Below are 57,671 nucleotides of genomic sequence, written 5' to 3'. Positions count from 1 at the left end.
CAGCTGATTTTTTACACTTGCAGGACGAATGCGATATGCTGAATAAAAGTGAGGCCGATTGGTATCACCTCGATGTAATGGATGGAAGGTTTGTTCCTAACATAAGCTTTGGATTGCCGGTAATACAGCAAATAAGAAAAGCAACAACAAAGGTTTGTGATGTACACCTGATGATCGTAGAGCCGGAAAAATATACCGAGGCCTTTAAAAATGCTGGTGCTGATCGCTTATCTGTTCATATAGAAATATGTAATCATTTGCACAGAAATATAGAGCAAATAAAAAGCCTTGGTATGAAGGCGGGGGTTGCTATTAATCCTCACACTTCAGTTAGTTTACTGGCAGACATTATTCACGATATCGATACTGTTCTCATGATGACTGTTGATCCGGGCTTTGGAGGGCAGGAATTTATTCCTCATTCTTTCGAAAAAATCAGGCAGGTTAAAAAAATGATTGATGAAAAAGGATTGCATGTTCATATTGCGATTGATGGAGGTGTAACGCTTGAAAACGCTCCGTCAATAATAGGTGCGGGTGCCGATGTATTAATAGCAGGAAGTACTGTTTTTAAAGCGCCCGATCCTATAGCGGCTATAGCCCGGCTAAAGGCGATTGGCGGTTAGCAATTACAAACATATTCACGCTCCAGGTCCATTACTGTTACTACTGTCAAGTGCCGTTTTCTTGGGGCAAATATTATTCGCACCTTCTGCCCGTCTTTGGTTCTTCCCTCGAGTGCATAAGAAGGTCCGCGGGGGTCGCTAAGGTCACTTTTATTGTAATTAATGGTTCCATTAACTAAAATATCTTTTACTTCCTGCTGTGAAATATGCCTGCACTTCATTCTGCACTTTGCATGTTTTGTAAAAAATAAATTGGTTGTAGAGCGGTCAAATTTTACCTGCTCTTGAGCATTTGCTGTTGTATTTGCCGGCTGTCCCTTTTTTTCAGTTACAACAGGAGGCTGAGAAGTATTGTTACATCTTCTGATTGAAACTGCAATAACCGCCATTACTATCAACAGTAATATCGGCAGTATCTTCTTCATATTCATAACCGAAAGTTAAATAACCCAAATGGGATTAGAAAATGTAGTAATTATTTTATTTGCATCGTAACTCAATTCCTGACACAATTATCCCTGTACTATCTTTGCCTTATGGATGAAAAAAGATCAGTAGCATTTCACACATTAGGTTGCAAACTTAACTATTCAGAAACCTCTGCTCTTTCAAGGCTTTTAGAGAATGAAGGATTTGAAAAAAAAGATTTTGACAGCAAGGCAGATGTGTACGTTATCAATACGTGCTCTGTTACTGACAATGCAGACAAAGAATGCAGACAGCTTGTGCGGCGAATTCAAAGAAAAGCTCCGGAAAGCCTGGTAGTTATAACCGGGTGTTATGCCCAGCTAAAACCAAAAGAAATAGCGGCAATCGATGGCGTTGATCTTGTGTTAGGAGCGGCTGAAAAATTTAATATTGTTCATCACCTTAAGGACCTTACAAAAAACGACAGCGCTAAAATCTGTAGTTGTGATATTTCGGAAGTTACTGGTTTCAATGCCTCTTTTTCTGTAAACGACCGTACACGCACTTTTTTAAAAGTACAGGATGGCTGTGATTATAACTGTTCATTTTGTACCATCCCAATGGCAAGAGGCAAAAGCCGTAGCGATAGTATAGAAAATGTTGTGAGAAATGCGGAACAATTGGCGAAGACAGGTGTTAAGGAAATTGTATTAACAGGCGTTAATCTCGGAGATTTCGGTAAAGGACCTTTCGGTAGTAAAAAGCATGAAGAGAATTTTTTTGAACTGGTAAAGGCGCTGGAAAAAGTTGATAAGGTAGAACGTTATCGCATTTCATCCATCGAGCCCAATCTGTTGACGAACGAGATTATAGCGTCTGTGGCAAACAGTGATAAATTTATGCCGCACTTTCACATACCGTTGCAAAGCGGCAGCAATGCAATACTTGCGTTAATGAGAAGAAGGTATAAAAGAGAACTCTATACAGAAAGGGTGAAACTAATAAAAACATTAATGCCGCACTGTGCTATTGGGGTTGACGTAATTGTGGGATTTCCAGGAGAAACAGATGAGCATTTTATGGAAACATTTGATTTTCTGCACAACCTCGATATCTCTTACCTGCATGTATTTACCTACAGCGAACGAGCAAATACATTAGCAACAGAAATGAAAGAGGTTGTACCTGTAAATGTTCGTCACGAAAGAAATAAAAAGTTGCGCAACCTTAGTTATATGAAGATGAGCGAACACACGAGAAGGCATATAGGGCAAACAAGGAAAGTGCTTTTTGAAGGAAATAGTAAGAATGGCATGATAGAAGGGTATACAGATAACTATATAAGAATTAATGCTCCTTTAAAAAATGAATGGGTGAACAAAATTGTGGACTGGACAATATAAAAATACTAAATGGAGAAATCTGGCCTTAAAAGATTTATTGTCACCATAAATTTTTTTATGGATGAGGAATTTATGGCTTTGGTTCCTGCTCACCGAACCTATATAAGCTATCTTATTAATAAAAGTACTATTGATTCCTATGCGGTTAGTATGGAAAGTTACCGAACATGGATAATAATGATTTGTGAAACAAAAGCTGAAGTGCAAAAATACCTTGAAAAGGCTCCCTTATATAAGTATTGGACTATTGAAATTGATGAACTGTTTGTATATAACGGACAAACCTATCGCTTGCCTTCTTTACAGATGAATTGATTCAATTCTAATTTTCCATTATTGACATTTTCTGTATTGATGACCACTGTATTAATTTAACAAATTACGCAGTTTGTTATCATGCCATTTCTTCTATAGTAGCACCAATACCCCGATCTGTAATGGCATCGCATTGAGGTTTCAAGTCCTCATAACTGCCATTTTTTACGGCATATTTTCCTCGTGTATGAATTAACATAGCACATTGTTCGGCTTGCTCCTCCGTATGTCCACAAACTTCAATAAGTGTTTCTATCACCCATTCAAACGTATTTACCTCATCATTCCACACAATTATATGATATGTTTTTTCAAAGCTTGTAAGTACGTCTGTAACTGTTTCCTCCAATGTTTCTCTTCCTGGAATCATATCATCACTTTTTTGCAAAGTTATTCCTAATACATTTAGGAAATCGGGCGGGCTTTTATAAAATTTTTTGTATAGAGCGTTTAAATTTTTTAATTATAGTTTTGCCATAAAGCCGGAAGATAGAAGGATATGTGAATGGAAGAAGTTGCAGTAGCTATTGGAAAGGCTATACTAAAATCAGTTCAACAGCTTCCATCATTTATCCAAAAACAAATTTTAGTATTATAAATAACAGGTTTTATCCGGCTTCCTGAACCGTTTAGAAAGCTTAAACCTCTATTCTATGGGATTATTTAACAGGGCTGAAAAACATGAAGAGATTGAAAAGCCGGAGGCTGAGGTCCCTGTCATAAAGATCGACAGTATTTATCACGGACTAGAGTACCTGGTTCAACTGGTAAAGGAAATACGGCCGGTCCGTCAAAAAAATTATAAAGAAGCAGAGCTTAAATTCAAAGCGCTCTTTTACCAGTTACAAAACGATAAAAAAGCGTTGTTTTCATTACGAAAAGCATTGCTGTCCCAATTTTTAAACAGCGATTTTGTACCTGCTCTCACTCAAAGCGGGATGCTGGGTTCGCGGGGTGTTTTACAGGAGTTGGTTACCAAAGTGAAGCACCGGATATTACCCCCGCTTTTAGAGCCAAATAATTTCCTGTACGTTATTAACCATGTTTTTTATAAGAAAAATGATAACGTATGGGTTGAAAAAATTGATCGGAAATTATGGATCAACTTTTTTGAAGTATTAGGCATCCAGGTAAGTGTCACAAATAAAAGCATACTGCAGCAGCTAAATGAGTCCTTGCATATTTTAGCGCAAAGAACAGTTACTCTGGGTTTGGAAAGGGAAATAATGAGGAATTACCCAAACCTTAACTACCAGGAGTACCCGTTTTTTTTGCTGGATCAGGCGGTACAGAAATATTTTCTTTTGTATCAAAGCAACGCACCAAGGGAAGATATTTCAAATGCTGTAAGACAAATAGTTGATGTAATAAAAAATTGCAAAGAAATAATAGATAGCATTAGCGAGTTGAGAAGAAAGAATGGTACCAGTCTTTCACAGACTTATATACTTATCAGAATTGAGCAGCACCTGGAGCGGATAATGGTAATAACTGACGTACTTGATAGTGATTATAATTTCAATACCGACAGATTTCTCGACTATTTTATAAGAGTGATTACCTATGAAAAGAAGAAAAACAGCATTCGTGAATTTTTAAGTGCAAACTTCTCTTTTCTTGCTTTTAAGATAACCGAGCATGGGGGAACGCGGGGAGAAAAATATATTACTGCCACTCGCAAGGAATATTGGTCAATGCTGAAATCAGCTATGGGAGGTGGTTTTTTTGTTTCTTTTACTGCGTTAATAAAAAATCTTATAACAAAGGTTCCTTTGCCTCCATTTTGGCTGGGTTTCGCATATAGTGCAAATTATGCTGTCGGTTTCCAGGTAATGCACGAGACGCATACGACCCTTGCAACAAAACAGCCAGCTTTTACAGCTTCGGCACTGGCGAGTAATCTCGATTATTTTAAAGAATACAGAAAGCCGGATATGTACGCACTCGCCATCACTATAGCGCGCACTTCACGAAGCCAGCTTGCCTCTTTTTTTGGAAATCTCATTATTGTTTTTCCATTAGCTTACGGATTGGCGGCCTTGTATCATTATGTAACCGGGCAGTATTTGCTTGATAATAAAGCCGCGATTCATATGCTCGAAGAGCAGCATCCTTTCTTAAGCCTTTCGATTTTATATGCCTGTTTTACCGGCTTTTTTTTATTTTTAAGTGGACTAATAGCAGGCTATGTAGAGAACGGGATCAATTACGGAAGGGTAGGAGAGCGTTTAAAAAATCACCCAGTATTTAAAAATACACTTCGGCCGAAAAAGCTGGAGAAAGTAACAAGGTATGTTGAAAACAACATGGGTGCATTAGTTGGTAATGTGGCCCTGGGGTTTTTTCTTGGAATGGCAGGTTTTTTCGGACATATTTTTGGTTTTCCTTTCGATATACGGCACATTACTATTGCCTCCGGTAACTCAGCTATTGCTTATTATACCACAGGAAATGCTCCCGGAAAAACCTTTCTGCTTACCGTTTTAGCCGGTGTATTGCTGATAGGATTATTTAATTTTCTTGTAAGCTTTGCCCTTGCTTTTCTTTTGGCAGTAAAAAGCCGCGATATACGATTGAGGGATTACCCGGAAATGGCAACGGTAGTTACAAAGTTTTTTATAAAGTTTCCTTTAGATTTCTTTTTTCCACCTAAATACCCGCGAGAGATCGATGAAGTAAAAAGAAAATTTAGATTTAAGAAAAGCCTTTAAATTTCTTTTTGAGCTATTTTTAAGTTCTCAATTGATATTAAAGGAGCTTTCACTTTTCGTTTTGTTGTTTTTTTAAAGAAAAAAGATAAAACCTTTTTTTATCTCAAAAGTTATACTAAGTTGTACTGCATAAATAACATGAAATACTGCTAAAACACAAAAAATGACTTCTGTATTTCAAAGAGACTTTTTATTGAACAAAGTTAAAAGCAAAACAAGCTGGGATGTTATTGTTATTGGGGGCGGTGCATCAGGTTTGGGAATTGCTTTGGATGCTGCAAACAGGGGCTATTCCACTTTGTTATTAGAGCAATCAGATATTGCCAAAGGAACATCAAGCAGAAGTACAAAGCTGATACATGGAGGGGTAAGGTATCTTGCAAACGGAGATTTAAGGTTAGTGTATGATGCATTACACGAGAGAGGAATTTTGCAACACAATGCAGCCCATCTTGTGAAGAAGCAATCTTTTGTCATTCCCTGTTACACCCTGCTGTCCAAAATCAAATATTATTTTGGTTTAAAATTGTATGATTTGCTTTCAGGCAGTTACAGTCTTGGAAAATCAGAAGCTCTTAGCCATGATGAGGTTACCAGACTTTTTCCAGGACTCAAGGCTGAAGGACTTGTGGGCGGAGTTAAATATTATGATGCCCAGTTTGATGATGCGCGGCTTGCTGTTAATTTAGCCCAGACTTGTGTTGAGCAAGGCGGTGTTGTTTTAAATTACTTTGAAGTAACGGGCTTAGTTAAAAAAGATAGAAGAATACAAGGAGTAACGGCAAAAGATATAGAAACAGGAAAAGAATATACTTTTTTGTCGAAAGTGGTTGTTAACGCTACCGGAGTATTTGTAGATAATATTCTCAGGATGGACGTACCAGAGAAGAAGCCGATGGTAAAGCCAAGCCAGGGAATACACATTGTTATAAAAAGGTCATTTTTAAATGGGGAGTGTGCCCTTATGATTCCGGAAACAGCAGATGGAAGGGTGTTATTTGCAATACCATGGCAGGAACATATACTGGTTGGAACAACTGATACACCGATCGACGAGTATTCTATGGAACCTCAGGCTCTTGATAAGGAGGTTAAATTTATTCTGGATACCATTAAACAATATTTAAAACACCCTCCTGGTGAAGAAGATATTTTAAGTGTTTTTGCAGGGTTGCGGCCCTTGGCTGCTCCTGCTGATAATTTAGTTAAAACAAAAGAGATTTCAAGAAGTCATAAACTTTTTGTCAGTGATTCTGGCCTTGTAACCATCACAGGTGGCAAATGGACAACCTATAGAAAAATGGCAGAAGACACGGTTAAAAAAATTATAGAAGTAGGTAAATTACCCAAAGTAGAGTGCAATACGAAGAATCTGAAAATATGCGGAAGCACAGAAATTTATACAAATAGCCATTTAAATGTGTATGGCGATAAGGAGAAGAATATATTAGAATTGGTAAAGGAGCTGCCTTTTCTCGAGAAAAAATTGATAACTACACTTCCTTATATGGAAGCCGAAGTTGTATGGGCAGTTAGATTTGAAATGGCAAGAACAGTAGAAGATGTTTTGGCAAGAAGGCTTCGCATTTTGTTTCTTGATGCAAAAGCTGCAATAGAAGCGGCACCACGGGTAGCAGAACTTTTGCAAATGGAATTGAATTATGATGAAAATTGGAAAAGCAACCAAATAATACAATTTAATAAAGTTGCTGCTAATTACCTCAGGCAAACAGAAAATTACATTTTACACCAAAATTAATTGAAACGTCAATGGGAAACTATATCCTTTCGCTAGACCAGGGAACTACAAGTTCACGCGCAATTCTTTTCAATCGGGCCGGCAATATTGTTTCTCTTGCCCAACGGGAGTTTACCCAATATTATCCTTCTCCGGGCCATGTAGAGCATGACCCCACTGAAATATGGTCATCACAGGTAGGTGTAGCCACGGAAGCTATGATAAAAGCGGGACTTACTCCAAAAGATGTGGCTGCCATTGGTATTACCAACCAGAGAGAAACTACTATAGTCTGGGACAGGCGAACCGGCAAACCTATTCATAATGCTATTGTCTGGCAAGACCGGCGCACCGCTGGTTATTGTGATGAGCTGAAAGAATCTGGCCACAGCAAAATGATACAGGAAAAAACAGGGTTAATTATCGATGCTTATTTTTCTGCTACCAAAATAAAATGGTTACTGAAGAATGTAGAAGGTGCGCGGGAAAGTGCGGAAAAAGGAGCATTGGCTTTTGGTACTGTAGATAGTTGGCTAGTATGGAATTTAACGGGAGGTGCAGTGCATATAACAGATGTTACAAATGCTTCCAGAACCATGCTTTTTAATATTCATACGCTCACTTGGGATAAAGACCTCCTTGATCTTTTTGATATTCCTGAAAGTATGCTGCCAGAGGTTCGTTCCTCCAGTGAGGTTTTTGGTGAAACCGCGGGTAATATTCTTGCCCATAAAATTCCAATTGCCGGAATAGCCGGAGACCAGCAGGCAGCTCTATTTGGACAAATGTGCACCAGGCCAGGAATGGTAAAAAATACTTACGGTACAGGATGTTTTATGCTGATGAACACAGGAAACAAGCCGGTAATTTCAAAAAATAATTTAATAACCACAGTTGCATGGAAGATAAATGATGAAGTCATGTACGCTCTTGAGGGAAGTATTTTCATCGGCGGAGCGGTTGTTCAGTGGCTAAGAGATGAGCTGGGTATTATATCTTCAGCTCCGGCAGTAGAAGATCTGGCTAAAGAGGTTAGTGATAATGGAGGCGTTTATCTTGTGCCTGCCTTTGCAGGTCTGGGCGCACCCCATTGGGACCAACATGCACGTGGTACAATGGTTGGAATAACAAGAGGAACCAAAGCGGCTCACATAGCTCATGCTGCGCTGGAAAGCATCGCCTTTCAAACAATGGATGTACTCAATGCAATGCAGGCAGATTCGGGAGAAACGATTCTTGAATTGAGAGTTGATGGCGGAGCAGTCTCAAATGATCTGTTGATGCAGATACAGGCGAACGTATTGAATACTGCAGTTGTAAGGCCAGAAATAACTGAAGTTACTGCCCTGGGAGCTGCCTACCTTGCCGGACTGGCGACCGGATTCTGGAGCAGCAGGGAAGAACTTGAAACCCAGTGGAAACTAAACAGGCAGTTTGATGCAGAAAATATTAACAATGAATTGCTTATTCAAGGATGGCACAGGGCAGTAAAAGCTGCTAAAGCATGGGCAGAAGGGTGAGGTACTTTTTCGTGATGGGGTGTGACGAAAAAGCTTAAAATGCTTCAATTTTCCTTCTTAGCATTTCTTTTACATCGTTTTCCCATTCGTCCTTTAAGATTGATAATACTATCGAATCTCTTCTTCCTCCTTCTCTCTTTGGCATATTACTTCTTAGTATGCCATCTACTTTACAGCCAATGCTTTTCATTGCAGCTATGCTTCTGGCATTTTCATTGTCTGCCCTGAATTCTACCCTTTCCATATGTAATTTTTCAAAAGCAAATTCCAGTAATAAATACTTGCAATTTTTATTCAGCCCCGTACCATGAAACTCCTTTCCATACCATGTGTAGCCAAGTTGCAACGTTTGGTAATCTTGCTGAATATCGTAAAATCTTGTACTTCCTGCATATTGTTTGGTCCTTTTATCGAAAACAATAAAAGGATATTCTTTTTGTTCGTTTCTTCCCTTTTGTGCTATCGCTAAATAATTACGAAGATTATCGTGGCCTGCTGCTGTTACTAATGAGTATTTCCATAATTCAGGTTCCCTGGCACTAAATCTCAACAAATTTTCAAAATCACTTTGTAGCAACGGACGAAGCAAAACAAGTTGGTTCTCCAGTATGTATTCAGCATTAAAATCTATAACTTCCTTCATTTTTCTATAAACTCTTTTAGCTTTTTCAGTTTGTATTAATCGCTTAAAAATAAGGATATTGCAGTATTAAATATCAATAATTATGTGTGGAATTGTTGGTTATACCGGCAAGCGGGAGGCTTACCCGGTGGTATTGAAAGGATTAAAAAGACTTGAATACCGCGGTTATGATAGTTCTGGTATTGCCTTGGTAAATGCATCTTTAAAAGTGTACAAGAAAAAAGGAAAGGTAAGTGAACTGGAAGAATCCGTTATCGGAAAAGACACTCATGCACATACAGCTATTGGTCATACCAGGTGGGCGACCCATGGTGAGCCCAGTGACCGTAACGCACACCCCCACAGAAGCTCTGGTGGTAAGCTGGCAATGATACATAACGGCATTATAGAAAATTATGCATCGATAAAGCAGGAACTCCTGAAAAAAGATTACGAATTTAAGAGTGATACCGATACAGAGGTGCTGCTGAATTTTATAGAAGATATAAAGCTGCACGACCACTGTAGTACTGAGCAGGCATTAAGAATAGCGTTGAAAAGAGTGGTAGGAGCGTATTGTATTTTGCTGGTTGATGAGGATGACCCTGAAACAATTATCGCTGCAAGAAAAGGTAGTCCCCTGGTAATAGGAATAGGTAAGGGTGAACATTTTCTTGCTTCAGATGCCTCCCCGATTATTGAATATACAAAGGAGGTCGTATATGTAAATGATTACGAAATTGCCATCGTAAAACCAGATGAGCTGGTACTGAAAAATCTGGGAAATGAAAAGCAGACTCCTTTTATTCAAAAGCTTGATATGGAGTTGGCGGCAATAGAAAAAGGAGGCTACGAGCATTTCATGCTTAAAGAAATTTATGACCAGCCAGACTCTATTTTTGATTGTCTAAGAGGCAGGCTACATGCCAATGCAGGTACGATTACTATGAGCGGTGTTGAAAATCATTTGCCTGCACTTATTAACGCCCACCGGATGGTAATGGTCGCTTGCGGCACAAGCTGGCACGCAGGACTTATTGCAGAATATTTGTTTGAAGACTTGTGTAGAATTCCCGTTGAAGTAGAGTATGCCAGTGAATTTAGGTATCGCAATCCTGTTATAAATAAAGGTGATGTAATTATTGCTATTTCTCAGAGCGGTGAAACGGCTGATACCCTGGTAGCGCTCGAAAATGCAAAAGAAAAAGGCGCTTTTATATTTGGTGTTGTAAATGCGGTTGGAAGCAGCATAGCCCGACTGAGTGACGCGGGTGCTTATACACACTCAGGACCTGAAATCGGTGTGGCCAGTACCAAAGCATTTACAGGACAATTGGTCGTGCTCGCAATGATGGCTTTTAAAATAGGCTATGCAAAAGGTTCGATTGATAACAAAAGGTATATGCATTTATTAACGGAATTAAATAGCATTCCGGATAAAGTAGCGCAAATATTAAAGGAAAGTGCAGCTGCTGTACAGTCTGTTGCAAATAAATATAAAGACGCAAGAGACTTCTTGTACCTGGGCCGCGGATACAATTTTCCGGTTGCGTTAGAGGGTGCCCTGAAGCTTAAAGAAATATCTTATATACATGCAGAAGGTTACCCTGCAGCGGAAATGAAGCACGGACCGATAGCCCTGGTAGATGAAAATCTGCCCGTGGTGTTTGTAGCAACAAAAGACAAATACTACGAAAAAATTGTATCAAACATACAGGAAATAAAGGCCAGGAAAGGAAAAGTAATTGCTGTTGTTACAGAAGGCGACACTATAATTTCAGAAATGGCCGATGATGTCATTTATGTTCCCGATGCAGATGAGGCATTAGCTCCACTGTTAAGTGTTATTCCATTACAATTATTAAGTTATTACATTGGCATTGCAAAAGATTTAGATGTAGATAAACCAAGAAATCTTGCAAAGTCAGTTACGGTAGAATAATTACAAAACCTGGAAAAAATTGCTGAAATGTTTGTTGTGCGGTACAAGTGTGCGACGCAACGATGGCCGCTCGTGAGACCGGTGTTGGTAACATAAATCGAATTCCTTTTAAAAATTCTTATCAATTCTATGCCTACAGCTATAAATGATATTCGAAAGCGAAGTATCTCCTCTCTTGGTTACGGCTTTATTACCTCTGATTATTTACCCCAGGGAAAAGATGAATATTACCTGCGGGAAATGCAGAATAAAAACGGGATAAATTACCGCCAGCTTTCTGCTTATGAAATTGAAGTGCTGGTAAGAAACAGAAACACATCAGACGACTGGAATAAGATTTTAGTATCTGATGCCTTTAACCCTGAACTTGTAAAAAACTGCAAGTTTTTTGGACTTGTAAGAATAGGGAAGTTGGAACCTTTTTGCCTGGAATTTAGCGATTTGAAAGTTCCTGTCGGGTTATATAACTCTACAATTATAAGCTGCGATTTTGGTGACAATGTTGTGATTGATAATGTAACTTACCTGTCTCATTATATCATTGGTAACGAAGTAATTATCGTTAATGTAAATGAACTCGTAACTACTAATCATGCTAAGTTTGGAAACGGAATTGTAAAAGAAGGCGAGGAAGAAGAGGTAAGAATATGGCTTGAAGTATGCAATGAAAATGGTGGGCGAAAGATTATTCCTTTTAACGGAATGGAGGCAGGAGACGCTTATTTATGGACAAAGTTTCGTGATGATGAAGTCCTCTTGCAAAAGTTTAAAGAATTTACTGAATCAAAGTTTGATAAGAAAAGAGGCTATTACGGGAAGGTGGGAGATCGAACCGTTATTAAGAATTGTAAAATTATAAAAGACGTTTGGATAGGAGCTGACGCATACTTGAAAGGAGCTAATAAACTAAAAAATCTAACAATACATTCGGGGCCTGAAGGTACATCTCAGATAGGTGAAGGGTGCGAAATTGTAAATGGAATTATGGGTTTTGGCTGCCGTGCGTTTTATGGTGTAAAGGCTGTTCGTTTTGTAATGGCAAATCATTCACAGTTAAAATATGGCGCACGCCTTATCAACTCTTATCTTGGCAACAATTCAACTATTTCTTGCTGCGAAGTTTTAAACACGCTTATTTTTCCGGCCCACGAGCAGCATCATAATAACTCGTTTTTATGTGCAGCCACAGTAATGGGACAAAGCAATATTCCTGCAGGTGCAACCATTGGTTCTAATCACAACAGCCGGGGTGCAGATGGAGAGATAATAGCCGGAAGAGGCTTTTGGCCCGGCTTATGCGTTAGCCTTAAACACAATTCAAAGTTTGCAACCTTCACTATGATTGCAAAAGGTGATTACCCCGCAGAATTAAATATTCCCATACCTTTTTCATTAATTAGTAATGATGTTACACGAGACCGGCTTGTTGTAATGCCTGCTTATTGGTTTATGTACAATATGTATGCTCTCGAAAGAAATGGCTGGAAATACAAAGACCGCGACAAGCGGCAAGAAAAGATCCAGAATCTTGAGTATGACTACCTGGCCCCAGATAGTATAAACGAAATAATAACGTCAATACAGTTATTTCAAAAATGTACAGGAAAAGCTTATTTTAGAAAAAATGAACCTGCAAGAGAATGTACAGATGATGAAGTTATTGCAAAAGGAAAAAAATTGCTTGAAGAAAAAGACCCCGGTATAGATGATTTGGAAATTTTAGCCGAAGGTTTTGAAAATACCAGGCGGAAAGTTGTGATCATTAAAATAATAAAGAGCTATCATATTTTTAAAGACCTTATTACATTTTATGGTGTAAACCAATTACTACAATTAATAGATAATAAAGGAATTACGAGCTATGAAAATTTACTTGATGTACTTTCCACTAAACATGTTTTAAACGAATGGTTGAATGTTGGCGGACAGCTGATACCACTAACGGAAATCAGCTTGGTAAATAAAAGAATTCGGGAAGGCAAAATAAAATCCTGGGAGTCGTTGCATTCTTTTTACTCGCAACAAACCAAATTGTATCCTACTCAAAAACTTGCGCATTCACTGGCAGCCTTTCAATTGGTTTCAGGCGTACACCTTAAGAAATTGGGAAAAGTAGCATTTAGAGATCTGCTCCGGGCGGCTCTTGCAACAAGAGAATGGATGACACAAGGCATTTACCAATCAAGAGCAAAAGACTATACGAATCCCTTCAGGAAAATTCCTTACGACAATCAAAAAGAAATGGACGAAGTGGTCGGCAAGCTTGAAGACAATTCTTTTATAAAACAGCAGAATGAAGAATTGGCGAGATATCAAAAGAAAATAACAGGAATTATAGAAAAATTTAACCTTTACTAGTTCTTGTAATTTTAATGAAGGTAAAAGAATCGCAACGGATCTAGGAAAAAACTTACCATTTCCATTCTTTTAGTTCTGTAAGACTAAAATGAAAATTGACAGTTACACCTTTATGTACTCCATCCACAACATCACCCTCTCCTGATTTTCTCTTAAAAGTTCTCTTTTGTTTTTCTAAATGATAAATGCGTTCCAGCTCTTCACAAGATTGAAAATAAACTTTGAACGAGGCTTTATCAACAATACATAAACGGTTTAGTAAAAACCAAACAATAACAGTAGATGTTCCGGTGGTTTGTTGAATTGTAAAATATCTGAGCAGGTCGCTGAGATTGAGTGCAATTGTTTCAGAAGGTTCTAAATTACTGTGGGGAAGATATTTTTTAACCTGCATAAACGTTCGTTGTTGCACTTTCACTTCTAAATAAGAATAAATGCTGCGATCAGGGTTTTGTATTTCAATATCAGGATAACCTTCTTTCTGAGTTTTTGCTGCTGAGTATTTTCCTGCTGTATTTATTCGCTTAATAAGCATTTCTTCGAAGCTTTCAGAAAGCGAAACATCATTCTTAAAAATATAAGTTCCCTTACTTACACCATCACAAGGTGTGTGACACCTGTCGCAGTCAAATATAAAATCACTCAGCTTGATGTAAGCCATGCTTTAGATGGTGTAGTTTACAATGATCAGATGTTTTGTGTCACGATTATTTCTTCCCCTGACATTGTAAGTATATGTTTTGTCAAATTCAATAAACCTGCATTGGGGTACAGCGTACAACGATCTTATAAAATCAGTTTCTTTAATAACCAGCATCCATTTAGCTTCTGTTTGCAGCAATACATCTCTAAGCCTTACCTGGTCATCTTTCGTAAAAGAATTCTGATCATATTCAGAGAACTCGCTGTCATACGGCGGATCTAAAAAAATAAAATCGTTTTTTTTGGGTTTTGTTTTAAAAAGAAATTCAGAAAAATCATGATTATAAAATTTAGCCTTTTCAAATAATTGCACAATATCTTTTACAAAAATATTTTCCACTTTTAAACGGAAATTCTTTTTGTTATAAGCAATACCCCCGTAGGGAATATTAAATCCGCCCTGCCTGTTGTAACGAAACATAGATGCATAACAGAATTCTCTTATAAAATACCAATTGGCTGCCGTTTTCGCATCATTTAAATTAAGCTTGCCTGCGTATTGCAAATTCATAAGTTCACGCAGAAATAAATAAAGACCGCTTTTTATTCCGGTTTCAATATGGTCATCTAGTTCGTTGTCATTAAAGCTCCTGTTTTCTTTGACGCAAATTGCTTTAATCCTCTTAAATTTATCGACAATTGATGCATCCAGCTTCTTTATAAACTTGTCAGGATAGATAATAAAGGACTTTTTAAATAACTGGTAATTTTCATGTAAGCATATTTCGACCAGTATTTTTTTAATGCTTTCTTTTAAAGTATTGACGTCAATTTTGTCGCTTATAAATTTTTTAAATATTGGTAACAAAAGTGGCTTTAATTCGCCTGACAGTTTTCCTGCTTCGTCCCATGCATCTGAATAGGTATTTAATTCTTTTTGCAAAGATGTCGAATGAATAAGCGAATAAAATTTTATGAGGTCTTTGCTTTTATCATTTAAAAACGCCGGTGTCGAAGGTTGCAATGCAAAGAAAACTCCTCCACCGCCAAAAAAAGGTTCAAAATATCTTTCAAAATCAGGAATAAATTCAGAAAACATTGAATACTCGTCGTACTTGCCCCCCGTCCATTTAATAACTGGTCTTACTTTTTTCCGCAATTTTTTTACTTCTGTTATATTCAATTCGTCCACTATAGTTACTGTTGTTGTAATTTAAGATATGCAATTTAGGTAAGGAAATAAGAAGCTGTTTTAAATTTTTGATTCCTGCATTAATAGCTGTATTCCCACGATTCTTCCGGCTCCCCTATTTCAAACTCTATTTTTTAATGTCCCTTACCTAACCGGTGACAAAAAAATTGGAACAAATAAATGTGATCAGAAAATTATAAATATATTTTAAAAAGCTTTAATGGTTAATATTATAAATAGTCATTCATTTTAAACGCTTAACTTAGATGTAAGTACAAAAGGAAGCTATGTTTAAATCCTCTTTTTTATTGCTTTTTGTGACTCTTATATCTTTTAAAATACAAGCTCAACCGCGGGTATTAAGCGGCTACCTTTTAGATAGTCTTACTCATTTTGCGATCCCCAACGGAACTATTACAAATGCTACCGCTAAGAAGAGCGCTCAGACTACTGAGAAGGGATTTTTTCGCCTGCAGGCCTCTCCCAATGATTTTATTTACGCAGTTGCAAGATCTTATCATTACGACACACTCGTCTATTCAAATATTTTTACTGATACCATTACCATTTACTTATCACCATTAGGAAATGTTTTGCCAACTGTAACAGTAACTACAAAGTACACGAAATACCAGTTAGACAGCATAGAACGAAGAACTTCATTTCAACAAAGCATGGGAAAACCTGTTAAAACACTTTCTACAGATCACCCCTCAGGTTTTGGCCTCACTTTTAATCTTGATAAACTTCTTGACAAGAAAGACAGGTATAGAAAAAGAGATGAGCAGATGTTTGAGGTAAGAGAAAGAATGGCATATGTTGATTCCAGGTTTTCTCCGCATATTGTTGCATATTACACAGGTTTGAAAGGAGACACCTTAAAAAACTTTTTGAATAAATACACGCCTGATTACAACTGGTTAAGGCAGCACCCTTCTAACGAAGATGTGCTGTTTTACATTAATGATAAGTTGAAAGCCTACCATAAAATAAAAAAACTTTAAGCAGGTTCAAAATGCGGCACAATATTTTTACAGTAACTGAAAAAATATCAAATGAAAAAAATAATTCTTTTCTCCTTAGCCGCAGCAGGAATCGTGTCGTATTTATTAAATAGAAAAAAAACAGCAGTTAAAACAGAACCAGAGTTGCATACGCATCATCTTACACAGGCTTTTTCTAAAGCAAAACAACACGCTATCAATAGCTAATAAACTTTTTGTTCCCGCTGTATTTCTTTGACACTCAGCGGGAACAATTATAAAGTCTACCATTTCTCAAGCCATCAATTTATCTTTTTTACTCCGCTGTTCTAATAAAGTTGTTATCGCCCCTAACTGCTGCAATTATCTTAGTCCCCCATTTTGTTCTCTTTATTACTACCTATTTGAAGGCTTCATTTAACTTATCAACGAGGTACTATTCAATTATTTAGATCTAATGGATTATCAGTAATAGTGAGAATAATTTTTTCGCTCAATAAATTATTTTAGATTTATCGGATTATTCTGATGATTGTCATTGCAAGTACCATGAAATTAAAAAGTCTGCTGGTTTTTTATTTTATTTTCTTTTCTTTATCTGCACAAACAACGCAATGTTGGTACAACCTATCTAGTGGCAAAGACTTGCAGGCTTTCTTTCCTAAGTATTGAAATAAAAGAATTACAATAAATAATAATAAATATTGCAATATGAAAAATACACGTCGCCTTTTTATTAAGCAAACGGCTCTGGCAGGAGCCGGAGCTATTGTGGCCAAAACAGGATGGACCGCCAAAAGTTATAATAGAATCATTGGTGCAAATGACAGGGTAAGAGTAGGAGTGATTGGTTTTTCTGACAGGCACCGCAGTTCGCATATTCCTAGTTTTATGAATCATTACAAGGAACTAAATTTTGATGTGGTTGCTGTATCTGACATTTGGAAAAAAAGAAGGGAAGAAGGGGTTGCTATATGGAAAGAAAAAATGGGTCACGATGTTACCGGTTGTCGTAACAATGAAGAGCTATACGACAAAAAACTGGCGGATGCAGTTTTTATTAGTACAGCCGATTTTCAACATGCCACCCATGCCATTCAAGCAGTGAAAGCTGGTTGCGACGCATATGTAGAAAAGCCATTTGCAGAAACAATGGAAGATAATCGTGCTGCTTTAAAAGCAGTTAAGGAAACAGGCAAAATTGTGCAAATTGGTTCACAAAGAAGAAGTGGCGCCAACTATCACGCAGCAGACGAGTTTATAAAATCAGGCAAGTTTGGACCAATAGTAATGGTCGAGTTAACATGGAACGTAAATCAACCCGGTCGTTGGCGGAGGCCCGCTCTGGTTGCGCAGCTAAAGCAGGAAGATACCGATTGGGACAGATTTTTGATAAACAGGCCTAAAGAAGATTGGGACCCAAGAAAATATTTAGAATATCGTTTGTTCTGGCCCTATTCTTCAGGCCTTGTGGGCCAATGGATGAGTCACCAGATCGATACGGTGCATTGGTTTAGCGGTTTAAAACATCCACGAAGTGTGGTTGCCAACGGAGGAATTTATGCATGGAAAGACGGGCGCCGTAACTGGGATACGATCACTGCCGTGTTTGACTATGGTCCCCAGGACGATCCTTCCACTGGTTTCCAGGTGACTTTTGCCTCCCGGCAGGATAATGGAGACGAAAATCCTGCGGAGATATATTACTCTAAAGGAGGAGAATTAAATTTAAACACAAATAAGGTTTCTCCGAAAGGTGGCTTAACAAAAAAGTTTGCCGATGAGATGAATATGCAACCTTTCCTTTTACCGGAAATGAGTTTAGCCAACACTGAAAAGGTCGTAGCTTCCGCAAACACTGGCGGAGATTCCCTAACCTCAAATCATGTTCGTAATTGGATGGAGTGTGTTCGCAGCCGAAAACAACCTAATGCTCCGGTAGAGGCAGGATATAGCCACTCAATTGCAAACATAATGACTACTGCCGCGGCTCATACTGGTTTAAAATCTTCGTTTGACGAAAACACACAAGAAGTTATGGTTGGAGGCAAAGCCTTCAAATATTGATTGATGCAAGAACATTAATAAAAGAAGGATTTAGCAGGTAGCTAAAATCTTTTTTCAACATCGTTGTGTCACTCACTTGTGCTTTCACATCTTTACGCTGCTTTTCTCAACAAATAGAAAGCAGAGTCCAGAAAAGCGAATTATTTTTTTATTTAAGGATAAATAACTAAAAGCCATATGCGTCAAAATTATAAACGCCTGTTTATAGCATTATTTGCTGTTTTATCTATTTCTGCATCATTTTCTCAAAAAAATGAAATGGTGAAAATGGTAAAAAATGAAAAAGAAAAGAAGATAGATATTTTTATTGGTCAAAAGCCTTTTACAAGTTTTTTATATCCTGACAGCCTCGAGAAGCCGGTTTTATATCCTATTCATGCAGCTAACGGCACTACTGTTACACGCGGATTTCCTGTTAATCCGCAACCGGGAGACCCGACAGATCATCCACATCATGTTGGTTTATGGCTCAATTTTGAAAATGTAAACGGACTTGATTTCTGGAATAACTCTTATGCTATTCCCACAGAGAAAAAAAGCGGGTATGGATGGATAAAAACAGATCGCATTATTGAAACGAAAAATGGCGCAAAAGGAATTTTATCGTATCACGCCAACTGGACAAATCAAAAAAATGATATTCTTTTACAAGAAAATACACGTTTTGAATTTAGTGGGAACGAACATCAGCGAATTATAGACAGGATAACTGTATTAAAAGCAGATACTCTTGTTACTTTTACTGATGCCAAAGACGGTTTGCTTGGGTTGAGATTAGCTCATGCTCTTGAAATACCGACAAATGAAGATCAAAAATTCACCGATGACAAAGGCAATGTTACAGTAGTAAAAGGCGGAACAGATAAAATACCCAACGGAAATTATATTACCAGTGAGGGCAAACAAGGTAATGATGCCTGGAGCACAAGGGCAGTATGGTGCAAAGTCTATGGCAAAATGGGAAATGACTCCGTAAGCATTGCTATCATCGATCATCCCAAAAATCCTAATTATCCAACTTTCTGGCATGCGCGCGGTTATGGTTTGTTTGCTGCGAATCCCTTAGGAGAAAAAATCTTCACAAATGGAAAAAGTGAAAAAAATCTAACACTTAAAAAAGGAGAATCTGTAAGTTTTCGTTTCCGCATATTAATAGAAAATGGAGCTACAACAATTTCCTCTGAGCAGCTGAATAAACAGGCAAAGGAGTTTGCAAAAGAATAGTTTGAGACTTTTTGGCCTGATTTTGAAAACGGTGGTCGCTGAAATTGTTTAACGTACTAGCCTGAACCGGCTGTATTTTGCTACGGGTTACTTTCGCTTTAAACAGCTTAAAACCGCACTATGCGGCTTCACGATTTATATCGTTGACAACATAGTACAATGATTAATGAATACAGGTAATTTTGATAAATTAAGGTATGAAGCTTTATGTGAATTAGCCAAAGGTGATTATAAAGCGTTTTTGTACGACTGTGATGGAACGCTTGCAGATAATATGCTGGCACATAAAGAAACTTATGTAAAAGTTGCGGCAAATGCAGGTGTAACAATTTTGCCTGAAATAATAGATGAATTTGCGGGCCTGCCTATACCGGCAGTAGTGGAGGAAATCAATAAAAGGTATAACAGTAGTTTTAATCCAACTGAGTTTGAATCTCTAAAATCCAACTTATTTTATAACGAGTTTATTGAGAAAACGGAACCAATACATTTCGTGGTAGATCATTTAAAGGCAAACGCGGTAAAATATATGATCGGTGTCGTATCGGGAGGATCAAGAAAAATGATTCAAAAGACTTTGGAGGTATTAAGAATTGATGGTTTAGTGGATGTGATGGTCTGCGCGGGTGAAACCCCTCACGGTAAACCGTATCCTGATCCTTTTTTATTAGCTGCAGAAAAACTTGGTGTTGAACCAAGTGACTGCCTGGTTTTTGAAGATGGGGATGCTGGAGTAAAAGCCGCCAAAGCAGCAGGAATGAAATGGATAAGGATTGATAAAATAGTTTAAATAATTTTATAAGAAAAAATATAAAAATTGTTTAAGGTATACAAACTGAATTGCAGTGCAGCTTCAATTTCATAAACGTTGTCTTTACATTTAACAACTTTTGTGTATGTATTCATAACCACTATTTGTTCGTATTAAAATTTTTTATAAGTATGCTTTTTTGTTTTCTTAAAAGCATACTTTCCATATTTAAAATATTAAATTGATAAGTAGCGTGAAAAAATTTTATTTTTTTAGTAAAAAGAATTTGGCTTTAAGATCTACCGCGCGTTTTTCTATATGTATATTAATTGCCACTCTGCTCACTTACCTGCCACTCTCAGCGCAGGATTTTAAAACTATCGCATGGGGCACGGCCGCGGGGCAGCCGATTGCCACGCATGAAGTCCATGGGGAAGTTGTTAACGGTAAACTGTATATTTTCGGAGGCTACGATGTTGCAAAACAACCTAAGTGGACACCAACTAAAAAAGCATTTGTATACGATCCCATAGCAAATACCTGGACTGCCCTCGCAGATTTGCCTCATACTCCTAACGGACAAGGTTTTGGCGGCATTACTCACGTTGGTCTTACCAACGATGGTACCAACATTTACTTTGCAGGTGGTTATACTTCCAATACCGATGGTACGGGACAACTTTTCGGGACCAAACAGGTTTGGAGATATAATGTTGCCACCAATACTTATACTAAGCTTCCTGATTTACCACAGGCTCTGGCGGCAGGCCAATTGCGATATCTGAACGGTAAAATTCATTATATGGGAGGTGCAAATTTATCGCGGGCAGATGTGGGCGTACATTATGCATTAGATCTAAATAATCTTGCCGCCGGCTGGAAGTCCTTAGCTCCCCTTCTTAATCCTAGTAATCATGGGGGCTCAGCAGTGTACGGAGGTAAAATATACTTCGTCGGTGGAGCTCATCACCAGGATGATAATGCGGTCACCCAGAAAACTATTGAGGCCTACGACGAAACAACGAACACTTGGACCAAATTAGCAGATATGCCCACTGCACGTGACCACATCTCCTCATCGGTTATAGTGGCAGGAGACCGCATTCTTGTTTTGGGAGGTGAAACTTCTCATAATGTAAAGAGTAGCCTCGTTTCCGCGTTTTCACCGGCAACTAACACATGGGCAGAGCTTACTCCGTTACCTACATCCAAATCTGCCGGCGTTGCTGTTTTTTTAAAAGGCAATGTATTTTATACCTGTGGTAATTTTTCTAAAACCAATTACAAAGGAATTCCCGGAAGTCAGAATATTACACTGTCTCCCCAGGCTGACGCGTTCGTTCGTAATGGAAGCTTTGCGTCAACAAATTATGGAAAAGATACTTCTTTAATTGTAAAAGGTGCAACGGCTAGTGGTTATACAAGGTCCTCTTACCTTAAATTCTCCTTAAGCAATATCAGCAATGTATCTTCTGCAAAATTGCGTATTTATGGCTATAATGTTGAGAATACAAAAAGTATTAATGTTTCTTTATTCGGTGTTGGTAACGATGCATGGACAGAAAGCGGAATTACTTATAACAACGCTCCGGCTGCATCTACCGCGCCTCTAAGGTCTGTAGGTATTAACAACGTGGCAAAATATTATGAAATAGACGTAACCGATTTTGTAAAAACGCAATTTACCGGTGATAAAGTTGTAAGCTTTTTATTGAAAGACGCGGCAAACCAAAATAGTAATCTTGTATTTAACAGTAGAGAGAGAGCAAAGAATAAGCCTCAATTAATTATTGTATCAACTGCAAATCGTTCAATTGATAATTTTAATAATGGTGCAGAGATAATAACATCAACTGAAGATATTCATCAAATTAATAAAAATTTTATAAAGCCAATTGTTTATCCAAATCCTTCAGATAAAAGATTTAATATTAAATTCCCTGCTGACTATGCAGGTAATTGCTCCCTGGCAATTGTAGATCTTTCTGGTAGAATTCTTAATATTGGTAGCTATGCAATACCATTGGGAGGATCAACAGTTACTATTGATATCTCAAAATTTTCATTGCGCTCCGGAATTTATGTATTGAAAATAAATTCAGCTACGAAAAGCGAGGAGATAAAATTAATAGTTCAATAGTAATTGAAAAAATAATCAGAAAGAGCCATTTGTCTAATAACTGAACAGAGGCAAAGATTCTGAAATAAAAAATACAATCTGGATTGCAGAAGGTATGAATTGAAACAGAAGCAATTTGTTTTTCATTAATTTTTCTGCCCTTATACAATTTCTACTAAAACAAAAATACCAGAACAAAAATTTTGCATCTATTTTGTTGCCGAGGTTTGTATTGTTAAGACTTTATCATTACCGCCGTTTGAAACATCAACCTGTCCATCTTTTACTGTGGTTGTTTGCAACAATTGTCCTGTTACTACATCTGTCCATATTGCCTGATATAATCCTTTTGGCAGGTTTACAATTAGTTTACCGGGAGTTGTAGCCATTGGTTCGTAATACACAATCCATAGCGAGTGCCCGTTACTTAGTGTCTCTGTCATAGCTCCTGACGCAGCTGTTATAAAGGAATTGTCAGGTTTCAATTGAATATAGTTCAGCCTCTCAAAAAATTGTTTCAGGTTGCTGAGTTGTTTGCGAAAGGCTTGGTTGCCTCCTCCCGGTGCGGTATAGGTTGCGTCTTGCCCGTTTTCAAAACCTACAGAAAAGGAATAATCAAGCTGGTTAAATAGTCCACCGCCTGCCATTATAAATCGCCATGCCTGGCGCCGATATGTTTTGTTTTCCCTGCCAGCAAAACCAGTTTCATTAAAACCAATTACTTTATTCACGTAAAAGTTTTCTGCAACAGCTTGCGGAACGGTATAGTGAAAGTTAAAAATAGAAATGTTAGGATCGGGATTGGTGATCGGGTAGTGGAAATTGCTGATATTTTGAGAGATAAGATGTTTATTTGGCAACTGATTTTCTTCCTCTTTTATCCACTGTGCAACCTGCCGCTGCCAATCATTCGATTTTTTTGAAACCACTTGTATAGTCGACCGCCAGTCTGCGGTATCGGCATATTCATCGCGCACAAGAACGGTATCTGTTTGTGATGCCCATGGCTCGTTTTGTATTTCAAAATAAAAATTATTGAAGCGATTCAATTCTTTGACAATTTTTCTTACATACCGTTGCTGGTAATTCAATATGTTGCCATTGTTTAAAGTGTTTGCTAAAGCAGGAGCAATACTGTCTGTTTGGTTAATATTGTTTTTTGTATTGAAGACACTGTAATTCCAGCCGTTTTGGTAGTAAGACGAAAAAAGGTTGACTTCTACAATTACCCCGTTTCGATCTGCTAAGCTCATAAAATCCTTTAACCTTTGAAAATACGAGTCATCCCATTTGGTGAGGTCAAACTTATTTCCGCCTAATACAAAACCTGCACTTTCACTTCTTTGCCATGGCAAGACTAATCGGCCTTCTGCCGGGGCGAGCGTATTTTTTTGAATGCCAAAGTCCCCTTGTTTTTCAATATAAGCACCCGTAAAAAGACGGGTTAGATTAAGCTCTTCCTGGCTCAGCGTTTCGAGGTATTTTGTATAATTAAAGTCAAGATTAATTACGGAACCATAATGCTCGCCAGAACCGATGAGAACGGTAGGTTTATTCTTATAAAGAAAATAATGAGGATTTTGAGGATGTAATTGTAACACATCTTTTTTTTGTGCAAAAAGTACGTTTCCTATAACTAGCAGTAAAGTAATTGATACAGTAAATATTTTCAAAACAGCATGGTTTAATAGTGATTTTGCCTTCAGTTTTTATAACAGTTTAAAATTAATCTTTCACACTAAAAGAAGTCAATAATAGTTGTCGTGATTTTTTTTATTATGAACAAATTTTTGGTAAGAATCATTTTTCTTCTATTATAATTACACCCCATGGTTCCAGTTTTTGCTGACTGGCTTTTGTTATATTTTTACCTGAAAGCAATTCTTTTCCATCCCGATATGGATATGTGAAGAGTTTGGAATTTGCTGAATAGTTGAAATAATAATGAACTGTTTTTCCATTTTGGTTTACTCCTGTTTTTGTTACAAGCGGAAAATGAATTTGCTGATCCAATCCCTCCAATCCTGCTTTGTTTATTACATCGTGCAATAATTTTTCCATTACAACATTTCCTGTCATGCAACCTATATATGTCGCCAGTCCTTTGCCATATTTATTTTCTGTTATAGCTGCATATTTCCCCCATACCGGGTGATCATAATATGCTAGTACCTTAGCTGTTGTCGGAGTGATTAACTCCATCCATGTTTTTACAGCGTTATTTTCTTTTCCAACTTTATATGGGTCATTTTTTAAAAACACATTTTCCGGAATAGTAAATTGATTGTAATAAATGCCACATGCTTCATTAATAATACCGGGTTGTTTTGTTGTTCTTACTTTTACATTTTCGTCTGAAAAACCGCTTTTATAAGTATAAACAATATGACCGCCATTCTTTACAAACATGTTTAAACGTTGTAATAAAGAGTCGGGTGCTGCATATAAAAGAGGGACAATGAGAAGTTTGTAATTTTCGAGATTGGTGCTTGAAGGATCAACAAAATCAACCCCGACATTCATCTTATATAATCCATCGTACATCTGCCTCAAGACATCATTATAACCTTCCTTAGCTCCATAGCCAAATCCATACGCCTTAAAGGCGGTAAGTGCTTCGTTGCTAAAGAGAATTGCCACATTATTTGTCTTTTTTAAATTAACTAAATGAGAGCTAAGTCTCTCAAAATCTTTTCCAATTGTTTTTGCCTCATTGTAAACAAGGTTGGGTTCAAAGTCATGACTCAATACACCTTTCCAATAGGTTTCTGCAGAATTATGAATCGAGTGCCAGTGCCAGTACTCAACCATATTGGCACCTGAAGCCAGATGGCTGAAAGCCTGCAGCCGTAACTGGCCAGGGTAGGGAGTCCATTGAGGGAAACCCTGTGCTTCGGTTTCTATTACCAAATAATTTTCACCTCCTTTCATTGAGCGGGCAACATCGCCACCAAAAGAAATCTCTGTTCCGGTTAGCTGGTCTTGTGAAGGGTGATAAATATCGACACCAGCTACATCTAATGCTTTGGCGGCTGCAAAATGGTCAACGTCAGGCTGAATGCCAAAAGAATACCCCCTCCACTCAAAGTCAAAATTTTGGGTTACAAATTGGTTTGGATGTTTATACTCATTTACAATAGAAGCTTGCCAGGCAAGGTAATCAGTAACAAGCTTTCTTTGAAATTTTGAAAATTCTGCAGCAAGACTCGCATTGATCGTTCCTTCCATAGATGGAAAATCTTCCCAGCTATTTATCCTGTTGCTCCAGTAATCGAGTCCGAATGTTTTGTTGATTGTATCAAGCGAGTTGTACTTGTCCTTCATGTATTGTACAAACAGTTTCTGCACGTTTGGCCCGCTTGTATTATAGTGTTTTGTTTCATTGTCTACCTGGTAGCCGATAATAGCCGGGTTATCTTTTACGTGTTCCATTATTTTCCTGATAATCCTTTCAGCGTAGACCCGAAAATCGGTATTGGTAATATCCATATTTTGCCTCGCGCCATACTTATTGCGGCCTTCCAGCGTGGTAGCCAATACATCACGATGTTCTCTAACCAACCACGTTGGTACTGCGTACGTAGGCGTGCCAACAATAACCTTTATTCCTGCTTTGTGCATAGCATTTAAGACCCGGTCAATATGCGAAAAATCAAACACCCCATCCTGTGGCTCTACTGTGCTCCACGTTGACTCGGCAATCCGTACTACATTTATTCCTGCTTCTTTCATCATTTGTATATCCTTGTCTAACCTTTCATAAGGCATGTACTCATCATAGTACGCGACTCCGTATAGAAGTGTTTCCATTGTAAACTTTTGGGCAGATACAAACTGAGCCAGTAAGAAAAAGGATAAAAGAGAAAAGATTTTCTTTATCGGAAAGTGAAGGCTAAACATAATGATGAACAATTCGGTAATTGCCTGAAAAGATAATTTAAGTAATTGGAATAACAACTTTAGTAAGTTATTTTATGTTTAGTACATTAGTATTTGAAAAACAGTAATCTTTAAGCGTTTTCTCTTAAGCTCTCTTTATGAAAATCTTTATACCTTTTGTATTTTTTAGTGTAATATTTTCTTTTAGCACATTTGTTTCAGCGGGGCAAAGTATCACTAGACCTGCTGATAGTATTTACACTTATGCAGACGCTTCTTCCGGAGGCATAGGTAAATTTTATTTAGGCAGAGAAATAGCGCACATCGTTAGTTCATCAGCAACTACATGGCTTGACAGGCCCGACAGGGAACAGGAAGAAAACGCAAACTTGGCAGTGCAAAAAATGCCACTAAAAAAAGATGATGTTGTGGCAGATATCGGTGCTGGCACAGGATACTATACTTTTAAAATTGCTCCCCGGGTACCACAAGGTAAAGTATATGCCGAAGATGTACAGGATGCGATGATAAAACGACTAAATGAAAAAAAACAGGAACTTAATATTAAAAATGTTGAGGTCATCAAAGGAACAGACACGGCAGTAAATCTTCCAACAGGGTCTGTTGATCTGGTAATAATGGTAGATGTATATCATGAGTTGGAGTATCCCCACGAAACTTTACAATCGATAAAAAATGCATTAAAAAAGAATGGTAAAATTCTATTGATTGAATATAGAGGTGAAGATCCGAATGTGCAAAGAAGCCTGTTACATAAAACAACAGTAAAACAATTAAATAAAGAGTTAGCAGCTAACGGATTTACATTAACTTATCGCGGAGAATTTTTACCTATACAGCATTTTCTTATATACCAGGTAGATAAGAAGCGTCGATAAGTTAATGGAGGTTTAGTTTTATAATTTTAAACATATTAACCCTTTTTCAGGGTATATTTTTTATTCACCTTTCTGCTGTTGAAGTACCTGTTAAGTTCTTCTTCTGTCATATCGTTTGTGATCTCAATGGGTACGTCAATTAACTGAAGTTGGCTTTGTTTCAGTTCCTCTCTGATCTTCGTCATCTTATCAAGTAAATTAGGGTCTTTCTCGCCTACGAGTTTATTATCCTGTACAATGTATTCAAGACGCTTAATTGAAGAACGAACTAAGGTAGCTTGGTTTTGTTCGGCGTTTTTAGGTGGTGCCGATGCTTCTTTTAAAGGAGTTAAAACCAAACCGACACTTGGCAATATAAGGCCCGTACGCTTTGTCTGGTCGTTATCAGAGGTCGATAGAACTGTTCCGCTCAGCGCTGCTGATGCCGCAGTAAGATCAAATCCGGTTCGTGTCCTCTTTGTTTTTTTAATTGTTCTGTCTAGCTGTAAAAAGGTATACTTCAGCTTGATGATATAAGAGTTCATATCGTGTACCAGCTGGTTATACTGTTCTACTGCAAGCGGGTAATTCAAACCATTTCTTACGATAATTTTTAGTACGGCTGTATCCTGCATTTTAAATTTGGTAGAGCCTATAAAACTTACAACTACTTGTTTTCCTTTTCCCGTATCTGTTTCTTTTACAAAATCATATGAAGGCGTCCATTTAAATTCGTCGTCACATTTTTGAACAGGCGAAAACTGGCCGATTGGAATACTGGTAAGAGTCATTATATTTTCGAAAGGAAAACTTCCCGCTTCACACAAAACTTTAAATCTTAGTGTATCTCCTTCCTCAATATACACAGTTCCGCTTACTTGTGGCTTTAAATCAGAAGGAATGATTTCTGTATTAAAAAAAACAATAGAAAAAGTTGTGTCTACTCTTTCCTTTGGGTTTGCAAGGTTTTGTATGCCGATAGTTACCGTATAATTATAGTCATATTTAAGCCTGCCCGAAAGAAAGTAAGATTTATCAGCTTTAAAACTTAGTAATCCATTATCCTTATTCAGCCGTAGGCCTACCGGCGCATTTTTTAAAAACCAGAAAGAATTAGGTAAATCTTTATTGATCTGGAACTGGTAACTAAGGGTTGAGTCAACATGAACTGAAAAAAAAGGATTGACATTTATGATACGTAGAGTTGTATCGGTAGTTAGTGAAGAATCAACATTTGCCCTTGTGCTTGTGTCTGTTGCTGTAAACTTTGCAGAATCGGTACGTACATTTTGCAAAGTATCGGTTTGAGCAAAACTTAACAAATACATCGCGCAAAATAAAAAGCTAATCCATAATTTTTTCATGTATAGGATATGATATTTATATAGGTTGCAATATTAAACAATAATAGAGAATGCGCGATGGTTACTTATGCAAAGGGTTGATTTTGATTACAATTTTTAGAAGCTACAACTGCTTGTGAAGTGTATAGAGTAAAAATACCGAAGAAAAAAGTTACACGAACAGCAGCTTTATAGCCTAAAAATTCGTCTATTATAATAGTAACATATTTATGTGATATTTTTTTTAAAACGAATTAAGATAATGTCAGACAGGCGGTAAAAAAACAGGATAAAGTTTAAAAGGTTGAAAAGTACAGTTAGTACATTATTTCTATCAACAATTTTTCACACCAATATGCGATTGTATCCTCTTTTTTATTAGGGCATTTTTGTAGTGTCAAAGACATACGCCTGACTGAAGATTGAAGTTACAACATGACCAAAGATTGCTGCAATGATTTCAATAACTTTTAACAATCGAATGAATATGTCTTGAGTCTTATCAGTTATTAAAAATTTAATTTATGAGAAATAATACTACATATGTAAGAAGATTTAATGCAGGCACACCAAAAAGCGGTGGATTTAATACGGTTCGCAAAAGGTCTTCATCAAACATTTCAACCAATTACAAAATGATGTTGGAATTGTATTGCATTAACAAAAAAGAAGTTTTGGCAAGAAGGCAGTTAAAGTATCAAAGGCTACATGAACGCAGGTCAGCCAGCACTACATCTAAACCAGCCTTTTCATTATCAGCAGCTATTGTTTCCTTTTTTGAAGAAAGTTTATTCTTACTTAAGAAACCAAAACCTCAAGTTGTTATGGCAGCAGTTTCAGAATAAAGATGCTTCTGTACCTCCTTATCTGCTTTTTAACACAAACTCTTATACAGCTCCCATAGTTGTATGTATGAAGATAATTTTTTATCAAATATCTACAGGTATTTTCTATTGATCAATAGGGGACATCTGCCATTTATTGCTTCATAACAGATAAATACTTACTGGTCTCCCCAGGGTAAATAGCAATAACATGAGACCGTAAAGTTGAAGGAGAATTGTTCGCTTTACCTTCCAACTGTAGTGTTAGCATTTTAGATTCTTTTTGTGGCATGTGACAATCAATACAATTTTTTGTTATCTGATTTCCCAGTGTCGGCGCCATTTTACAAAAACTTCCTTTGTCATAATTATGGCAATTCATACATTTTTTCGAAAATAAGGCCACGTTCCCTCTTTCCTGTTGGTGAGTGTTATGACATGTATTACAAGTCATAGTATTGCTCATTCGAAAACACTTGCTTGCTGAAAGGAGTGCGTATTGATTATCATGCACCTCCACATCGTGCATTTGTACTGCTGCTGTTTGTCGTTTAGAGCCTGAAAGAGTGTCGCCCGGAGAAAAGCTGAATGCGGGCTTTTCACTTTGCCTTATACCACCATGGCAAAAACCGCACAGATCAAGTTTTTGTTGCCGGGTAAATGAAGACAGATTGTCTATAAATTTTCCTTTGGTCTCACCCTGGTGTTGCTGATGATATACAACATGTTTATTGGCCGGTCCATGGCAGCTTTCGCACTGCACACCGTACAATATTTGATTGCGATCATATTCCGGAGATGTAATATTTTCACCTGGTAAGGTTTTGAAGTATGTGCTGTGACACTCAAGGCATCGAGCAGAAATAGCTCTTGTGTATTGAGGCTGATAGTAAGGAAAGCCTGGGCTATTAGCCCAGGCTTTAGCTGATGTAAAAAACGAAATGGGCAACTGAATGAGACGGTTCTTTACCCACGATAAATAAGATTGCCCTCTTGTGCCCGAACCAATAATTATGTCAAATTTGTAAGCCTGCTGTTGGTGAAAATTTTTATCATACCCGACCTGGTATAAACCGCTATCCCTCTCTTCCATTGCAACTTTTGAGTAGTACGAATATGAAAAAACGTTTTCACCTCTGTTAAAACTTCCAAGAATTGTTTCTTTGGTAGCTGCCTGTGATGTATGAAAATGCGCAGTATTTATAAAGCTTTTATACAATTCACTGTGGCAATTTTTGCATGCAGAAGAGCCGGCAAATTGCTCGCCTGAATTATTTGTGATAACAACATCCTTTTTATTATTGTTAATGCATTTTGTAAAAAAAGCAATAGATACAATGATAACAGCAATTAATCTCAGCTTTTTAGACGTCAAAATTATTTTCATAAAAAGCTTTTTCAATAAAATCCATAAAAATTAATTGCGGATTGGAATACTGTATTCCATACATAAAGACTCTGAAACTTACAGTCGATCAAAGTATGTGAAAGCGTTTTATGAAGATCTTTTTAAAGTTAATCGTTTAGTGGTTTAACCATTATATTTTTAAAGTACACTTTACTTTTAGGATCATGACCTTGTAATGCGAAAGTGCCGTCTGAGATAACTCTTCCAGCCATATCCGCCGGCCGTTGTACATTTTCTGGCTCTGTATAGTCAACAACAGTTTTGTCGTTTATTTTAATGATCACTCTTTTTCCCTCAACCTTAATGTATTCTGTAAACCATACGTTATCCTTAACGTATACTTCTTTTACATCCTGAACTGAATATAAGCTGCCGGTTCTGCGCCAATCTGTATGTGAATTATTTACCTGCACTTCATAACCTTTAGATGGCCAGCCGCTTTCCTGGTATTGTGTATGAAAGTATATGCCTGAGTTAGAGCCGGGGGTTGTCATAACATCAGCTTTGAACTCAAAATTTTTAAAGTCGTGGTTTTTTACATCTCCCATGTAAAAAAGGTGAGCTGTTTCACCATGGGCGACAATTGATCCGTTTTCAACTGTAAAAGTTGCTGCATTTTGACCTACTTTCCAGTTGTCGAGCGATTTGCCATCAAATAAAGAAATCCATCCACCAGGTTGTTGTGCAAAAGCTGAAGAAGAAATGAGAAACAAAGCAATAGAACAAAAGCTAATAAGTTTTTTCATGTGTACATTTAAAAGATTAGAAATAATAATTTTTATAAAACTACTATTTTTTCACATAGTACCCCGCTTATCAGGAAGATAGAAGTTTCTCAAAGTTCGTTTTTTTCATTAAAAGGTTTCGATGCTATGTTAGCAGAAAAACGGTTTTTTTCTATGAAGTCTTGTAGGCGAACAAAAGTTGGAGGGGAATTCACAGAATGCCTACTGTTGAATTTCGACTTTGGTAGTTTTTGGTGACTGAATAACATCCTCGATAAAACCAGGTAATGAGAAAGTTATTAAAAAAAAGTTCCCTTTATTGCCATATATGATTTCTGGCAACAAAGAGAACTAATAGACTTGAGCTTGATTATTTTAAAAGCTGAAAAAATAAAATTGCTATTGAATTTTTTAGTGTCCACCAGCCGGATGCGCTGAAGAATTGCTTCCGCTGCCACTACCTGTGCCACTGCCTGTATTACTTCCCCCGGTACCTGTGCCGCCTGTTCCGCTTCCATTACCTGTGTTGCTGCTTCCTGAGCCTGTGCTGCCTGAACCGGTTGTGCCGGTTGAGCTTCCGCTTGTTCCGCTGCTTGCTGCACCGGTTCCTGAACTGGCTTCACCAGTTTGATTATTTGCGCCGGTTCCTACTCCGCCATTTCCTGTTGCCCCTGATTGATTTTCCATGTGGGTAGTATCAGGCATGGTAGACCCCGTTCCACTACCTGTGCTACTGCCTGTGCTACTACCTGCACTTTCTGAACTGGTGGCGGGACTGTCTGTCGTACTTGTAGCGGTGCTACCAGAGTTGCAGGCGCCTAACACAAATAACAATGCGCTTCCAAAAAGAACTTTTTTCATAATTATTTTTTTAATTAAGATTTTTTGTTGTCTACGTGCTCCAGTTAGTATTATTCTCAATTATCCTGCCACCGCTTTTTTCAATAAACAACCTTCTCAGTTGGAAAAATTATCAAGGGTTTTTTTTATATCTCATTTCAAAATCTCACATTTTTGATATGATTAGTAAATTAAATGTTGTTATCGAAATGTATAGTTACATTCATTCCGTAAGTATTGAACCTTATCACGCTAATGACGAAAAAACATTTCACTGACTATCTAATAGGTTTATTAAGCAATGAAATGGGAGTGATTTTACCTATTACTAATAATTGACAAGACTGTAGTTTGTCTGAACCAATAATTATCTTCTAGAATAGTCTTTTAAAATTTGCATTTTTGCGCAAGCTAACACCATTACAATGAGTATAAAAGTAATTGCTTTTGACGCCGATGATACCCTTTGGGTCAATGAACCATACTTCCAGGAAACCGAACATAAGTTTTGCCAGCTTTTAGAAGATTATCTTCCCCAACATACCACATCGCGCGAACTCCTGCAGGTGGAAATACAAAACTTGTCTCTTTACGGTTATGGTATAAAAGGTTTTATGCTATCTATGATTGAAACCGCCTTAAAAGTTTCAGATAAAACGATTGAAATTGGCGTAGTAGAAAAAATAATTGAGTATGGCAAAGAATTATTGGCCCGGCCTATAGAACTTTTTGAAGGCATTGAAGAAGTTCTGAAAAAATTAAAAGACAGTTATCGTCTGGTCGTAGCGACAAAAGGTGACCTACTGGACCAGGAGCGCAAATTGAAAAAGTCGGGTATCGAACATTATTTTCATCATATTGAAATTATGTCTGATAAGGGTGAATCAGACTACCTTAAACTGATTAAACATTTAGATGTAAAACCTGAAGAGTTTTTGATGATAGGAAACTCGATTAAATCTGATGTTTTACCTGTACTTAGCATTGGTGGTCACGGTTATCATATACCTTATCATACTACCTGGTCACATGAGTTGGTTGAACATACAATAGAACACCAGAACTTTAGGCAGCTCAATGATATTAATGAATTATTTAACCATTTGCAGTTATGAAACAGAAGTTGAATCTCGACGACTGGAACAGGAAAGACCATTTTAAATTCTTCAACCAGTTTGAAGAGCCTTTTTTTGGGGTGACTGTAACTATTGATTGCACAACTGCCTATACAATGGCAAAAGATACGCGCTCATCTTTCTTTTTATTCTATTTATATAAATCCCTTGAGGCTGCGAATAAGACCAGACCTTTTTTGTATCGCATAGAAGGCACCGATGTAATTGTTTATGATCAGGTAAATGCTTCGCCCACAATTAACAGAAATGATGGAACTTTTGGATTTGCTTATATAGATTATTATGAAGATTACCAAACGTTTTATAAAGAAGCACAAAAGGAAATAGATAAAGTTCAAAGTACTTCAGGACTAATTCCTGCAGTTTCTGGTGAAAATGTTATTCATTACTCTTCCATTCCCTGGCTCAATTTTACATCTTTATCACATGCCCGTGCTTTTGCCTTTAAAGACAGTATTCCAAAAATTTCATTTGGCAAAATGACCATTGAAAACGGTGTTAGAAAAATGCCTGTATCTATTCATGTTCACCACGGACTTATGGATGGCTACCACGTGGGCGAATACGTAGATTTATTCCAGGAGTTAATGAATAAAATATAATATCTTTTTTTACCCTGTTTTTTTGCCACCTTTTCTGTTCTCACAATAAAAAAAGAAAAAGACTAATTCAGTAAAAAGAATGCATTTTCTTTTGTCTTGATTCTTTAGATAGGGAAAACAGAATGATGTGAAAAATTTGGATTTCACCCAATCATGCTTTACCGTAAATACGCGTAGCCCGTAAGTAAACATTAAACCTCTTCCGGTAATTTTAATTTCTTTTTACCATTCATCCATAATTTCTCTCATTTCATACATACCGCTCTTTTACAATACTCTTTCTTCTGTCATATTTGAGATATAAAATTTAAAAACTCCATTTACAAATCTATTGTATGACACCAAAATTTTTTACTTATCTGCTTACGTTGATGCACTTAAAACGCTTTTTTATAAAGCCAGTATTAACGGCTTTTATTTTATCTGCTGTTTTCGGCTTACAAGCGCAGGATGTTTTAGTCGGTTTAACCTCCAACGGTGGGCCGGAAGGGAAAGGCACCGCTTATTCTATTAAAACAAATGCTACCGGTTTTTCCATTTTGAAGGCTTTCGTTGACTGGGGTTCATCGCCAGTCAGCAGCCTTGTAAGGGGTACTGACGGCAATCTTTATGGCATGGCTTCCGAAGGTGGAAGTTATGGTCATGGTACTATTTTTAAAATGACGCCCGGCGGAACAATTACCATTTTAAAAAATCTAAATTTATATGTTGATGGAGGATATCCCAAAGGCAGTTTAATACAAGCTAAAGACGGTAACTTTTATGGAATGACCAGCAGCGGAAGCATTAATAATGGTGGTTGCATTTTTAAGATCACTTCTTCGGGTACTTATACCATCATACGTAGCCTTAGTGTAAATACTGATGGGGGCCGTCCACAGGGGCATTTAATACAAACCGCAGATGGCAACTTTTACGGTATCAATTATGCCGGTGGTGTTTATGGCTACGGAAATATTTTCAAAATGACACCTTCCGGGCAGTATACTGTATTAAAATCATTTAATAAAACCGACGGTGGCCAGTCATATGGCAGCCTCGTACAGGCAGATGATGGGGCATTTTATGGTATGACCTACCTTGGTGGAAAATATAGTTATGGTGTTATTTTTCGCATTACGTCATCGGGAAGTTATACAGTGATAAGGCATTTGAACGCTACAGACGGTGTCTATCCTTCAGGTGATCTAATCCAGGCAAAAGATGGTTACCTGTATGGTATGGCTCCTTCCGGTGGCAATTATAACGGAACTATTTTTAAAATCAATACTACAGGAACATCTTTTAAAGTATTACGTGCTTTGTCTCCTTCTGTGGAAGGGGGAAACCCTAAAGGCAGTTTATTACAGGCATCAGATGGCTTATTGTATGGTATGACATACAGCATGAGTGGCGGCTATAGCGGATCTGTTTTTAAAATGACCTTATCAGGTGCGGTGACAGTTATTAAAAAGTTGACAAATGCAACGGATGGCGGTTATCCTATGGGTAGCCTTGTACAAACTCCTGACGGTTTGTTGTATGGAATGACAAACGCAGGCGGTAAAAATACACACGGTACAATTTTTAAAATCACCTCTTCCGGTTCACTTACTGTGCTTAATCATCTTAATGGTGCCACACAAGGCAATCTACCGCAGGACAACCTGGCTGTAGGAAATGATGGCGCTTATTATGGTGTTACAAAAAACGGGGGTACATACGACTTCGGTACAATTTTCAAAATTTGTGGTGGCGTTACTACCGTTCTCCGCTCATTTAATCGCAATGTTGATGGAGGCAATCCTCAAGGGGGACTCCTAAAAGGCACTGATGGCAATTTTTATGGTATGACAGAAAGCGGGGGAAGCTATAGCAGTGGGACAATTTATAAAATTACACCCTCTGGACAGTTTACTGTACTACGTCATTTAAAAGGAACAACAGATGGCGAAAGTCCGAGAGGAACTTTGGTGCAGGGCAAAGATGGACTTTTATATGGAATGACATATTCCGGTGGAACTGGCGCCAGCGGTACTATTTTTAAAATATCAACTACTGGTACGTTTACTGTTTTGCGCAACCTGGTTTACTCAACCGATGGTAATGCTTCAGAAGCAGGCCTGGTGCAGGGTAAAGATGGTGCATTTTACGGCATGACCGGTTATAATACCCGCTTCTTTAAAATAACATCCGGCGGTGCCTTTTCAATCTTACGCACTTTGGCTTATAGCACTGATGGTAATAATCCTTCAGGCAATTTAGTGCAGGGGACTGACGGTGCGTTTTATGGAACAATGAGTGGAGGAGGTACTTATAGTGGTGGTGTTATTTTCAAAATCACAACTGGCGGTGTACTTACCAAACTGCGGCAACTTAATCCTTCTACTGATGGCAGTTACCCCAAAGGTGGCTTAGTGCAAGCTGCGGACGGCTACTTTTATGGAACCACAAGCGCTGGAGGAACCTACAAAACCGGTACTATTTTCAAAATATCTTCAGGTGGTTCTTTTTCGGTACTTCGTCATTTAGATATAGCAAAAGATGGTGGCACTCCTTTAAGCGGCTTGATAATCGCGCCTAAAAATACCCTTGTTGCCAACGCCCAAAGCCTTACCATTTCAGAAGATGCATCTAAAGCAATTGTTTTGTCTGGCTCTGGTGGCTCACCGCTTACCTTTACTATTGTCAGGCAACCCAAAAATGGTTCAGTAACTTCTGGTACATCTGCTAATCGAACTTATACGCCAAACGGAAATTATGCAGGTAAAGATTCGTTTGCCTTTACTGCCAATGTTGGCTGTATGGCATCTGCTCCTCAATGGATTAAAATAAACGTAACAGCGGTAAATGATGCACCGGTTTTGGCGCCGATTGGAAACAAAACCATTGCAAAAGGTGCAACGTTGAAGTTTACAGCAACAGCAACAGATGACGATGCAGGTCAAACTAAAACTTTCTCGCTTCTAAATGCGCCGGCAGGAGCTTCAATAAGTGCAACAACCGGAGCATTCTCATGGACGCCCACAGCAACCGGCTCTTATACTTTCAAAGTTAGAGTTGCAGATAATGGCTCTCCGGCGCTGTACGATGAAGAGCAGCTAACAGTTACCGTTACCGCTACACTTACTGCCGGTATTGCTGCTGCAAGACCTTCCTCAGAGGCGATGTCTGTAGAAACAAAAACAACGGTATCTCTTGAAACAAAAATATATCCTAACCCGGTTACAGATAGATTTACTATAACATTTAATATACCTGTTACACGGATAACGGCTATAATAACAGATGTACGCGGCTCAGTAATAAATACTACAAGCCAACAGCTAAACAAAAACAATAAATTGGAAATGAACGCTGCTAATTTAAAAGCGGGAACATATTTTATACAGGTACAAACTGAGGTTGGAAGGCAAACCTTGCAATTTATAAAAATGTAAAAAATAATAAGGTGTTAAGAATAAGTTTCTTAAAAAAGTGGGTATTATGCCCACTTTTTTATTGATGATTGTTATAGAGAAATAACGTATGTCTTGGAGAAATATAAATATTTTGCTATATTTATTTCAATATATTTAAATTGAATACCTACAAACCTATAATGGAAAAAAATCCAATATTAATCATCGATGACGATTTAGAAGATTTGGAGTTAATTTCTGAAGCATTTAAAGAGTTGAAGATAGAAAATGAATTAGTATGTTTTGATGAAGCAAAGAGAGCTTTAGACTTTTTGAGGAACTCTGATCGGCAACCTTTATTTATTCTTTGTGATGTTAATATGAATTCTATAAACGGATTTGAATTTCGACAAGAAATATATGATGATGTAAAACTTAGATTAAAATGTATCCCTTTTTTATTTTTATCAACTGCCGGAAATCGCCATGACATTACTAAAGCTTACAATCTCTCCGTTCAGGGTTATTTCAAAAAACCAGATTCTTATATTGGTATTGTAAATATGCTCAGGAGCATTATCCAATATTGGGATTATTGCCAGCATCCTAATAGTAAAGAATTGAGAAATAATTAAAAATTGTGTGCAGTTGCAAGTCTTTTTTGCCCCAGGCTGTTGTGTACCTTTATAAATCTTACAAAGAGAATCTTTATATTTTTTAGCAAAACAACCTTAGTTCTTTTTTATGTTGTTAAATAGAGCCTGTTCTTCATTTATATCTCGTCTTTTTTAAGAAGTCATATCGTCAGAAAAAAGTAAATAACTATGTATTTATATATTTGATTCGCTAGCTTGGTATTATGTAGAATTGCTATAGAATTAAATACCCATTTCTTAAATCTTTTGTTATCAAACGTTCCATTCTAACTAATTCATCTGAGGCAAATAATTTGCAGATTTTAAATTAATGAAAAGACTTTCGAATGTTTTAATCGCAGGAGATCATTCTGCTGATTTACTCTTTTTTACAGAATCTCTCGCAAAAATTTCAGATGAGGGTAGAGTTACGCAGGCAAAAAGTGGTTTAGAATGTATGAGTTTTTTAAAAGATGGCACTAAGCCCGATATTATTTTTCTTGATCTGAATATGCCGGGTTATAATGGTTTGTATTGTCTTAAATATATAAAGTCTAAGCCACATCTTGCAAATATTCCGGTTATCATTTATTCAACTTCTCACTATATTAAAGACATTGATGCCTGTTTTAAAAACGAGGCTCATTACTACATTGTTAAGCCTGCTTCCGGCGATGATCTTCTTCACATACTTAAACAGGTTATGAATAATTTAAATGAAAATATGCAACGACCGGGTAAAGAAAAATTTGTTGCAAGAGTCTCGTCAAATGTAAAAAGTTTACATTATTTTTAGGAATAGTTATATGTTTACTTTCATAAAAAGAAGCCGTTGTAATTATTCGAAGGTTTTTTAGAAAAAATTACGACTAATTCCGAACCCAAATTCAGTGAAAAGTACAACGAATGGTAGCAAATGAAAACAAACTAATATTTTATGAAAGAAGAAATTGTACAGTGTTTATCTACGGATGTTCATTGTAAAACCCTTTTTAAGTTGTTTTATCCGGTTGATTATGCAGATCATTTTGAGAGAAAAAGAAATAAGAGTTGGTTTATAAAAATGCAGAAGCTTGAAAAAAAATCGCAGAAGATTCGGCAGGAAATGGAATCGTTATTAATTAAATGTACGCAACAGGCATCCCTGACTCGGCAATTGGCTATTACAACTCTTGATTTTACAAATAGGGTAGTTGAAAAAAGAGCAAAGAAAGGTTTTGTAGATTTGGAAGAAGAAAATCTTGAAGGCATTTAGGTTGTTACGACTTGATTGTGTTCATACTTTTTATCAAAAACGAACTCGAGGTCTTTTTTAAGTTGCTTCATAGAATCTGGTTTTGTAAGAAAATAAGAAGCTCCTAATTGCCTGGTTATCTCTTTGTCTGCTTCTAGATTTGAAGTGGAATAAATAATTACAGGTATTGATGTAAGCTTTTGATTTTGTTTTAATTGTTTTAAAAGCTGCTTGCCATTCATGCCCGGCATATTGAGGTCCAAAAATAAAAAGTCTGGAAGGACACGTTCGTTCTCTAACAATTGCAAAGCTTCCTTGCCATTAGAAGCTGCAGTACATTTTACAGAGTTATTTATTTCAGAAATAACTTCACAAAACATATCAGTGTCATCCTTGTCATCGTCAACAATAAAAACAGCTAAAGGGATCAACATATAAGCAGGATATTTGTAGAAACGGAAATATAACAAAAAAATCGTTAATATCTATAGATGTCTTGCGGTTTTTTTATTTAAAAAGTTGAAGATGCCAATCTTTAATAAGCAATGTTTAAGCAATTATAAAAAGCAGTAATTATTCGTAGATTTTATAAAATATAAATGGTAACCAAGGATTTTTTTATTAATATTAATATCTTGCAGTAAGGCAGTTTTAAAAGGTATTAACACATAAAAAACTTTGCTTTGTTACCTCTTATCAGGTACTTGAATACATACAAGGTTATTGCGTTATATACCTTTAAAGAAATAAGAAATTTTACTTTATTACTTATTACTATTTTACTTCTTGTAAGGTAGTATATGTTTTTTAATAATATGGATGACAAGAGGCCTGAAGAAAACAAAAAACTTAAAAGCAATGCGAAGTCGTTTCCTATTGTAGCTATTGGAGCTTCTGCAGGTGGGCTTGCCGCTATTACAGAATTATTAGAGAACCTTCCTGCTGATACGGGAATGGCCTATGTGTATATACAGCACCTCGATCCTACTTATAAGAGTGCTCTATCAGAAATACTGCAGCGGGTAACAAAAATGGATGTCCGGCAGATAGAAAATCTGATGCCTATAGAGACTGATCATTTTTATATTATTCCGCCCAATGCTGATGTTAGTATTACTGACAGTGTCTTTGAACTTTCAGAAAGGGCTGCAAGGCCGTTTAAGCATTCTCCCATCGATTTGTTCTTTTTATCATTGGCAGAAAAACAAAAAGGAGGGTCAATAGGAATTATTCTTTCCGGAACTGCCTCAGATGGGGCACTGGGCCTGAAAGCAATAAAAATGGCCGGAGGATTAACTTTTGCGCAAGATGAATCTGCCCAATTTCGAAGTATGCCCATGGCTGCTGTTGCAGAAAGTGCTGTAGATGCGGTATTGTCTCCAAAAGAAATGGCGTTGGAGCTGGCAAGGCTCAGCCGTCAAAAAGATCTGCTTCAATCTGTACATATACCCGATATAAACGAAGATCCAGCAGATGAAAAAGGAGAAAGTGTAAATGATAAAGATTTCGCAACGGAAGTAGAAAATTTAAAGGATGAGGACCTGGCTACCATTTTAAAGTTGCTTAGAAACCGGACGGGGGTGGACTTTACTCAATATAAAAAAACTACCATCAGGCGGCGGATCATCCGCAGGATGCTTTTACATAAGTTGGATGGTCTTAATGAATATATAGAATTGCTGAAAAAAAAACCTGCGGAAACAGACCTTCTTTACCAGGATATTCTTATAAATGTTACACACTTTTTCAGAGATGCCGAAGCAACCGAGTATTTGAAGAATGTGATATTGCCTGAGCTACTTAAAAGCAAATCAATACAAAATCCTTTACGTATTTGGGTACCTGCATGCTCTACGGGTGAGGAAGCGTACTCTCTGGCAATGATAATACTTGATGTTGTCGAAAAAGATTCAATAATTCCAAGTATACAGATATTTGCAACAGATCTGAGTGAAACAGCCATTGCAAAAGCAAGGGTAGGTATATATACATCGGGAGACGTTAGTACACTTTCACCACAATATCTTGAGAAATACTTTGTAAAAACTGATGGGCACTACCGCATTATAAAACGTATAAGAGATATTTGTGTATTTTCGCCCCATAATATTTTTAAAGACCCTCCTTTCTCCAGGATTGATATAGTCAGTTGTTGTAACCTCCTTATTTATCTCGATGTCAACCTGCAAAAAAAAGCTCTTGCAAATTTTCATTATGCTTTAAATAAAACCGGTTACCTGGTTTTGGGTAAGTCTGAGACTGTTGGTGCCTCAACGAATCTTTTTACGCAGTTAGATAAAAAAGTAAAAATATTTGCAAAGAAAAACGAAGTGCCGCCTAAAGCAATTTTTGATTTCAGCTCCCCGGTAACTGAAGTAGAAAAGCCTGAACCCAAACCTGTTCGGAAATATATTGTTCCAAAAGAAACAACCCCAGAAGTGAGCCTGGAAAAGATAATTGATAATACTCTTTTGTCAAAATATACTCCTCCGGCTGTAGTCGTCAATCATCACCTCGATATTATTCAGTTTCGTGGTTCTACCGGTTTATTTTTAGAAGCATCTCCCGGCAGGGCAAGCCTTAACCTGCTTAAAATGGCCCGGCCCGGGTTAGAACTCGAATTAAGAAATGCACTGCATAAAGCGATTAAAACAGATGAACCGGTTAAAACAACGGATATTTCAATCAACATTAACGATAAGCTGTATCAGATCGGCTTTGAAGTGACACCGCTTGATGCGCAAACAACCGAAAAGCTCTTATTAATAGTATTTGAAGAAGAGAAAGCCGCGTCATCTGCAGAGCTTAAAGTTAGTTTTTCAAAAGACAGGCGTGTAAAGCAACTTGAAACAGAATTGGTAACCCTTCGTGAAGATATGCGCTCTTTGGTAGAAGAGCAGGAAGCGGCTAATGAAGAATTGCAATCAGCTAACGAAGAAATTGTATCGAGTAATGAAGAACTGCAAAGCATAAACGAAGAACTCGAAACGTCGAAGGAAGAACTGGAGTCAAGCAACGAAGAGTTAATGACAATTAACCAGGAGTTGCAGATGAGGAATGAACAGCTGGCTGAGGCGAATGATTATACACAGGCGGTAATAGAAACTATAAGGGAAGCTGCTATAGTTTTAGACGCAAGCCTACGCGTAAAGTCTGCTAATAAGGCTTTTTACAAAACTTACCTGGCAAAAGAAGAAGAAACAGAAGGTAAGTACATTTATGAGTTTAACAACAGGCAGTGGGACATTCCGGAATTAAAAGATTTTCTGGAAGACATTATTCCACGCAACAGCCAATTCAGCGGTTTTGAAGTAATACATAATTTTGAAGGAATAGGAGAGAAGGTGCTTTTGTTAAACGGAAGGCAGGTAATACAAAAGATAACTCAACAAAAGTTTATTCTTCTGGCTATAGAAGACATAACGGAGCACCGTCATGCCGAACGGCTGCTGGAAGAGCGTGAAGCATGGCTGCAAAAAATGGCTGATAATGTACCAGCAATGATATGGGTAGCTGATACTGATAAAAATTTCACTTTTTTAAACAAAACGTGGATAGCTTTTACGGGCAGAAAACTTTCAGATGAAACGGGCATGGGATGGACTCAAGGCATATATAAGGACGATCTTGACGATGTTTTGAGCACTTATAATAAATCTTTTGAGGAGAAAAAATCTTTTACCTTAGAATACCGTATGAAGCGGTTTGATGGAGAATATCGCTGGATATTTAACAGCGGCGTTCCTACTTTTGATGCGAATGGAGAATTTACCGGCTATACAGGATCATGTACGGAAATTCACGATAAGAGAATAAATGAGTCTCTTGAAAAGCTTGTAAAGGAGCGTACCCGAGAATTACAGGAAGCAAACAGGGGCCTCGAAAATTCTAACAATGAACTTGCGCAGTTTGCTTATGTTGCCAGCCATGATCTACAGGAGCCCTTACGAAAAATAATTACTTTTTCAAATCGTTTTAAAGACAATTTCAATAATTTATTGCCCGACAACGGAAAAGAGCTTATTGAAAAAATTAATAGCTCATCGGAGAGAATGAGAAATCTTATTAATGATCTGCTAAATTTTTCACGGATTGCCCGCTTCGAAAAAAATTTCGTTAGTACTGACCTTAATGAAGTAATTAAAAATGTGGTATCTGATTTTGATTTGTTGATACAGGAAAAAAACGCTGACTTAAAATTTGACAAGTTACCTGTCATACAGGCTGTTCCACTGCTTATGGACCAGCTTTTTCATAATCTTTTGGGTAACGCATTAAAATTTACAGCTCCGGATACTAAGCCCGTTATTACAATTACCTGCCGTGGTTTAGAAGAAAATGAAGTAAAAAAGTTTCCGACTTTAGACTCCTCCTTGCATTACTATGAAATAGCCGTAAAAGACAATGGCATCGGCTTTCCCCAGGAATTTGCAGACCAGATATTTGTAATTTTTCAACGATTAAACGGTAAAGACAATTATCCAGGTACTGGTATAGGGCTTGCTTTATGCCGTAAAATTGCAAGAAGTCACCACGGAGAAATACATGCTGAAAGTCATGAAAACGAAGGGACAGTACTTTATGTAATATTACCTGAGCATCAGCCTGCACAAACCCAAACAAATTGATGTTTATGTCTCCCGCTTCAACGTTATAAGAAATTAAAATGTTCCAACCCTTGTTTTTTCTTTTTTCCGCGTTCATTAAAGGGACTGGATTTTGAAAGATCAAAAAAGCAAAATGAGAAAAAGCTTCCTCACCCAACCGTAATCAAATTGACTTTGACTGTTAATTGAAGAATAGAAAAATAGCAATATTTTTTTCCTAAGTAAATGATTAGCAATAAGAAGATAAGATTCATTTCAAAGTATAGCCTCGGTGTACTTTGAAGTGTGGTACAATATGTTATGATAATAGCAGTACGAAACAATCTCAGTATCCTGTTTCAAAATATTATTACCAGGTTTACGTATCGAAACGAAACAAAAGAAAGAACTTTTTTATCTAAAAAACTACATTATGGCAAGAATGTTCGCAACAGATTTTATTTATAAAGGAACAGCTTACGAAGCTAAAGTAATTATCAGCGGCATTGATAATGACAAAACAATTGTGATTCAGGTACCCGAATCACTTCATAAAATTGTACCGGAAGGAAGGCTGGTTGTAAATCTAGAGACAAGGAAATCTGAAAGTGGCATGTCGAAAGATCCTGCCCTGGTTGAAAGCATAATGGCAGCAGTAGAAAAACACGAAGAAGCTGAACCTCCGCTTGGAGTGGGAAATGTATGGAGTTGATTTGTATGACAACATGTTATCCTATGTATATTAAAAAATGGGTGGTTTTAAAGGCATAAGTTACAATACATAAACTTTAAAATTCTATATGAGGAAAACTGATGTTTCAAACCCATCTCCAGTGCCTAAAGGCATATTGGTGATTATAGGTGGTCATGAAAATAAAGGCGAGGAACTCAAACACAACCAAGAGAATTCAAAACCGGAAATACTTGAAACATTTATAAAACTCATTGGCAAAGATAATCCGGTGGTAGAGGTGATTACAAGTGCAAGCTGTGAAGGCGATGAAATGTTTGAAGACTATAAAAAAGCATTTCAAAAACTCAATGTAACACAAATAGGACAAATTCACCACCAGGTACGTAAGGAAGTGCTTGAAGATGAACTTGCTGATCGTGTTCAAAAAGCAGATGCTTTTTTCTTTACCGGTGGTAACCAGTTACTGCTGACTTCATTATATGGCGGTACCTCTTTTCTTACTCATTTAAAGGAAAGGTATATATCTGAAAAAATAGTGATTGGCGGTACAAGTGCGGGCGCTATGGCGATGTCAACGCCTATGATTTATGCCGGTAATAAAGACAAACAGCAGATTGCGGGAGAAATAAAAATAACAACAGGTCTTGAATTTTTAAAGGATGTGTGTATCGATACCCATTTTATTGACAGAAGCAGGTTTGTACGCATGGCGCAAGTACTCGCATCAAATCCTACATCCATAGGCATAGGTATAGAAGAAAATACAGCGGTTATTGTTCGTGAAGGTCTAAAGGCAGAGGTTATAGGTAAGAGCGTGGTTATAATAATAGAAGGCTTTTCTATTACAAGTTCAAATATTACTGAATTTTCCGAAGACAAGGCTTTAAGTATCCGCGATTTAAAAGTTCATTTATTACCCGGGGGTAGTTTTTACGATATCCCACAAACCAATCCACCTCACAAATAAAAGCGTTTTTATTTTAAAAGAATAAACCTAAAACATCAGCTTTACCGCCTGGCCATACTAACATAAACTTTCTAATATTTAACTTTGGTGAATTGGTTTTAATATAGATGCCTGTGCATGTAAAATGGCAGAGGCATCTCTGCTTTTTAAAAGGAATGTTTTTTAAGTAAATTGATAAATTTCGTACTTTGACGTATGAAGCGAAAATTACTTACACTGTTAACTACGGCTCTGACATTTTTTTTATTTATGCATGAAGGCAATTGCCAGAAAAAAAAATCAGGCATGGCAGCGGTTGCTAGTAAAACAAAATACGGGGAAGCGAACGGAGTAAGTGTATGGCTTACCAATGCTGATAAATCTGCCCTGTTTCAACAGCAAAAAGATAAATTACGTTTTAGTAGTGTAAAAAATCAAAATCAAGCTATTGAGGTAAATGATAAGCAGTCCTTTCAGCCCATTGATGGTTTTGGATATTGCCTGACCGGAGGAAGCGCCACGCTGATACATCAAATGAATGCTGAAAGCAGGAAGGCTTTATTAAAAGAACTATTTGCAACCGATGCAGATAATATAGGAGTGAGTTACTTACGCATCAGCATTGGTGCATCTGATCTCGATGATCATGTTTTTTCATATGATGATTTGAAGCCGGGAGAGAAGGATGAGAGACTTGAAAAATTCTCTATCGATTATGAAAAGAAAGACCTCATACCGGTATTAAAAGAAATCATAAAGATTTTACCAAAAATTAAAATATTAGGTTCTCCCTGGTCTCCTCCCACCTGGATGAAAACAAATGACAGTTCAAAAGGCGGAAGTTTAAAGCCGGAATATTATAATGTATATGCGAACTATTTTGTTAAGTACATACGGGCAATGAAAGCGGAAGGTATCAACATAGGTGCGATAACTATTCAAAATGAACCATTGCATCCCGGCAACAATCCAAGCATGTTGATGCTGGCGCCTGACCAGGAAAAGTTTATAAAAAATAATTTGGGGCCTGCATTTAAAGCAGCAAATATTGCTACCAAAATAATTATTTATGATCACAATGCAGACAGGCCGGATTATCCTATCAGCATTTTAAATGATCCCGAAGCTAAAAAATATATTGATGGCTCTGCGTTTCATTTGTATGCCGGTCCCATAGAAGCATTAACAGAAGTTCACAATGCACATCCTGATAAAAACGTTTATTTTACTGAGCAGTGGATAGGTGCTCCCGGTAACTTTCCGGAAGATTTAAAATGGCATGTAAAAACATTGGTAATCGGTGCAACGCGCAATTGGGCGCGAACCGTACTTGAGTGGAACTTAGCTGCAGATCCCAATCAAAACCCGCATACTCCCGGAGGCTGCGACCGTTGTCTCGGAGCAATCACTATTGACGGAAATAAAGTAATAAGGAATCCTGCGTATTATATAATTGCGCATGCTTCAAAGTTTGTAAGACCAGGTTCCGTAAGAATTTTTTCGAACGTAAATACATTGCTTCCAAATGTAGCTTTTAAAACACCGGCAGGCAATAAAGTAGTTATTGTACAAAATGATGGTACATCTAAGCAGGCATTTAATATACTTTACAAAGGCAAATCTGCTACTGCTATATTGCCTGCTGGCGCTGTAGGTACTTATGTATGGTGATTAAAAATGGCATCGGTAAGTGCAGAATCAATGATTCGAACATTTCTTTTTTAAAATTTTAAAAAGAAAAAATTTCCTTTCAAATAAAAAATAAACCTTTTATCTAATACATCTTTTAAATGTAGATAAAGAAATATAGTTTTGTCTAACGATTTCAAAATCGTTTAATTCTACGCATATGAAGTTCTGATTATTTCTTGTTCGAAACAAGAAACGCTGTTTTTCTGGAAACTTTTAGCGATACTAATCGCGCCAATATTTCATTTCTAATTTTTAAAAGAACTTCAATGTCTGCTCAAGTCATCTCTATAAAAAAAGAAGCGTTATTTCTTTTTCAGTTTATAAAAGATTCAATAAAAGGAGGCCAGGAAGATTTTACCAAAGGAAGCATGCGCCGGGCTGTTTTTATGTTAGCTATACCTATGATACTGGAGATGTGTATGGAAAGTGTATTTGCTGTGGTAGATATTTTCTTCGTTGGACGTTTGGGAAAAGATGCCGCCGCAACAGTAGGATTGACGGAAGCTTTTTTGATGATTATTTATTCGATAGCTATTGGCCTTAGTATGGCTGCAACGGCCATGGTTGCAAGGCGTGTGGGAGAAAAGAATATAGAAGAAGCATCAAAATCAGCAATGCAGGCAATTATACTTGCGTTGGGCTGTACTATAATTATATCTGTGGCCGGATGCATTTTTGCCAAAGATATTCTTCAGTTACTGCATGCTCCTCAAACTGTTTTGGCAATTGGTGTTCCTTATGCGCGCACCATGCTCGGCGGTTGTGTTGTTATTATCATGTTGTTTTTGATTAATGGTATTTTTCGTGGCGCAGGAGATGCAGGCATAGCAATGAGAAGCCTCTGGATAGCGAATATTTGCAACATCATTCTTTGCCCGATTTTAATCTTCGGTTTCGGACCCATTCCTGCTTTAGGCTTAACCGGCGCCGCTGTGGCAACCACTACCGGCCGCGGTATTGGCGTTTGCTACCAGGTATTTCACCTTATAAAAGGAAAGGGAATATTGGCTGTACGATTAAGTCATTGCGCACCACAAATAAAAATTATAAAATCACTGGTAAATGTAGCAACTACCTCTACTTTTCAGTTTTTAATAGCAACTGCCAGTTGGCTGTTTCTTGCACGTATTATTGCGGGTTTTGGCAGCAATGCTATTGCAGGTTACACTATAGCCCTGCGTATCATTTCGTTTTTTATGTTACCTGCATGGGGATTAAGTAATGCAGCGGCCACGCTTGTAGGTCAGAACCTGGGAGCAAAAGAACCTGGCAGAGCTGAAAAAAGTGTATGGATAACAGCCAAATACAATATGATATTTATGGCAATTGTTACCGTTATCTTTTTCTTTTTCGCAAGACCGATTGTTTCTGCTATCAACAACCAAAATGAAGTAGTAGTAGTTGCAATCCAGGCTTTGCAGATTGTTAGTCTAGGTTACATTGCTTATGGTTTAGGTCTCGTGCTAATGAATGCATTCAACGGCGCAGGCGATAGCAGAACTCCTACATATATCAATCTTGCAGGCTTCTGGGGATTTCAAATTCCGCTTGCCTATACACTCGCTATTTATTTAAATCTTGGTCCCAAAGGTGTTTTTCTTGCTATTGTTATTGCAGAAACAGCTCTGACGATAGCATCGTATTTAATATTTAAAAAAGGATTTTGGAAAAACGTAAAGATCTAGCGTTTGGGTTTAAACAGACAGAGGCATAGAAGAAGACAATAGCTTTTAAACATCCGCTCTTGTCTTCTCGTGTCACTCTATATTTTAAGCAGACAACATTGATAAGAATTTTTTATGCAATTGCAAAACTTGCGGAATGAGTAATTGCTCCTCATCGTTTATTACGACAAAATCGCATAATTTTATTTTCTCTTCTTCATTCATTTGTCGCCCTATTCTTGCAAGTACCTGTTCCTCGCTTGCATTATCTCTTTCCATCACTCTTTTTATACGTAAAGCTTGTGGAGCATGAACTCCTATAACAAAATCAAGATGACGGGCAGAATCAGATTCGTAAAGAAGTGCAGCTTCTTTAACTACATAAGGAGCAGTTTGAGTATCCATCCATTTTTTAGCAGCGAGAATAGCGGCAGGGTGAACAAGAGCATTTAATTGTTGAAGCTTACCAGGATCGTTAAAAACAATATTAGCAAGATATTTCCTGTTTAATATTTTACCTGTATAACTATCATTTCCAAACAATTTTTGGATAGATAAAACCAGTTGTTCATCTTTTTCCATAATTAGTTTAGCCTCAGTATCGGCGTCAAATACAGGAATGCCGAATACTTTAAAAATGCCGGCTACAATACTTTTCCCGCTGCCAATACCACCTGTTAGTCCTATTTTAAGCATACCCAAAACCCAAAATGGCTTTTAAACATTAGATGAAAAAGTTCTAAGAAGTAAAAAATCCGAACTTCTGAAAATTGCTGTATTCAACATTCAGATTCCGGATTTTTATAGTACCTAAAAAAAACCTTTATTTGGTTTCCGTAGTGGTGGCAACTGGTTTGTTAAGAGCCTGGCTCCACTCAAGACTGATTGCTGACTTTTCAATCTTCATATAACTTCCGGGGTTAACCTCCAATTGTATAGTAGCGTTATCGTCGTTTACGCGGTTTACAACGCCATGAATGCCGGCAATCGTTACCACTTTGTCACCTTTCTTGATATCGTTTATAAATTGCTTTTGGGTTTTAGCTTTTTTTGCTTGTGGACGAATCATAAACATATAAAAAACAAGCATGATAGCACCCATCATTAGTAACTGAACTGTACCGCCACTTTTTGGATCGGCAGATAATAAATAAAAGGCTTGAATCATTGGTTATAATTTTTATTTAGTTAGAGTTGTTTTATTTAGTCGTTAATTTTCTAATAGGAAGAAGCACGGTTTTACATATGGGCTTTTACGCTTTCAACTTAAAATTGACTTTATGAATTTTATCCTGACTAGCCAGTTCTTTATGAATACTATCTAATATTCCATTGACAAACTGCCCGCTTTGTGGCGTACTATAAGCCTTTGCAAGGTCTATATATTCATTAATAGTAACTTTTGTAGGAATAGTTTCAAAAAACAACAATTCGCAAACTCCCATTTCCATTAGTAACATGTCGAGTATAGCAATTCTTTCTGCATCCCAGTTTTTTAATTTTGGCTTGATTAGGTCAAGTGCAACATCATGTTTTTCCCTGGTTGTAAGTAAAAGGCTTTTTGCAAATTCCCATTTTTCCTGCGAAACCATTTCCTGCAAATTGTAACTGCCTGGCTTTTGAAGGTAATTGAGCATCAATTGGTTCATCATCTCTGCATCATCATCCCAATTGCTAAAATGTTCCTCCACGTGGCTGATAAAGCTTTCTGAAGGAAGCATCAGGTTGGTGAAAATAAAGGTAATAATGTCTTTTTCAGATTTTTTTTCCCTGCTTTGCGCCAAAATATATTGACTGTATTCCTCTGTTTTTGTCAGCTGATTATAAATTCTTTTAATTTCTTCAGAGATACCTTCTATAGAGTATGGCTTCTCATTTTCGACAGCCTTTTTGTAAGATTCATTCTCCAGGATTTTCCATAAAAACTCGTTTCCCGAAAGCTTGATATTTACATTTAAATCCTGATGGCTTGGCAAATTTTTAGAAGCACGTTTTGCTGCATCTTTCTCAGCATATCGTGCCGCTTCTGTAAGTACATATAACAGGTATATAAAAAGTTGCCTGGAGGCGTCTAACTGTTTTTTTAATAATTTTACTGGATCTACATTGTTTTGTCCGGTATCCGCTGTATTTAAAGTATAAAGCGTTTGCATCACTTTAACCCTAATATTTCTTCTGCTAATCATTTTCCGAAAGGACTTTTTTTGATTGGGCTGCGAAGATAGGAATTAGAAGCGAGATGTAGGCCCTACAACGTCGTAGTTAAGTTGTTAATGCCGTTACTTTTAATCATCCGCTTTCTTCTGACAGAGTGTAACTGTCATCAATGATAACAAAACTGTCAACATATGTCACTGTCTGCAAATTTGACTTTTTTATAACTAGTGGCACAATAGTAGAGGGGTAGGAGCAAAACCAATTCTTTTACTAAAAACAAAACATAAAAGTATGGCTGACAAGAATTTAAACATTACCCCATTGCATGACAGGGTGATAGTAAAGCCCGCTGCGGCTGAAGAAAAAACTGCTGGTGGCATTATTATTCCGGATACTGCAAAAGAAAAACCTCAGAAAGGTTTAGTTGTGGCAGCAGGTCCTGGTAAAAAAGATGAACCAGTAACGGTAAAAGTAGGTGATACAGTTCTTTATGGCAAGTATGCAGGAACTGAAATTTCAGTAGAAGGTGGCGAATATCTTATTATGCGCGAAAGTGACATTTTAGCAATCGTTTAGAACCACTATTTTCAAAATCAGGAATTATTGTATTTTTTGGATGTCGGTAAATAATATAATCTTTTTGTAAAAAGTGTAAAACAACATTTCGCATCAGAAAATTATAATTTACCGGTTTAGATGTAAAAATTGGAAGTTTATCGTTGAACGGAGCGTCGCAAGAATGATGAATAAAGTGATTCTGCCGGTTCAGCAATTTTAAAAATTAAAAACCTAAAACGTTTTAAATATGGCTAAACAATTGTTTTTTGAAACCGATGCCCGCAACAAAATGAAAAGGGGTGTCGATGTATTAGCGAACGCAGTGAAAGTGACATTGGGACCAAAAGGTCGTAATGTTGTAATTGAGAAGAAGTTTGGAGCTCCCTCTGTGACTAAAGACGGTGTTACTGTGGCAAAAGAAATCGAATTGGAAGATGCCATAGAAAACATGGGCGCGCAAATGGTAAAAGAAGTAGCATCTAAAACTGCCGATATAGCAGGTGATGGTACTACTACAGCCACTGTTTTAGCTCAGTCTATTATTACCGAAGGTTTGAAGAACGTAGCTGCCGGAGCAAATCCTATGGATTTAAAACGTGGTATAGATAAAGCTGTACAGGCTGTAATTGCAAATCTGCGTACTCAATCTCAGGCTGTTGGTTCTGATTCTCAGAAAATAGAGCAGGTTGCTACTATTTCTGCAAACAGTGACAGCGAAATTGGTGCATTAATAGCTCAGGCTATGCAGAAAGTTGGTAAAGAAGGTGTTATAACTGTTGAAGAAGCAAAAGGTACTGATACAACTGTAGATGTTGTAGAAGGTATGCAGTTTGATCGTGGTTATATTAGCCCTTACTTTGTGACTAACAGTGAGAAGATGGAAGCTGAATTGCAGAATCCGTATATTCTTATTTATGATAAGAAAATATCTGCAATGAAGGATATTCTTCATATACTTGAGAAAGTTGCTCAAAGTGGCCGTCCGTTAGTAATTATTGCTGAAGACCTTGAAGGTGAAGCATTAGCTACTTTGGTTGTTAACAAATTACGTGGTACCCTTAAGGTTGCTGCTATTAAAGCTCCAGGATTTGGCGACCGCAGAAAAGAAATGTTGCAGGATATTGCTGTTCTTACTGCTGGTACAGTTATAAGTGAAGAACAAGGTTACAAACTTGAGAATGCTGATTTATCTTACTTAGGTACAGCTGCTTCTATAACTATTGATAAAGATAATACAACAGTGGTTGGTGGTAAAGGTGAGAAAGAAGCAATTACTGCACGTGTTAATCAAATCAAATCTCAGATTGAGAATACAACTTCTGACTACGATCGTGAAAAATTACAAGAGCGTCTTGCTAAATTAAGCGGTGGTGTTGCAGTATTATATGTTGGTGCTGCTACCGAAGTTGAAATGAAAGAAAAGAAAGACCGTGTTGATGATGCTTTGCATGCAACCCGTGCTGCGGTTGAAGAAGGTATTGTACCAGGCGGTGGCGTTGCTTATGTACGTGCTATCAGTTCTCTTGATACATTGAAAGGTATCAACGAAGATGAGACTACAGGTATCCAGATCATTAAAAGAGCTATTGAAGAGCCACTTCGCCAGATTGTTATCAACAGCGGTATAGAAGGTTCAATAGTTGTACAGAAAATAAAAGAAGGAACTGGTGATTATGGTTTTAATGCCCGTACAGAAGTATATGAAAATTTATTTGCTGCAGGTGTTATTGACCCAACAAAAGTAACTCGCGTTGCTTTGGAAAATGCAGCTTCAATTGCAGGTATGTTGTTAACTACCGAGTGTGTTGTTGCAGATAAACCAGAACCTAAATCTGCTGCAGGTGCTCCAGGTGGAATGCCAGGTGGAATGGGTGGAATGGATTATTAATTCTTACCCTAACGGGAAAAGAAAAATTTTGTCTCTTAGTGAATTTAATAAAATAGAAATCCCTTGTTGCGGTTGCAGCAGGGGATTTTTTTTTATAATAAACTTATCGGGTCTAAGATGATTGTATTTCAATAAAAAGATGTGATGGTTTTACTCATTAGGCTTTTCTATAAAAATTTTTTTCCCAAAAAATATCCTGAGCGAGTCTTTAACATGTGTTGTATCAGCGGGATTTATTTTCATTGGCAGGAACAGCCTGTAATAAGCTACACTATCGTTTATAGGAATGGAATCATATTGGGTATACGAATGGAGATTATTTAATTGTGCGGTTCTGCTGGTAGCTCTTTCTTTAGACTTTGTTATTTCGAACACCATTTTATATGGTACTAAACTACTTGTTTTAGCACTGTCTTTTGATTTGTTAGAAACTATAGGAATAGGTGCCGTACTTGTTGTTAATCTTTCAGAATCTTTTTTAGCAGGCTGCGCAGTTTCGCTGGTATCTGCTTGTTTGAGTATACCCGTATCTTCATTTGTTTCGGCTTGTTTTGCTACCAGGTTATAAATACCCCAGCCGATACCGGTAATGCCTGCAAGGGCTGAGATAACAATAAGGATTATTACAAGCACGCGCCCTACAGAAGATTTTGATCTTACAGTATAATTATGAGAAGGATTTTCCCTTTTCGGACTCATCTCTTGTTTTGCCGGCTCGAATTGGCCAGGTGTAAACTCATAAATGCCCTGGTTGCTTTTGTTTAATGTTCCAATTCCTTCAATAGTGTAAGGATTACCTATATTGAGGAATACTTTTATGTTAAACAAGTATGATTCAATGTCTGATCGTATTAAGGGCTCTATTTTATGTAACTTTTTAATTAAGAAAAATATGAGGTTTTCATCAGTAATAGCTTTTGGATTATAATGAAACGATAAACCTTCAATAGGATAATAGATCTCTTTTTCCTGTTCATTTGGCACTCTTACATTTTCGTCTAAAGTGAAAGATCCTATTCCCTCAAGAGTTAGTTGTTTGTATTCGTAGAGATATGCAGCAAGTTGATCATCAAATTTCACAGGAAAATTTTTTGGTTACACAAGCATATTTTTTATAAAATATTTACCTCTTAAATATACATTTAAGTTTTTATTCATAAGCAATTTAACGTATTTGAATTTACCTTTGTTATATGTTAACAGAGCAGGAAGAAAAGTTTTTGGTTTATTGGGAGAATAATAAAGAAAAAGAAAAAAGCTTTTTTAGGCAAATATCTTTTGGGTTGCCATTGGGATTACTTATAGGTTTGGGCATACTTCTAAATTTTATGTCAGGGTGGTATACCAGGGCTACTATGGTAGCAAACAGTCAGTCAACTCCGCTTGTTTTGATTATTGCGATTATTATTATTGTTTTTTTTTGTAGTATTTTTTATAGCCGCCACCGTTGGGAAATGAATGATCAAAAATACCAGGAACTTAAAATAAAGAAAGAAATACAAAATTCTTAGCAGCAGGTGCAGCAAAAAGCTTCAATTGATAGTCACATTAACACGTAACTTTTTACCATTAATTTAAAAAACTGAATGAAGCATTTTTTACTGTTTACCTGTTTGTTAATTATGTCATGTGCAGGATGTTCTAAACAAGAGACCGGCTGTACACCTGTTGAACCTAAGACTGAAGAACCACAAATATTAGCATATGCTGCGAAAGATAGTATTCATGCTACAAAACATAGTAGTGGTATTTATTACGAAATTATAAATCCGGGGAGCGGGGCAGTTCCGACACGGAATTCAAAAGTATCTGTAACGTACACAGGCAAGCTTCTTAATGAAACAAAATTTGACGAATCAACAAGCCCGGTTAATTTTTACTTAAGTGAGGTAATAGAAGGCTGGCAAATAGGAATTCCATTAATTAAAAAGGGAGGACGAATAAAATTGATCATTCCTTCTGCGTATGCTTATGGCTGTAATGGTAGTGGTCCAATTCCTGCTAATTCAGTCTTGTTTTTTGATGTGACCCTTACCGATGTACAGTAAATTGTATAACCAATTTTTAAGGTTTATTTGAAAGTCCTTCTCGGTTTTTACAAAATACCTTGTATAAATGTTGATCGCCACGACTTACAAGCCGTGGCGATCTTGTAAACATAGAGAATAGGTTTAGTAAAAATATCCTGTCGATTTGTTTATTCAACTTCGATCTCATCTGCAAATAACCAGCTATCTGTAGATCCATTGTTTACGGCTACTATTTTTACGTACCGTGCCTGTGTTGGTTGGTTAAAAGCAAGTGTAATTTTCCTGCTATCATTAAATGGTTTTTCCGCCATCGTTTGAGTTAAACTGTTATTCCAGATTTTTCCATCTGTTGAAGTTGATATCTGTACAGATTTAGGTAGAAATATCATGCTTCGTTCCTGTTTCCATACATCTAAGCTTACTTTAGAGACATCCTGTGTTTTGCCTAAATCAATAACAGCATCTAAATCGCTGTTTTTCCAGCCCAGCCATTCGTCTGACGGGTATCCTTTTTCAGATTTCACCCCATTCACTAGTCCAAAAGCTCCGCCAGTCCCTAAGTAAGGAGCAGATGGTGGATTTGCAAGGGTTATATTTTTACCTGTTGCTTTATTAAAAGAAAAGTTCTGGCTAACCGAATCCAATAATTTTTTTTGGTCCACTATTGAAACAGTATAGTTACCAGAGCCGCTAATTAAAAGGGGCTGTTCATATTTAAGTCCTGCACTAGTTACATTGTTTGTTATATAAATCGGCGCTTTGCTTTTGCTTTCCAATGACCATAGAATAGCTCCATCTCTTTTAGCAGGCGTGATAGTCGATTTAATATCATAATATGCCGTGCTGTAATTTGCCTTCCATAGATCATATCGCTTAAACTCTTGAACCATTCTTTTCTCAAAATCACTAGCGTTTCTTTTTTCCTTTAGCGACCACAATACTTCACTCAAAGCACTCATCCTTGGAAATATTTGATATTCAACTTTTTGGCCGGTTTTCATATATTCTGTCCAAATATTAGCCTGTGCACCTAATACATATTTTGCCTCAGTTGAGTCTAATTCTTTCGGTATAGGCTCATAACCATATACTACCTCAACCGGCAAATATCCACCGATAGTAAGGGAGTCTTCGTGTTTGCTTTGCGAATGGTCGAAATAAACATAGCTACCGGGAGTCATAACAACATTATGTTTTTGTTTAGCTGCATCAACCCCACCTTGTTCTCCACGCCAACTCATTACAGTAGCATTAGGTGCAAGGCCGCCTTCAAGAATTTCATCCCATCCTATTATCTTTTTGCCTTTGCTGTTTATATATTTTTCTATTCTTTGTATAAAATAGCTTTGTAATCCATGCTCATCCTTCAATCCTTTTTCTTTTATGAGCTGTTGGCAAAATTCAGAGCGTTTCCATGATTCTTTAGGACATTCATCTCCACCTATGTGTATGTATTGCGATGGAAATAATTGCATTACTTCATCCAATACATTTTCTAAGAAAGTAAAAGTATATTCTGATGGACAAAAGACATCTTCATATACTCCCCACGCCTGCTGTACTTGTTTTCCCTCGCGGCTTCCACTCCAGACAGAATTGGCAGCGGGTTTTGTAGGCTCGTTAGGAAAACAGCTCAACTCAGGATATGCAGCAATGGCAGCAGATGAATGCCCGGGTAATTCTATTTCTGGAATCACAGTTATAAAGCGGTCAGCAGCATACTTCACAACATCCCGTATTTCATCCTGCGTGTAGAAGCCGCCATATCTTAAGCTGTCGTTACCGGTGCCAGGATGATGACCAATAATAGTACCGTTTCTAAAGCCTCCAACAGATGTCAGTTTTGGATATTTTTTTATTTCAATTCTCCAGCCCTGGTCTTCTGTCAAATGCCAGTGAAAAGTATTCATTTTGTAAAGAGCGATGTAATCAATATATTTTTTTATGAAGT

48 protein-coding genes (2 of these 48 only partly in view) are annotated in these 57,671 nt (G+C 37.2%); 31 read left to right on the top strand and 17 right to left on the bottom strand.

The window, feature by feature from the left end; translation table 11 throughout:
* On the top strand, nt 1-626 hold the 3' portion of the coding sequence (rpe, locus tag B154_RS0102295; protein ID WP_018611541.1) for a ribulose-phosphate 3-epimerase. It extends 28 nt beyond the left edge of the window; only the last 626 of its 654 coding nucleotides appear in the window; the start codon falls outside the window, past its left edge; the stop codon is at nt 624-626.
* Here the strand turns inward: rpe and B154_RS30465 are convergent.
* The gene (locus tag B154_RS30465) at nt 623-1,051 is read right to left on the bottom strand and encodes a DUF4258 domain-containing protein (protein ID WP_169337635.1); all 429 of its coding nucleotides are present in this window, start codon (nt 1,049-1,051) and stop codon (nt 623-625) included. The genes rpe and B154_RS30465 overlap by 4 nt on opposite strands.
* Before the next feature lie 111 nt (nt 1,052-1,162).
* Between B154_RS30465 and mtaB the strand changes: the two genes are divergently transcribed.
* Together mtaB and B154_RS0102280 are read left to right on the top strand one after the other, a co-directional pair.
* Complete coding sequence (gene mtaB, locus B154_RS0102285; RefSeq protein ID WP_018611539.1) at nt 1,163-2,437, top strand: tRNA (N(6)-L-threonylcarbamoyladenosine(37)-C(2))-methylthiotransferase MtaB; 1,275 nt, start codon at nt 1,163-1,165, stop codon at nt 2,435-2,437.
* 9 nt (nt 2,438-2,446) lie between these two features.
* Complete coding sequence (locus B154_RS0102280; RefSeq protein WP_018611538.1) at nt 2,447-2,752, top strand: hypothetical protein; 306 nt, start codon at nt 2,447-2,449, stop codon at nt 2,750-2,752.
* Nucleotides 2,753-2,831: 79 nt separating this feature from the next.
* Here B154_RS0102280 and B154_RS0102275 read toward each other — a convergent pair whose 3' ends face one another.
* Nucleotides 2,832-3,122 carry an ATP-dependent Clp protease adaptor ClpS gene (locus tag B154_RS0102275; protein ID WP_018611536.1) on the bottom strand — a complete coding sequence of 97 codons (291 nt, stop codon included), beginning with the start codon at nt 3,120-3,122 and terminating at the stop codon, nt 2,832-2,834.
* 283 nt (nt 3,123-3,405) lie between these two features.
* Between B154_RS0102275 and B154_RS0102270 the strand changes: the two genes are divergently transcribed.
* The 3 genes from B154_RS0102270 to glpK all read left to right on the top strand — a co-directional run bounded on the left by B154_RS0102270 (nt 3,406) and on the right by glpK (nt 8,721).
* Nucleotides 3,406-5,463: a site-specific recombinase gene (locus tag B154_RS0102270; protein WP_018611534.1), complete on the top strand. Its 2,058-nt coding sequence runs from the start codon at nt 3,406-3,408 to the stop codon at nt 5,461-5,463.
* 163 nt (nt 5,464-5,626) lie between these two features.
* Complete coding sequence (locus tag B154_RS0102265; protein WP_018611532.1) at nt 5,627-7,222, top strand: glycerol-3-phosphate dehydrogenase/oxidase; 1,596 nt, start codon at nt 5,627-5,629, stop codon at nt 7,220-7,222.
* Nucleotides 7,223-7,233: 11 nt separating this feature from the next.
* Complete coding sequence (glpK, locus tag B154_RS0102260) at nt 7,234-8,721, top strand: glycerol kinase GlpK (RefSeq protein ID WP_018611531.1); 1,488 nt, start codon at nt 7,234-7,236, stop codon at nt 8,719-8,721.
* A gap of 34 nt (nt 8,722-8,755) precedes the next feature.
* Here glpK and B154_RS0102255 read toward each other — a convergent pair whose 3' ends face one another.
* Nucleotides 8,756-9,364, bottom strand: coding sequence for a GNAT family N-acetyltransferase (locus tag B154_RS0102255; protein ID WP_018611530.1), 609 nt, complete (start codon nt 9,362-9,364; stop codon nt 8,756-8,758).
* An 82-nt stretch (nt 9,365-9,446) separates the two neighbouring features.
* Between B154_RS0102255 and glmS the strand changes: the two genes are divergently transcribed.
* Entirely contained in the window at nt 9,447-11,285 is a 1,839-nt protein-coding gene (glmS, locus tag B154_RS0102250) for a glutamine--fructose-6-phosphate transaminase (isomerizing) (RefSeq protein WP_018611528.1), read from the top strand.
* 129 nt (nt 11,286-11,414) lie between these two features.
* A complete protein-coding gene (locus B154_RS0102245; protein WP_018611525.1) occupies nt 11,415-13,643 on the top strand; it encodes a DUF4954 family protein in 2,229 nt (742 codons plus the stop codon).
* A 52-nt stretch (nt 13,644-13,695) separates the two neighbouring features.
* Here B154_RS0102245 and B154_RS0102240 read toward each other — a convergent pair whose 3' ends face one another.
* The gene (locus B154_RS0102240; protein WP_018611523.1) at nt 13,696-14,304 is read right to left on the bottom strand and encodes a hypothetical protein; all 609 of its coding nucleotides are present in this window, start codon (nt 14,302-14,304) and stop codon (nt 13,696-13,698) included.
* Between the two features lie 3 nt (nt 14,305-14,307).
* Complete coding sequence (locus B154_RS0102235; RefSeq protein ID WP_018611521.1) at nt 14,308-15,477, bottom strand: DNA adenine methylase; 1,170 nt, start codon at nt 15,475-15,477, stop codon at nt 14,308-14,310.
* Between the two features lie 287 nt (nt 15,478-15,764).
* Here B154_RS0102235 and B154_RS0102230 point away from each other — a divergent pair, with 287 nt between their 5' ends.
* The 6 genes from B154_RS0102230 to B154_RS30460 all read left to right on the top strand — a co-directional run bounded on the left by B154_RS0102230 (nt 15,765) and on the right by B154_RS30460 (nt 22,642).
* Nucleotides 15,765-16,481 (top strand): hypothetical protein, encoded by a 717-nt coding sequence (locus tag B154_RS0102230; protein ID WP_018611519.1) that lies wholly within the window; start codon nt 15,765-15,767, stop codon nt 16,479-16,481.
* Between the two features lie 51 nt (nt 16,482-16,532).
* Nucleotides 16,533-16,688, top strand: a complete 156-nt coding sequence (locus tag B154_RS32100; RefSeq protein WP_018611517.1) for a hypothetical protein — start codon at nt 16,533-16,535, stop codon at nt 16,686-16,688.
* 483 nt (nt 16,689-17,171) lie between these two features.
* Entirely contained in the window at nt 17,172-18,527 is a 1,356-nt protein-coding gene (locus B154_RS0102220; protein WP_018611516.1) for a Gfo/Idh/MocA family protein, read from the top strand.
* A gap of 177 nt (nt 18,528-18,704) precedes the next feature.
* Nucleotides 18,705-19,751, top strand: a complete 1,047-nt coding sequence (locus tag B154_RS0102215; RefSeq protein ID WP_018611514.1) for a DUF6807 domain-containing protein — start codon at nt 18,705-18,707, stop codon at nt 19,749-19,751.
* Nucleotides 19,752-19,917: 166 nt separating this feature from the next.
* Nucleotides 19,918-20,541, top strand: coding sequence for an HAD family hydrolase (locus B154_RS0102210; protein ID WP_018611512.1), 624 nt, complete (start codon nt 19,918-19,920; stop codon nt 20,539-20,541).
* A 247-nt stretch (nt 20,542-20,788) separates the two neighbouring features.
* Nucleotides 20,789-22,642, top strand: coding sequence for a CBM96 family carbohydrate-binding protein (locus B154_RS30460; protein WP_157580366.1), 1,854 nt, complete (start codon nt 20,789-20,791; stop codon nt 22,640-22,642).
* Nucleotides 22,643-22,830: 188 nt separating this feature from the next.
* Here B154_RS30460 and B154_RS0102195 read toward each other — a convergent pair whose 3' ends face one another.
* Both B154_RS0102195 and B154_RS0102190 read right to left on the bottom strand, forming a co-directional pair.
* Nucleotides 22,831-24,294 carry a hypothetical protein gene (locus B154_RS0102195; protein ID WP_018611506.1) on the bottom strand — a complete coding sequence of 488 codons (1,464 nt, stop codon included), beginning with the start codon at nt 24,292-24,294 and terminating at the stop codon, nt 22,831-22,833.
* Between the two features lie 127 nt (nt 24,295-24,421).
* Nucleotides 24,422-26,431: a beta-galactosidase gene (locus tag B154_RS0102190; protein WP_026259902.1), complete on the bottom strand. Its 2,010-nt coding sequence runs from the start codon at nt 26,429-26,431 to the stop codon at nt 24,422-24,424.
* A 227-nt stretch (nt 26,432-26,658) separates the two neighbouring features.
* Here B154_RS0102190 and B154_RS0102185 point away from each other — a divergent pair, with 227 nt between their 5' ends.
* The gene (locus B154_RS0102185) at nt 26,659-27,399 is read left to right on the top strand and encodes a class I SAM-dependent methyltransferase (RefSeq protein WP_018611502.1); all 741 of its coding nucleotides are present in this window, start codon (nt 26,659-26,661) and stop codon (nt 27,397-27,399) included.
* Nucleotides 27,400-27,434: 35 nt separating this feature from the next.
* Here the strand turns inward: B154_RS0102185 and B154_RS0102180 are convergent, their stop codons facing one another.
* Nucleotides 27,435-28,742 (bottom strand): hypothetical protein, encoded by a 1,308-nt coding sequence (locus B154_RS0102180; RefSeq protein ID WP_157580363.1) that lies wholly within the window; start codon nt 28,740-28,742, stop codon nt 27,435-27,437.
* 503 nt (nt 28,743-29,245) lie between these two features.
* Here B154_RS0102180 and B154_RS0102175 point away from each other — a divergent pair.
* Complete coding sequence (locus B154_RS0102175; RefSeq protein WP_018611498.1) at nt 29,246-29,566, top strand: hypothetical protein; 321 nt, start codon at nt 29,246-29,248, stop codon at nt 29,564-29,566.
* A gap of 133 nt (nt 29,567-29,699) precedes the next feature.
* Here B154_RS0102175 and B154_RS27435 read toward each other — a convergent pair whose 3' ends face one another.
* The 3 genes from B154_RS27435 to B154_RS0102160 form a co-directional block, all read right to left on the bottom strand.
* Nucleotides 29,700-30,932, bottom strand: a complete 1,233-nt coding sequence (locus B154_RS27435) for a multiheme c-type cytochrome (protein ID WP_018611496.1) — start codon at nt 30,930-30,932, stop codon at nt 29,700-29,702.
* Nucleotides 30,933-31,060: 128 nt separating this feature from the next.
* Nucleotides 31,061-31,699, bottom strand: a complete 639-nt coding sequence (locus B154_RS0102165) for a 3-keto-disaccharide hydrolase (protein WP_018611495.1) — start codon at nt 31,697-31,699, stop codon at nt 31,061-31,063.
* Nucleotides 31,700-32,089: 390 nt separating this feature from the next.
* Nucleotides 32,090-32,539, bottom strand: coding sequence for a hypothetical protein (locus B154_RS0102160; RefSeq protein WP_018611494.1), 450 nt, complete (start codon nt 32,537-32,539; stop codon nt 32,090-32,092).
* 404 nt (nt 32,540-32,943) lie between these two features.
* Between B154_RS0102160 and B154_RS0102155 the strand changes: the two genes are divergently transcribed.
* From B154_RS0102155 to B154_RS0102130, 6 genes are all read left to right on the top strand, one after another.
* Nucleotides 32,944-33,633 carry an HAD family hydrolase gene (locus tag B154_RS0102155; RefSeq protein WP_018611493.1) on the top strand — a complete coding sequence of 230 codons (690 nt, stop codon included), beginning with the start codon at nt 32,944-32,946 and terminating at the stop codon, nt 33,631-33,633.
* Nucleotides 33,630-34,256: a chloramphenicol acetyltransferase gene (locus B154_RS0102150; protein WP_018611490.1), complete on the top strand. Its 627-nt coding sequence runs from the start codon at nt 33,630-33,632 to the stop codon at nt 34,254-34,256. Before B154_RS0102155 ends, B154_RS0102150 begins: the two co-directional genes overlap by 4 nt.
* 335 nt (nt 34,257-34,591) lie before the next feature.
* A complete protein-coding gene (locus B154_RS0102145; protein ID WP_018611489.1) occupies nt 34,592-37,675 on the top strand; it encodes a choice-of-anchor tandem repeat GloVer-containing protein in 3,084 nt (1,027 codons plus the stop codon).
* 161 nt (nt 37,676-37,836) lie between these two features.
* Nucleotides 37,837-38,271 (top strand): response regulator, encoded by a 435-nt coding sequence (locus B154_RS0102140; protein WP_018611487.1) that lies wholly within the window; start codon nt 37,837-37,839, stop codon nt 38,269-38,271.
* A 331-nt stretch (nt 38,272-38,602) separates the two neighbouring features.
* Nucleotides 38,603-39,067 carry a response regulator gene (locus tag B154_RS0102135; protein WP_018611485.1) on the top strand — a complete coding sequence of 155 codons (465 nt, stop codon included), beginning with the start codon at nt 38,603-38,605 and terminating at the stop codon, nt 39,065-39,067.
* Between the two features lie 141 nt (nt 39,068-39,208).
* Nucleotides 39,209-39,526: a hypothetical protein gene (locus tag B154_RS0102130; protein WP_018611484.1), complete on the top strand. Its 318-nt coding sequence runs from the start codon at nt 39,209-39,211 to the stop codon at nt 39,524-39,526.
* On the opposite strand, the gene B154_RS0102125 is transcribed toward B154_RS0102130, so the two are convergent.
* On the bottom strand, nt 39,523-39,939 hold the full coding sequence (locus B154_RS0102125; RefSeq protein WP_033410832.1) for a response regulator: 417 nt from the start codon (nt 39,937-39,939) through the stop codon (nt 39,523-39,525). The two genes, B154_RS0102130 and B154_RS0102125, sit on opposite strands and share 4 nt — an antisense overlap.
* A 381-nt stretch (nt 39,940-40,320) precedes the next feature.
* Here B154_RS0102125 and B154_RS0102120 point away from each other — a divergent pair, with 381 nt between their 5' ends.
* The 5 genes from B154_RS0102120 (at nt 40,321) to B154_RS0102100 (ending at nt 49,108) form a co-directional block, all read left to right on the top strand.
* The gene (locus B154_RS0102120) at nt 40,321-44,133 is read left to right on the top strand and encodes a CheR family methyltransferase (protein WP_018611480.1); all 3,813 of its coding nucleotides are present in this window, start codon (nt 40,321-40,323) and stop codon (nt 44,131-44,133) included.
* 391 nt (nt 44,134-44,524) lie between these two features.
* Nucleotides 44,525-44,803, top strand: a complete 279-nt coding sequence (locus B154_RS0102115; protein WP_018611478.1) for a hypothetical protein — start codon at nt 44,525-44,527, stop codon at nt 44,801-44,803.
* A gap of 88 nt (nt 44,804-44,891) precedes the next feature.
* A complete protein-coding gene (locus B154_RS0102110; protein ID WP_018611475.1) occupies nt 44,892-45,752 on the top strand; it encodes a cyanophycinase in 861 nt (286 codons plus the stop codon).
* 195 nt (nt 45,753-45,947) lie between these two features.
* Nucleotides 45,948-47,402 (top strand): glycoside hydrolase family 30 protein, encoded by a 1,455-nt coding sequence (locus tag B154_RS0102105; RefSeq protein WP_018611473.1) that lies wholly within the window; start codon nt 45,948-45,950, stop codon nt 47,400-47,402.
* Nucleotides 47,403-47,689: 287 nt separating this feature from the next.
* Nucleotides 47,690-49,108 carry an MATE family efflux transporter gene (locus tag B154_RS0102100; RefSeq protein ID WP_018611470.1) on the top strand — a complete coding sequence of 473 codons (1,419 nt, stop codon included), beginning with the start codon at nt 47,690-47,692 and terminating at the stop codon, nt 49,106-49,108.
* Between the two features lie 84 nt (nt 49,109-49,192).
* On the opposite strand, the gene coaE is transcribed toward B154_RS0102100, so the two are convergent.
* The 3 genes from coaE to nusB all read right to left on the bottom strand — a co-directional run bounded on the left by coaE (nt 49,193) and on the right by nusB (nt 51,273).
* Entirely contained in the window at nt 49,193-49,783 is a 591-nt protein-coding gene (coaE, locus tag B154_RS0102095) for a dephospho-CoA kinase (RefSeq protein ID WP_018611468.1), read from the bottom strand.
* A gap of 127 nt (nt 49,784-49,910) precedes the next feature.
* A complete protein-coding gene (yajC, locus tag B154_RS0102090; protein WP_018611466.1) occupies nt 49,911-50,255 on the bottom strand; it encodes a preprotein translocase subunit YajC in 345 nt (114 codons plus the stop codon).
* A gap of 85 nt (nt 50,256-50,340) precedes the next feature.
* Nucleotides 50,341-51,273: a transcription antitermination factor NusB gene (gene nusB, locus B154_RS0102085; RefSeq protein WP_018611464.1), complete on the bottom strand. Its 933-nt coding sequence runs from the start codon at nt 51,271-51,273 to the stop codon at nt 50,341-50,343.
* 262 nt (nt 51,274-51,535) lie between these two features.
* Here nusB and B154_RS0102080 point away from each other — a divergent pair, with 262 nt between their 5' ends.
* Nucleotides 51,536-51,820: a co-chaperone GroES gene (locus B154_RS0102080; RefSeq protein ID WP_018611462.1), complete on the top strand. Its 285-nt coding sequence runs from the start codon at nt 51,536-51,538 to the stop codon at nt 51,818-51,820.
* 229 nt (nt 51,821-52,049) lie between these two features.
* Entirely contained in the window at nt 52,050-53,690 is a 1,641-nt protein-coding gene (gene groL, locus B154_RS0102075; RefSeq protein WP_018611460.1) for a chaperonin GroEL, read from the top strand.
* 150 nt (nt 53,691-53,840) lie between these two features.
* Here groL and B154_RS0102070 read toward each other — a convergent pair whose 3' ends face one another.
* Nucleotides 53,841-54,770 carry a hypothetical protein gene (locus B154_RS0102070; protein ID WP_018611458.1) on the bottom strand — a complete coding sequence of 310 codons (930 nt, stop codon included), beginning with the start codon at nt 54,768-54,770 and terminating at the stop codon, nt 53,841-53,843.
* A 113-nt stretch (nt 54,771-54,883) separates the two neighbouring features.
* Here B154_RS0102070 and B154_RS0102065 point away from each other — a divergent pair, with 113 nt between their 5' ends.
* The gene (locus tag B154_RS0102065) at nt 54,884-55,201 is read left to right on the top strand and encodes a hypothetical protein (RefSeq protein ID WP_018611455.1); all 318 of its coding nucleotides are present in this window, start codon (nt 54,884-54,886) and stop codon (nt 55,199-55,201) included.
* A 75-nt stretch (nt 55,202-55,276) separates the two neighbouring features.
* Entirely contained in the window at nt 55,277-55,738 is a 462-nt protein-coding gene (locus tag B154_RS0102060; protein ID WP_018611453.1) for an FKBP-type peptidyl-prolyl cis-trans isomerase, read from the top strand.
* A 149-nt stretch (nt 55,739-55,887) separates the two neighbouring features.
* Here B154_RS0102060 and B154_RS27430 read toward each other — a convergent pair whose 3' ends face one another.
* On the bottom strand, nt 55,888-57,671 hold the 3' portion of the coding sequence (locus B154_RS27430) for a glycoside hydrolase family 20 protein (RefSeq protein ID WP_018611451.1). The gene runs 511 nt beyond the window's last position; the window shows 1,784 of its 2,295 coding nt (coding positions 512-2,295); its start codon lies beyond the right edge, outside the window; its stop codon occupies nt 55,888-55,890.

It is taken from the genome of Segetibacter koreensis DSM 18137 (genome assembly GCF_000374045.1).
Lineage (GTDB): Bacteria > Bacteroidota > Bacteroidia > Chitinophagales > Chitinophagaceae > Segetibacter > Segetibacter koreensis.
This window is presented reverse-complemented; position numbering and strand designations above follow the sequence as displayed.

Bases quoted from the DNA above. Each gene is read 5' to 3' on its own strand.
- B154_RS30465 (WP_169337635.1), bottom strand. From the start codon at position 1,051: ATGAAGAAGATACTGCCGATATTACTGTTGATAGTAATGGCGGTTATT.
- mtaB (WP_018611539.1), top strand. From the start codon at position 1,163: ATGGATGAAAAAAGATCAGTAGCATTTCACACATTAGGTTGCAAACTT.
- B154_RS0102280 (WP_018611538.1), top strand. From the start codon at position 2,447: ATGGAGAAATCTGGCCTTAAAAGATTTATTGTCACCATAAATTTTTTT.
- B154_RS0102275 (WP_018611536.1), bottom strand. From the start codon at position 3,122: ATGATTCCAGGAAGAGAAACATTGGAGGAAACAGTTACAGACGTACTT.
- B154_RS0102270 (WP_018611534.1), top strand. From the start codon at position 3,406: ATGGGATTATTTAACAGGGCTGAAAAACATGAAGAGATTGAAAAGCCG.
- B154_RS0102265 (WP_018611532.1), top strand. From the start codon at position 5,627: ATGACTTCTGTATTTCAAAGAGACTTTTTATTGAACAAAGTTAAAAGC.
- glpK (WP_018611531.1), top strand. From the start codon at position 7,234: ATGGGAAACTATATCCTTTCGCTAGACCAGGGAACTACAAGTTCACGC.
- B154_RS0102255 (WP_018611530.1), bottom strand. From the start codon at position 9,364: ATGAAGGAAGTTATAGATTTTAATGCTGAATACATACTGGAGAACCAA.
- glmS (WP_018611528.1), top strand. From the start codon at position 9,447: ATGTGTGGAATTGTTGGTTATACCGGCAAGCGGGAGGCTTACCCGGTG.
- B154_RS0102245 (WP_018611525.1), top strand. From the start codon at position 11,415: ATGCCTACAGCTATAAATGATATTCGAAAGCGAAGTATCTCCTCTCTT.
- B154_RS0102240 (WP_018611523.1), bottom strand. From the start codon at position 14,304: ATGGCTTACATCAAGCTGAGTGATTTTATATTTGACTGCGACAGGTGT.
- B154_RS0102230 (WP_018611519.1), top strand. From the start codon at position 15,765: ATGTTTAAATCCTCTTTTTTATTGCTTTTTGTGACTCTTATATCTTTT.
- B154_RS32100 (WP_018611517.1), top strand. From the start codon at position 16,533: ATGAAAAAAATAATTCTTTTCTCCTTAGCCGCAGCAGGAATCGTGTCG.
- B154_RS0102220 (WP_018611516.1), top strand. From the start codon at position 17,172: ATGAAAAATACACGTCGCCTTTTTATTAAGCAAACGGCTCTGGCAGGA.
- B154_RS0102215 (WP_018611514.1), top strand. From the start codon at position 18,705: ATGCGTCAAAATTATAAACGCCTGTTTATAGCATTATTTGCTGTTTTA.
- B154_RS0102210 (WP_018611512.1), top strand. From the start codon at position 19,918: ATGAATACAGGTAATTTTGATAAATTAAGGTATGAAGCTTTATGTGAA.
- B154_RS0102190 (WP_026259902.1), bottom strand. From the start codon at position 26,431: ATGGAAACACTTCTATACGGAGTCGCGTACTATGATGAGTACATGCCT.
- B154_RS0102185 (WP_018611502.1), top strand. From the start codon at position 26,659: ATGAAAATCTTTATACCTTTTGTATTTTTTAGTGTAATATTTTCTTTT.
- B154_RS0102180 (WP_157580363.1), bottom strand. From the start codon at position 28,742: ATGAAAAAATTATGGATTAGCTTTTTATTTTGCGCGATGTATTTGTTA.
- B154_RS0102175 (WP_018611498.1), top strand. From the start codon at position 29,246: ATGAGAAATAATACTACATATGTAAGAAGATTTAATGCAGGCACACCA.
- B154_RS27435 (WP_018611496.1), bottom strand. From the start codon at position 30,932: ATGAAAATAATTTTGACGTCTAAAAAGCTGAGATTAATTGCTGTTATC.
- B154_RS0102165 (WP_018611495.1), bottom strand. From the start codon at position 31,699: ATGAAAAAACTTATTAGCTTTTGTTCTATTGCTTTGTTTCTCATTTCT.
- B154_RS0102160 (WP_018611494.1), bottom strand. From the start codon at position 32,539: ATGAAAAAAGTTCTTTTTGGAAGCGCATTGTTATTTGTGTTAGGCGCC.
- B154_RS0102155 (WP_018611493.1), top strand. From the start codon at position 32,944: ATGAGTATAAAAGTAATTGCTTTTGACGCCGATGATACCCTTTGGGTC.
- B154_RS0102150 (WP_018611490.1), top strand. From the start codon at position 33,630: ATGAAACAGAAGTTGAATCTCGACGACTGGAACAGGAAAGACCATTTT.
- B154_RS0102145 (WP_018611489.1), top strand. From the start codon at position 34,592: ATGACACCAAAATTTTTTACTTATCTGCTTACGTTGATGCACTTAAAA.
- B154_RS0102140 (WP_018611487.1), top strand. From the start codon at position 37,837: ATGGAAAAAAATCCAATATTAATCATCGATGACGATTTAGAAGATTTG.
- B154_RS0102135 (WP_018611485.1), top strand. From the start codon at position 38,603: ATGAAAAGACTTTCGAATGTTTTAATCGCAGGAGATCATTCTGCTGAT.
- B154_RS0102130 (WP_018611484.1), top strand. From the start codon at position 39,209: ATGAAAGAAGAAATTGTACAGTGTTTATCTACGGATGTTCATTGTAAA.
- B154_RS0102125 (WP_033410832.1), bottom strand. From the start codon at position 39,939: ATGTTGATCCCTTTAGCTGTTTTTATTGTTGACGATGACAAGGATGAC.
- B154_RS0102120 (WP_018611480.1), top strand. From the start codon at position 40,321: ATGGATGACAAGAGGCCTGAAGAAAACAAAAAACTTAAAAGCAATGCG.
- B154_RS0102115 (WP_018611478.1), top strand. From the start codon at position 44,525: ATGGCAAGAATGTTCGCAACAGATTTTATTTATAAAGGAACAGCTTAC.
- B154_RS0102110 (WP_018611475.1), top strand. From the start codon at position 44,892: ATGAGGAAAACTGATGTTTCAAACCCATCTCCAGTGCCTAAAGGCATA.
- B154_RS0102105 (WP_018611473.1), top strand. From the start codon at position 45,948: ATGAAGCGAAAATTACTTACACTGTTAACTACGGCTCTGACATTTTTT.
- B154_RS0102100 (WP_018611470.1), top strand. From the start codon at position 47,690: ATGTCTGCTCAAGTCATCTCTATAAAAAAAGAAGCGTTATTTCTTTTT.
- coaE (WP_018611468.1), bottom strand. From the start codon at position 49,783: ATGCTTAAAATAGGACTAACAGGTGGTATTGGCAGCGGGAAAAGTATT.
- yajC (WP_018611466.1), bottom strand. From the start codon at position 50,255: ATGATTCAAGCCTTTTATTTATTATCTGCCGATCCAAAAAGTGGCGGT.
- nusB (WP_018611464.1), bottom strand. From the start codon at position 51,273: ATGATTAGCAGAAGAAATATTAGGGTTAAAGTGATGCAAACGCTTTAT.
- B154_RS0102080 (WP_018611462.1), top strand. From the start codon at position 51,536: ATGGCTGACAAGAATTTAAACATTACCCCATTGCATGACAGGGTGATA.
- groL (WP_018611460.1), top strand. From the start codon at position 52,050: ATGGCTAAACAATTGTTTTTTGAAACCGATGCCCGCAACAAAATGAAA.
- B154_RS0102065 (WP_018611455.1), top strand. From the start codon at position 54,884: ATGTTAACAGAGCAGGAAGAAAAGTTTTTGGTTTATTGGGAGAATAAT.
- B154_RS0102060 (WP_018611453.1), top strand. From the start codon at position 55,277: ATGAAGCATTTTTTACTGTTTACCTGTTTGTTAATTATGTCATGTGCA.